The 57,671-nt window shown below is 53.5% G+C and carries 47 protein-coding genes and 1 tRNA gene (1 of these 48 running past the window's edge); 33 read left to right on the top strand and 15 right to left on the bottom strand.

Translation table 11 applies throughout. The features are described 5' to 3' along the window. From ACN0V1_RS05545 to ACN0V1_RS05575, 7 genes are all read right to left on the bottom strand, one after another. Positions 1-1,283, bottom strand: a 1,283-nt coding sequence (locus tag ACN0V1_RS05545; protein ID WP_417544059.1) for a hypothetical protein, incomplete at its 3' end; no start/stop codon positions are given. Positions 1,284-2,703: 1,420 nt separating this feature from the next. Continuing rightward, positions 2,704-2,780: transfer RNA gene (locus ACN0V1_RS05550), tRNA-Val, on the bottom strand. Positions 2,781-2,834: 54 nt separating this feature from the next. Further along, entirely contained in the window at positions 2,835-3,785 is a 951-nt protein-coding gene (locus tag ACN0V1_RS05555) for a DMT family transporter (RefSeq protein ID WP_417544060.1), read from the bottom strand. A gap of 140 nt (positions 3,786-3,925) precedes the next feature. Beyond that, positions 3,926-5,017, bottom strand: coding sequence for a hypothetical protein (locus tag ACN0V1_RS05560; protein WP_417544061.1), 1,092 nt, complete (start codon positions 5,015-5,017; stop codon positions 3,926-3,928). Between the two features lie 36 nt (positions 5,018-5,053). After that, on the bottom strand, positions 5,054-6,127 hold the full coding sequence (locus ACN0V1_RS05565; RefSeq protein WP_417544062.1) for a hypothetical protein: 1,074 nt from the start codon (positions 6,125-6,127) through the stop codon (positions 5,054-5,056). A gap of 125 nt (positions 6,128-6,252) precedes the next feature. Continuing rightward, complete coding sequence (locus tag ACN0V1_RS05570) at positions 6,253-6,468, bottom strand: hypothetical protein (RefSeq protein WP_417544063.1); 216 nt, start codon at positions 6,466-6,468, stop codon at positions 6,253-6,255. After that, positions 6,455-7,225, bottom strand: a complete 771-nt coding sequence (locus ACN0V1_RS05575; protein WP_417544064.1) for a CDP-alcohol phosphatidyltransferase family protein — start codon at positions 7,223-7,225, stop codon at positions 6,455-6,457. The genes ACN0V1_RS05570 and ACN0V1_RS05575 overlap by 14 nt, the downstream gene beginning before the upstream one ends. Before the next feature lie 227 nt (positions 7,226-7,452). Between ACN0V1_RS05575 and ACN0V1_RS05580 the strand changes: the two genes are divergently transcribed. The 4 genes from ACN0V1_RS05580 to ACN0V1_RS05595 are packed head-to-tail and all read left to right on the top strand — an operon-like array spanning position 7,453 to position 11,731. Then, complete coding sequence (locus tag ACN0V1_RS05580; protein WP_417544065.1) at positions 7,453-8,460, top strand: zinc-dependent alcohol dehydrogenase; 1,008 nt, start codon at positions 7,453-7,455, stop codon at positions 8,458-8,460. A 10-nt stretch (positions 8,461-8,470) separates the two neighbouring features. Next, positions 8,471-8,869 (top strand): 6-pyruvoyl trahydropterin synthase family protein, encoded by a 399-nt coding sequence (locus ACN0V1_RS05585; RefSeq protein ID WP_417544066.1) that lies wholly within the window; start codon positions 8,471-8,473, stop codon positions 8,867-8,869. Then, a complete protein-coding gene (locus ACN0V1_RS05590) occupies positions 8,856-10,781 on the top strand; it encodes a glycosyltransferase (RefSeq protein ID WP_417544067.1) in 1,926 nt (641 codons plus the stop codon). Before ACN0V1_RS05585 ends, ACN0V1_RS05590 begins: the two co-directional genes overlap by 14 nt. Continuing rightward, entirely contained in the window at positions 10,745-11,731 is a 987-nt protein-coding gene (locus ACN0V1_RS05595; protein WP_417544068.1) for a lysylphosphatidylglycerol synthase transmembrane domain-containing protein, read from the top strand. The genes ACN0V1_RS05590 and ACN0V1_RS05595 overlap by 37 nt, the downstream gene beginning before the upstream one ends. Here ACN0V1_RS05595 and ACN0V1_RS05600 read toward each other — a convergent pair. Then, the gene (locus tag ACN0V1_RS05600; protein ID WP_417544069.1) at positions 11,706-12,584 is read right to left on the bottom strand and encodes a RibD family protein; all 879 of its coding nucleotides are present in this window, start codon (positions 12,582-12,584) and stop codon (positions 11,706-11,708) included. The two genes, ACN0V1_RS05595 and ACN0V1_RS05600, sit on opposite strands and share 26 nt — an antisense overlap. A 172-nt stretch (positions 12,585-12,756) precedes the next feature. On the opposite strand from ACN0V1_RS05600, the gene ACN0V1_RS05605 reads away from it, so the two are divergent. Beyond that, positions 12,757-13,116: an XRE family transcriptional regulator gene (locus tag ACN0V1_RS05605; RefSeq protein WP_417544070.1), complete on the top strand. Its 360-nt coding sequence runs from the start codon at positions 12,757-12,759 to the stop codon at positions 13,114-13,116. A gap of 23 nt (positions 13,117-13,139) precedes the next feature. On the opposite strand, the gene galU is transcribed toward ACN0V1_RS05605, so the two are convergent. Next, positions 13,140-13,979, bottom strand: coding sequence for a UTP--glucose-1-phosphate uridylyltransferase GalU (gene galU / locus ACN0V1_RS05610; protein ID WP_417544071.1), 840 nt, complete (start codon positions 13,977-13,979; stop codon positions 13,140-13,142). 317 nt (positions 13,980-14,296) lie between these two features. Here galU and ACN0V1_RS05615 point away from each other — a divergent pair, with 317 nt between their 5' ends. From ACN0V1_RS05615 to prpD, 11 genes are all read left to right on the top strand, one after another. Then, positions 14,297-15,451, top strand: coding sequence for a ShlB/FhaC/HecB family hemolysin secretion/activation protein (locus ACN0V1_RS05615; protein ID WP_417544072.1), 1,155 nt, complete (start codon positions 14,297-14,299; stop codon positions 15,449-15,451). A 116-nt stretch (positions 15,452-15,567) separates the two neighbouring features. Further along, positions 15,568-17,118 carry a glucan biosynthesis protein G gene (locus ACN0V1_RS05620; protein WP_417544073.1) on the top strand — a complete coding sequence of 517 codons (1,551 nt, stop codon included), beginning with the start codon at positions 15,568-15,570 and terminating at the stop codon, positions 17,116-17,118. Positions 17,119-17,178: 60 nt separating this feature from the next. After that, on the top strand, positions 17,179-17,472 hold the full coding sequence (locus ACN0V1_RS05625; protein WP_417544074.1) for a hypothetical protein: 294 nt from the start codon (positions 17,179-17,181) through the stop codon (positions 17,470-17,472). Further along, entirely contained in the window at positions 17,465-19,564 is a 2,100-nt protein-coding gene (gene mdoH / locus ACN0V1_RS05630) for a glucans biosynthesis glucosyltransferase MdoH (protein ID WP_417544075.1), read from the top strand. The genes ACN0V1_RS05625 and mdoH overlap by 8 nt, the downstream gene beginning before the upstream one ends. A gap of 19 nt (positions 19,565-19,583) precedes the next feature. Continuing rightward, a complete protein-coding gene (locus ACN0V1_RS05635) occupies positions 19,584-21,170 on the top strand; it encodes a glucan biosynthesis protein (RefSeq protein ID WP_417544076.1) in 1,587 nt (528 codons plus the stop codon). A 120-nt stretch (positions 21,171-21,290) separates the two neighbouring features. Then, a complete protein-coding gene (locus ACN0V1_RS05640; RefSeq protein WP_417544077.1) occupies positions 21,291-21,971 on the top strand; it encodes a GntR family transcriptional regulator in 681 nt (226 codons plus the stop codon). 16 nt (positions 21,972-21,987) lie between these two features. Beyond that, positions 21,988-22,878 (top strand): methylisocitrate lyase, encoded by an 891-nt coding sequence (gene prpB, locus ACN0V1_RS05645; RefSeq protein WP_291952225.1) that lies wholly within the window; start codon positions 21,988-21,990, stop codon positions 22,876-22,878. An 83-nt stretch (positions 22,879-22,961) separates the two neighbouring features. After that, positions 22,962-24,092 (top strand): bifunctional 2-methylcitrate synthase/citrate synthase, encoded by a 1,131-nt coding sequence (gene prpC, locus ACN0V1_RS05650; RefSeq protein WP_417544078.1) that lies wholly within the window; start codon positions 22,962-22,964, stop codon positions 24,090-24,092. Between the two features lie 195 nt (positions 24,093-24,287). Beyond that, positions 24,288-26,900 (top strand): Fe/S-dependent 2-methylisocitrate dehydratase AcnD, encoded by a 2,613-nt coding sequence (gene acnD, locus ACN0V1_RS05655; protein ID WP_417544079.1) that lies wholly within the window; start codon positions 24,288-24,290, stop codon positions 26,898-26,900. Between the two features lie 190 nt (positions 26,901-27,090). Next, positions 27,091-28,269, top strand: coding sequence for a 2-methylaconitate cis-trans isomerase PrpF (gene prpF / locus ACN0V1_RS05660; RefSeq protein WP_417544080.1), 1,179 nt, complete (start codon positions 27,091-27,093; stop codon positions 28,267-28,269). 122 nt (positions 28,270-28,391) lie between these two features. Further along, positions 28,392-29,876 (top strand): 2-methylcitrate dehydratase, encoded by a 1,485-nt coding sequence (gene prpD / locus ACN0V1_RS05665; RefSeq protein WP_417544081.1) that lies wholly within the window; start codon positions 28,392-28,394, stop codon positions 29,874-29,876. Positions 29,877-29,937: 61 nt separating this feature from the next. On the opposite strand, the gene ACN0V1_RS05670 is transcribed toward prpD, so the two are convergent. Together ACN0V1_RS05670 and ACN0V1_RS05675 are read right to left on the bottom strand one after the other, a co-directional pair. Continuing rightward, positions 29,938-30,978 (bottom strand): ExeA family protein, encoded by a 1,041-nt coding sequence (locus tag ACN0V1_RS05670; RefSeq protein ID WP_417544082.1) that lies wholly within the window; start codon positions 30,976-30,978, stop codon positions 29,938-29,940. Between the two features lie 32 nt (positions 30,979-31,010). After that, positions 31,011-31,919 (bottom strand): XrtA system polysaccharide deacetylase, encoded by a 909-nt coding sequence (locus tag ACN0V1_RS05675; RefSeq protein WP_417544083.1) that lies wholly within the window; start codon positions 31,917-31,919, stop codon positions 31,011-31,013. A gap of 310 nt (positions 31,920-32,229) precedes the next feature. On the opposite strand from ACN0V1_RS05675, the gene ACN0V1_RS05680 reads away from it, so the two are divergent. The 15 genes from ACN0V1_RS05680 (at position 32,230) to ACN0V1_RS05750 (ending at position 51,493) form a co-directional block, all read left to right on the top strand. Further along, positions 32,230-33,636 carry a TIGR03013 family XrtA/PEP-CTERM system glycosyltransferase gene (locus ACN0V1_RS05680; RefSeq protein ID WP_417544084.1) on the top strand — a complete coding sequence of 469 codons (1,407 nt, stop codon included), beginning with the start codon at positions 32,230-32,232 and terminating at the stop codon, positions 33,634-33,636. Between the two features lie 36 nt (positions 33,637-33,672). Beyond that, positions 33,673-34,311, top strand: coding sequence for an XrtA/PEP-CTERM system exopolysaccharide export protein (locus tag ACN0V1_RS05685; RefSeq protein WP_417544085.1), 639 nt, complete (start codon positions 33,673-33,675; stop codon positions 34,309-34,311). Beyond that, positions 34,311-35,894, top strand: a complete 1,584-nt coding sequence (locus ACN0V1_RS05690; RefSeq protein WP_417544086.1) for an XrtA system polysaccharide chain length determinant — start codon at positions 34,311-34,313, stop codon at positions 35,892-35,894. Before ACN0V1_RS05685 ends, ACN0V1_RS05690 begins: the two co-directional genes overlap by 1 nt. Beyond that, complete coding sequence (locus tag ACN0V1_RS05695; RefSeq protein WP_417544087.1) at positions 35,894-36,769, top strand: polysaccharide biosynthesis protein; 876 nt, start codon at positions 35,894-35,896, stop codon at positions 36,767-36,769. Before ACN0V1_RS05690 ends, ACN0V1_RS05695 begins: the two co-directional genes overlap by 1 nt. Positions 36,770-36,773: 4 nt before the next feature. Beyond that, entirely contained in the window at positions 36,774-38,159 is a 1,386-nt protein-coding gene (locus ACN0V1_RS05700; protein WP_417544088.1) for a hypothetical protein, read from the top strand. Positions 38,160-38,167: 8 nt separating this feature from the next. Then, on the top strand, positions 38,168-39,163 hold the full coding sequence (locus tag ACN0V1_RS05705; protein ID WP_417544089.1) for a polysaccharide deacetylase family protein: 996 nt from the start codon (positions 38,168-38,170) through the stop codon (positions 39,161-39,163). Further along, positions 39,160-40,986, top strand: coding sequence for a carbamoyltransferase (locus ACN0V1_RS05710; RefSeq protein ID WP_417544090.1), 1,827 nt, complete (start codon positions 39,160-39,162; stop codon positions 40,984-40,986). Before ACN0V1_RS05705 ends, ACN0V1_RS05710 begins: the two co-directional genes overlap by 4 nt. A 21-nt stretch (positions 40,987-41,007) precedes the next feature. Further along, on the top strand, positions 41,008-42,135 hold the full coding sequence (locus ACN0V1_RS05715) for a GNAT family N-acetyltransferase (protein WP_417544091.1): 1,128 nt from the start codon (positions 41,008-41,010) through the stop codon (positions 42,133-42,135). After that, positions 42,125-43,240: a FemAB family XrtA/PEP-CTERM system-associated protein gene (locus ACN0V1_RS05720; RefSeq protein ID WP_417544092.1), complete on the top strand. Its 1,116-nt coding sequence runs from the start codon at positions 42,125-42,127 to the stop codon at positions 43,238-43,240. The genes ACN0V1_RS05715 and ACN0V1_RS05720 overlap by 11 nt, the downstream gene beginning before the upstream one ends. After that, positions 43,237-44,424 carry a glycosyltransferase family 2 protein gene (locus ACN0V1_RS05725; protein ID WP_417544093.1) on the top strand — a complete coding sequence of 396 codons (1,188 nt, stop codon included), beginning with the start codon at positions 43,237-43,239 and terminating at the stop codon, positions 44,422-44,424. Before ACN0V1_RS05720 ends, ACN0V1_RS05725 begins: the two co-directional genes overlap by 4 nt. After that, complete coding sequence (locus ACN0V1_RS05730) at positions 44,421-45,581, top strand: glycosyltransferase family 4 protein (RefSeq protein WP_417544094.1); 1,161 nt, start codon at positions 44,421-44,423, stop codon at positions 45,579-45,581. The genes ACN0V1_RS05725 and ACN0V1_RS05730 overlap by 4 nt, the downstream gene beginning before the upstream one ends. Beyond that, entirely contained in the window at positions 45,581-47,470 is a 1,890-nt protein-coding gene (gene asnB, locus ACN0V1_RS05735) for an asparagine synthase (glutamine-hydrolyzing) (protein WP_417544095.1), read from the top strand. Before ACN0V1_RS05730 ends, asnB begins: the two co-directional genes overlap by 1 nt. Positions 47,471-47,567: 97 nt before the next feature. Continuing rightward, positions 47,568-48,902 (top strand): O-antigen ligase family protein, encoded by a 1,335-nt coding sequence (locus ACN0V1_RS05740; protein WP_417544096.1) that lies wholly within the window; start codon positions 47,568-47,570, stop codon positions 48,900-48,902. Between the two features lie 2 nt (positions 48,903-48,904). Further along, on the top strand, positions 48,905-50,047 hold the full coding sequence (locus ACN0V1_RS05745) for a glycosyltransferase (protein WP_417544097.1): 1,143 nt from the start codon (positions 48,905-48,907) through the stop codon (positions 50,045-50,047). A gap of 3 nt (positions 50,048-50,050) precedes the next feature. Beyond that, the gene (locus ACN0V1_RS05750) at positions 50,051-51,493 is read left to right on the top strand and encodes an oligosaccharide flippase family protein (RefSeq protein WP_417544098.1); all 1,443 of its coding nucleotides are present in this window, start codon (positions 50,051-50,053) and stop codon (positions 51,491-51,493) included. Between the two features lie 8 nt (positions 51,494-51,501). On the opposite strand, the gene ACN0V1_RS05755 is transcribed toward ACN0V1_RS05750, so the two are convergent. From ACN0V1_RS05755 to ACN0V1_RS05770, 4 genes are all read right to left on the bottom strand, one after another. Continuing rightward, positions 51,502-52,350, bottom strand: a complete 849-nt coding sequence (locus ACN0V1_RS05755; RefSeq protein WP_417544099.1) for a sulfotransferase family protein — start codon at positions 52,348-52,350, stop codon at positions 51,502-51,504. An 83-nt stretch (positions 52,351-52,433) separates the two neighbouring features. Beyond that, positions 52,434-53,147: a hypothetical protein gene (locus tag ACN0V1_RS05760; protein WP_417544100.1), complete on the bottom strand. Its 714-nt coding sequence runs from the start codon at positions 53,145-53,147 to the stop codon at positions 52,434-52,436. Between the two features lie 90 nt (positions 53,148-53,237). Further along, positions 53,238-54,818, bottom strand: coding sequence for a hypothetical protein (locus ACN0V1_RS05765; RefSeq protein WP_417544101.1), 1,581 nt, complete (start codon positions 54,816-54,818; stop codon positions 53,238-53,240). A gap of 32 nt (positions 54,819-54,850) precedes the next feature. Then, on the bottom strand, positions 54,851-55,771 hold the full coding sequence (locus ACN0V1_RS05770; RefSeq protein ID WP_417544102.1) for a sulfotransferase family protein: 921 nt from the start codon (positions 55,769-55,771) through the stop codon (positions 54,851-54,853). Between the two features lie 225 nt (positions 55,772-55,996). Here ACN0V1_RS05770 and ACN0V1_RS05775 point away from each other — a divergent pair, with 225 nt between their 5' ends. Beyond that, complete coding sequence (locus ACN0V1_RS05775; RefSeq protein WP_417544103.1) at positions 55,997-56,905, top strand: sulfotransferase family 2 domain-containing protein; 909 nt, start codon at positions 55,997-55,999, stop codon at positions 56,903-56,905. A 206-nt stretch (positions 56,906-57,111) separates the two neighbouring features. Then, positions 57,112-57,671, top strand: partial view of a hypothetical protein gene (locus ACN0V1_RS05780; RefSeq protein ID WP_417544104.1) — the 5' portion only. The gene runs 631 nt beyond the window's last position; the window shows 560 of its 1,191 coding nt (coding positions 1-560); it begins with the start codon at positions 57,112-57,114; the stop codon falls past the right edge of the window.

Raw genomic sequence — 57,671 nt, forward strand, 5'->3', positions numbered from 1 at the left:
TCCTGGTCATCAGACACCTCACTTATGGTGGCGATATTACCACCTACGTTGGTGTCCGGAATCATTGAACCACTACAGAATGCCGACAGCTTGGGATCGACGTGTAAGGCACCGGCCAGTCCTTGTAGTTTTGCTGAATCGTTCTCGACAAACTTGAGTAGGCTCTTGAGTTTGCAGCTGTTTTCCAGCTTTTCTCGGTCTACCCATAGCGCGATATGCGCCGAACAACGCTTGGCCTGAGGCTTATGCTGATATTGGAGAAAGAGCCGAGAGAGCGCCCAGAGCGTTCGTCGAATGTTCTCTTCCAGGCTTTCCAGGAGCGCCTCACTTGGTTTGTCGACAGGCTTGGCTAGATCTACATGGATGATCCTGATTCTCCGGAACGCTTGCGTGAAGATGTCCAAGGCCTGTGGCGGTGGCATGGTAGCCAAAAGTGTCAAGAGGTCCTGCTGGCGAACATGAACTTCTCTATGTGCTCTGGCAATCGCGAGTTGCCTAGCTTGATAGATGAGCCGGGCACAATCGGCTTTGGTTTTTACTTGTTGTTCACGGCCATAGATAAACCTGATCAGCATTATAATCGCTATCACAAAGAAAAGGGACTCTGTAGCCGTCGTCGACGATGGTAACGTTTGATTCCTGAAGGCCTCGATAAGCGCAGTGATCACACCTACACTTAAAATACTTACTATAACCCCAAATATGGCGATGGTTGCGGCGCCAAGTCCACCGGTGAGGTCTCGCTTCTTGGTAAGCGAGTGCAAAAACTTATCCAAAAGCCTGCTTGCTGAATAGTCTTGGTGGCTCGCGGATTCCTGAAGTTCAATCCAATCAGCGATTTGAGCATGTAGGTTACCTGTGCCGAATTTAGACTCGAACTGTTCCCAGGCATCACTAAGCTGCGCATCGGTCTCAAGTTTTGACAGTTCGGAGCGCTTCCAGGATAAACTCTTTTTCTCGCATTCGATGATCAGTCGATATTCGAGAAGAAATGTTTTCGCTTCTTTCGCTGAAAGGCTGCCTATAGGTGAGAAAAACGGCAGTGCGCTAATTCGCCCCTCAAACTCTCTGGAATGAACGGCTGTCCAATCGCTCAAAACCCGATATTTAGGAACGTCATCAATTTTCTCGCAGGTTGCCCCTTCCCCGTAATGCTTAATGACGGCGTACGGCGTGGAGATATCGAGAGCTGGAACGAATTCGAAACGATCTGAGTCACTCTGTTGAACGTCAGGAAAACCCGCTGATTTTTTGGTAGATTCATGCACTTCTGGGGCGTTCATGATGCATTCCCTGCGTTGGTTTTCTAAGGGCGGAGTAGAAGATATTCTCTGAAGCGCCGCCAAAAAATCTAGCTCTGGGCAGAATAGCCTAGGCACTCCATATTTTAATGGCGGCCCGTATATATTAATAAGGCACAATAAAGCCACCGCGTCCACTTTCTGAAATTGATTGAGCAATCCGATGTTCTGCGATCCAAAATTGTTCGTTGAGAACGTGTTCTACTCCGCACCATCCCAGAAGCACCCAAACAAAAAGAATACCAAGGCAGTACCAGCTAACGACCAAGTCCACCCCAAGTCAGAACGTTTTGCTTTAAATTCCGGTGGATGAAAAAGAAGGGCACCCGGATACGCGTGCTGCCACTACTCCAGAAACAGGTGATGAAGTTTATTGGAAGAGGGGAGGTGTCTCGGCTCTCCCAACACTGCCAGGAACGCCATCAACTGTGGGTTCAATTCTATGGGCGAGTATATAAACAACTCTCCGCTGCCTAAGCGGCAGACCATCCTAGTTGGGAGCTGTGTCGGCGCGGTCTTGCTAAAAAGTCCAAACTCGGTCGAGAGGGCAATGCAGAAACTTTTTCGCGTGGCACGATGCCGCCGAGAATGGAATAATAGTTTCTGGTTTGACCGGAAGAATTGAGAGAAATTCTGTTCGATGGGGTCGGTTAGTTATGCGTAATTTCAGTTTTACTCGAATTCGATAAAATCAGGATTTTGGCCTGGGCCGGCTGGGGCAGATTTGGGGCAAACTGGCGTCCTATACAGTCCACGACGGTCCTGCCGGAGTTTTCTATCTAGCTGATATTACGCCATAATCCGACTCAGCCCACCCCTCCAGGAGGGCTCGAATCCTCCGGATGGTCTGATTACATCTCGATTCATACCCAGGCGCATTTTCAAAGCTGCTAAAACCGAAACGGGGACATTGTTGAAAATGCTGACCAGTTTCTTATCAGAGCGTTCTGGGTTCGTAGTTGGGGTGGCTCGGTGTAGCGGGCATTACGGTACAAGCAGGGCGTGAAGGCCAGCGATAGAGCTGTATTCAGAAGCCAGATTATTGAGTTCTGTGAGATGATTCAATGTCATCTAAAGCCGGAGCTGAGATCAGTGCATTAACATATCGATTCTGTACGTGTGCAGCAGCCGAAGTTTGAGCATTAATGAATGATTCACTCGGATTTTGTGAGCTCGGCACCAGATTCCATCCTGCGGCGTCGGGTTGCCAAAGAAGGTCGGCTGCAAAATCCTTTTTGGTTTGCTCATCTTCTGTTCGAATGTCCGCCACGAAATGATCGAACGACGTAAGGTGGGGGGACTTCAGAACTACTGTATAAGTGTTTCGTTTGGCAAAAATATTGCCAAACAAAAAAAGCCAGTTCTCACCATCTCCGTAAGTAACTGACTTTCTCTGCAGAATTGGTAGGACCACCCAGATTCGAACTGGGGACCTCTACCATGTCAAGGTAGCGCTCTAACCAACTGAGCTATGGTCCTGTATTCTGCAACGGGGCGAAATATACTGATTCTCCCGTATCTGGTCAACCTCTTTTAGCCGGTTTCTCTTTTTCTTAGGGCGGCCCTTAGGGCTTTACTCAATGCGCTCCAGCGGTTAACGATCAGTGCCGCGAAGATCAACCCGCAGCCGGAGAGCTGGGTTGACGTCATGGTTTCACCAAACCATCCAGCGGCGAACAGGGATACCCAAACCGGTTCCAGCACCAGAATAACGGCGCCGTGGCTGTGAGTGGACAGGCTTTGTGCATAGGTTTGTACCAAGAAACGCCCAGCCGTTCCCACGACAGCGCTGGCAAGAACCCACCAGATTAACAGCGGTGGAGGGTTGCCGAACGTCGGCTGCCAGGGCTCTGTAATCAGTGATTCGACAAGGGTTACCATTCCCACGGTAAGCAGCGCTATAGCTGTAAGGGGCAGGGCGGGGATGCGGTGTTTTTCGACAGTTTTACCCTGGCGGTCGACGACCGTGCGCTGATTCGCCGCCCGGGTGTTGAGCGTGAAATACAGCGCAAAGATTGTTGCGGCCACCACAAAGAATATTTGCCCGGCTTCAGGCTGAAAACCGTTGCGAAGGGAGAGAAGAGCCAAACCCCCGACGGCAACGGGAATGGCAAGCCAGGTACTTGCAGGTTGCGCCTCCTTGAACGCAAGGCGGGATATAATGGGAACAATAACCACGCCCAGGCTGGTAATGAAGGCACCTTCACCCATGCTGGAGCCATGGAACAGGCCCATTACCCAGAAGCTCATGGCAATGCCAAATACCAGCCCAACGCCCAGGCCGCGTTTGATCTGATCATTGCTCAGCCGCGATAGTGGCCTCAAGGCGAATGCCGCAAGAAAACTACCTGCAATCAAAAACCGCACTGCCATAAACAACAGTGGTGGCATGAGGAGTATCGCTTCTTTGGAAAAAATCCAGCTTACAGCGGCAAGTAGCGTAACGGCGACGAGAAGCAGGTCGGATTTGTGCGCGTCAGACATGGTGTAGGGGAGCACCAGAGTTAGGATAGATAGCCACCAGAGTTAAGGAAGTGGTGTGTCCCAACAATGTATAGTTTGCGAAGTAAAAAAGAAAGAAGGCTCGTCCTTGAGCCCGATGGAATCCCTGATGCCAATGGCTATTAATTGTTAAGCGTAGAGTACACCAGCGTAGACATATCGGTCTGGTCTGAGCCTGGCACCTCTATATACCGGTCTTTGGAACCCCAGAGCTTCCACCATGGACGCTTGCTATAACTTCTGCTGGCAAAGTCTACCTGCAGGCTGTTCAAGGTTGTGTTGTTCACGACCGGCACCGAGATGTTACCGGTTTCCGAGCCCAGAACGCCGCCATGGGTGACACCCTCATTCATCAAAACCGGGTAGTGGTTGTAGTAAAGGCCGGCGGGGCCATTCTGGCTGGTTACCTTGCCCGCGAGGCTGAGGTTACCGGTGCAGGAATCGATGCCCTGAGCGGAGGTGGCTCCACAGGATGAATGTGCGGGTACAACGCCATCGTCTTTACCGGAGATAAAGGGTTTGGTGATGCCTGCGTAAGGTGAGCCGCCCGCAACGAAGCGGAGCCTTGGAACAGAGTTGGGGCTCAGGGCCAGGTTTCTGGCCGTGTTGGTTTGCAGATCATTCACCACGCCCAGCTTGTCCGGCTTGGGCTCTATGCCAGTGAACGCCTGAACAGCGGCACGAACCGGCCAGTTGTACCAGGTTGGGTTGTACGCAAGGCTCAGCGCCAGGTTCGCCAGTTCGGTGCCGCCACCGGCGCCTGCGTAGTCTATGGATGCGAGGATTTTCAGCGGTGGCAAACCCTCGTTCTGTAACCAGCGAGCCTGGTTTTCCAGAAGGTAGCGGGTGACCAGATCGCCAGTCGAGTGTGAGACCACTATGCAGAAGTCATTGCACAGGCCCTGTTGGCTGATTTCACGCATTTGCTCATAGGCCCTCTGCGCAATGCTGCCTTCAATCCTGCCGTCGCTTGGCCAGTCAACACGGGCTTCTGAGCGGGATAGCCAGAATGTCCGCCAGTAATCCTCGCCGGCGTCTCTGATCGCCTGCAGGTTGGCGGGTGGCGCCTCAAGGTCTTCCATCTGAAAGCCGTGAACCAGAATCACGTTGTGTCCGGCAAGCTGCGCCTGCGCGGTTCCGGCCATTATCATAGTGCTGGTGAGCGCCGTCGCCAGCGCAATTTTACAGGCAGATCGGGTTTTTATTGTTGTCATGATTGCTCCGTTTTGCTTGGTTATTGTTTTGGCACCTCAGAACTTGTCAGCCAGCTGTCTCAGCAGAGCTGCACGCTGTTCCGATTCGGGATTTACCGCCGGTGTATCCTTGAGGTCATCAAGGTCTGGTGGTTCAAAGTCGTAGCCGTCATCCGGGCCGAAAGCGTAGTGGGTGCGGTCACCGGGGTTGGCAGGCAACTGCCTTATCTGCAAGTTGCGCAGCTGGAACTTTCCATTGAACGATTTGTTGGCAAGCACCGTGCCGTGAGCTTTCAGTGACACTGTGCCTGAGGTGCGGTCGAGCCTTTTCTCAGCCTGAAGCTGTGCGACAGGTTGCTGGCCGTTGTAAAGCTGGGCAGACAACGCATAAAAGCCCGATGCCTGTGGCGAAAAGGTGACGGGAATCACCAGATTGTTGTTGCTGAGGTAGGTATCCTCGATCCCCTCAAAGTCTCCCAGATAGGGTTCGATGGTAAGGCTGGAGGCATGTCGCACAGGTTTTCCGTCGACGGTTGCCTCGACGATCAGCCGGTATTCTCCGGGCTCCTGGTCCGTGGTCAGGCTGCCCTGGTAGTAACCTGTCTGGCCATCCTGCTCCAGGGCTGCGCTCTCGGCTGCTTCCCTGGATTCAGGGTGTTCAAGGGTCGCCTGAAGTGAATAACCCATCACTTGAGGCCCTTGTAAGGAGGCAACAACAAGGATGTCTTCACCCCGAGTAAAGCGGAACTTGTCTAGGGTGACGGTAAACTGGCCGCCGTTTTCCAGCGGCAGCACCACAGGCTCGTAGTGGTTGCCGCGGTAACCCGCTGCCTGAGCTTCAGTTAAAGGCACCGACCAGGGCGGATAACGAACGGACTGGGCATACTGGTCCGCTACCTTGGCCAGCATAAACCCAACCGGATTGTCGGAAGGTGGTTTTTGCTGAAGGCCGGCAGTTGCCCAAGTGGCTTTTGGCGTGGTGCCAAGGCTGGGACTTTTCTGTCGGCCTTCATTCGCTTGGGTTTCTGTGTCCCAACTAAAACCGAAGCGGTTGTCCGCTGACAACAGGTACCCAGTACCTACCACCATAGAGGCTAAAACCAAGCTGACTACGAGCGCCTTTTGGGGCATTCGTCTGTCCTTTTCTATTATTGGGTTGTCTGACAAACATACTGCTAATTAGTCCGTACCGGCTAAAATATAGTCAAAAAATGTAATGGCGTGGGTGATTCCTGTGATCGACTTCACAAAAAGGCCTAAAACCAGCCAGAATCCTTAATTGCCTCAAAGCCAAACCGAAGATTAATCTCATCCCCCACCAGCGCCGGGGCGTAACCAGTGTGCATGATGTCGAAAACCATTGAGAAATGCTCATCGTCCACCTCAAACCGGACGGGCGCGGCGGATGCCAAGCTTGCAGTGCCTGAAAAAGATGCCAGCGCTAAAAAAGCGAAAAAATCAGACCGTTTCATGGTGAAACCTCCTCTCATAAAGCCAGTAAACGTCTGTCAGAAACGACCAGGCGAGCAACAATAGGGCCGTTGCCAACGTTAGGCTGGCGAACAGGGGGGGAATCGCCGGCAGAACAGCGACCATCAAGGTGGCGATCTGCCACACGCAGACGGTTTTGCGCCGGAAGCTTTCGGGCAATGGGCGGTTGAGCCAGTTCAGCATGGATGATGCGGCCACAAACAGGTAGCGCATAAGCCCCAGTGCGAGAACCCAGGCACCGGCTTTGCCGCTTACCACCACAGCCAGACATAGCCCAAGAATCAGCAGCGCATCCATTTCCATATCAAAACGAGCACCGAATTCGCTCCCGGTATTGGTCACCCGGGCAATCTTGCCATCAACGCCGTCGAGAATCAGGGCAAGCAGAGCGCCAATGGCATAGAGCCAGAGCGCATAGTCGGAGGAGGGTGCGGAGGTGAACGGCGATACGGCCACCAGCGCGACAATAAGGCTACTTCGAAAAAGGGTAGCCCGGTTTGCCCAGCCAAAATCTTTCCGGGCCGGCCAGTTTGTTAACACGGCAACGCAGATAGAACCGTATATCAGGGTTGCGATTGCAAACATCGACCATGATGATGGAAACAGATTGGCTGCAAAAACTGTCCACAAAGCGGTAAATGCTGCGCCCCAGAGCAGATCGGCCCAGGCTGGTACTGGTATGCTGCTGGGTGTTGTGGCGGCCAGTGAGGGCTGTTTCGGCGGCCTTTCAGAATCCATAACAGGGCTCCAGTGTATAGGCTTCGGTATCGAGCTTTTCGGCGCAAATCTGTGGCGGTGGGTTATTCACAACTATAGTTTCCGGAACAGGTTATTGCATACGACAGCGAATCCGTTTCAGAGTTGTGGGAAGAATTATCTAAAGAATTATCTAAAGAATTATCTAAAGAGTGATCTGAAGGGCCACGGGGTTATCCAATTAACCATAACGACACAGGAAATACAGGATGAGTTCCGGTTTCAGTTTTGCAACAGAGCAATCCACCTCCCGGGCCTTCTGGACAACGGGGCCCGGGGAAGGTCGTATTCTGGAGGCGCCGGTGGCGTCCGGCCAACCGAATAACACCGAACCCTGGGTTGTCGTACAAACGCTATGGTCTGGCGTCAGCAGGGGTACGGAATCCCTGGTGTTCAACGGCCAGGTTCCACAAAGCGAGTTCGATCGCATGCGAGCTCCTTATCAGGAGGGAGCGTTTCCGTGGCCGGTCAAGTACGGGTATGCCAATGTGGGGCAAGTGCTTGAAGGGCCGGATGAACTGGTTGGAAAAACGGTGTTTTGTCTCTTCCCCCATCAGGCGGTTTATTCAGTGCCGGCCAGTGCAGTGACGCCTATCCCGGCTGGAGTCCCACCAAAGCGGGCTATTCTGGCGGCGAATATGGAAACTGCCATCAACGGCCTTTGGGATGCCACGCCGGCAGTGGGTGATCGCATCGCGGTGGTGGGCCTCGGCGTGGTTGGACTTCTTGTGAGCTGGCTCGCCAGCCGTATTCCTGGAACACAGGTTACCGCGATCGATACCAATCCGGCCCGGGCTGCTGTTGCGGAGGCTTTAGGGCTGGAGTTTGCAGCGGAAACATCGGCAGATAGCCACGATCTCGTTATCCACGCCAGCGGGCATGAATCCGGCCTTGTCACCGCGCTTGCGCTGGCAGGGCAGGAGGCAACGGTGCTTGAAATGAGCTGGTATGGCGACACACCTGTTTCCGTCCCGCTTGGCTCAGCATTTCACGCCCGCAGGCTAACTTTGCGGTCAAGCCAGGTTGGTCAGATTCCGCCTGCGCACCAGCCCCGGTGGACCTACCGTAAACGCCTTGAACTGGCGCTGGAATTACTGCAACACGACGTTCTGGATCACCTGATTAGCGGTGAGAGCGGCTTTGAACAGATGCCTGAAACCATGAGCCGGATTCTTGCGAAAAGCAGTGATACGCTGTGTCACCGTATAAAATACTGAGGAGCTTGTTATGTTCAGTCTTACCGTCCGGGATCACATGATGATCGCACACAGCTTCAATGGTGAAATTTTTGGCACGGCACAAAAAACCCATGGGGCCACCTACGTGGTTGATATGACATTCGAACGCCATGAGCTGGATAAAGACGATCTTGTTATCGATATCGGCCTGGCGTCGGAGGTTCTCAAGCAAGTGTTGAGCGAATTCAACATGAAGAACCTCGACGATATCGAGGATTTCCAGGGCCGCAATACCACCACCGAATTCATGGCAAAGAAAGTGTTCGACCGCATGGCAACGGCTATTCGTACAGGGCGCCTGGGTGAAACTGCAAAAGCCGTCTGTGCGTTGAAGGTAACGCTTGCGGAGTCGCACATTGCCTGGGCCAGTTACCATGCCGGAATCTGACACGGCCCTGCACTTTGTGGTGCCTGGAGACCCTGATCAGAACACCGGCGGTTATCGCTATGTACGGAAACTGGTTGAAGCATTGAATCGAGCCGGCACGAAAGCTGTAGTAACAGGGTTGCCCGGCAGGTTTCCCAAGCCGGATGCCGTCGCAGCACATTCAATGGATTGCCTGCTCTCACAGCTTGCAGACGGCTCTCGGGTAATTCTGGACGGGCTTGCCATGAGTGCGATGCCCGACGTACTCGAAAACCATGCTCAGCGGCTGCGCCTCACTGCGCTCATTCATCACCCATTGGCGGACGAGACCGGATTAAGCCAGAGTGAGAGGGATTGGTTTTATGAAAGCGAGAAACAGGCGCTGAAAACCGTCCGGGACGTTTTCACAACCAGCGCATATACGGCCTCCCGGCTCGAAGATTACGGAGTTTCCGCTGGGCGTATTCAAACGGCCGAGCCCGGGGTGGAAAGCCCGGCGGGCAGTGCGTTGCCGGCTGAAACTGAAGTCTCTACCTATAGCCAGAAGTCTCGGGAGTTGACTGCACCTCACATTCTCTGTGTTGCGCATCTGTCTCTGCGCAAAGCTCAGCACCATTTGGTGGAAGCTCTTGCCGGGCTGGACGGTCTGCCCTGGCACTGCACCCTTGCAGGTTCATGCGAACGCGATCCGGCCTATGCGGATGGCGTGCGACAGAAGATTGATGAATCAGACCTCAGTGCTCGAGTTGACCTCGCTGGGGAGGTTGATGGGCAGCACCTCGCGAGCCTGTATCGGAAGGCGGATTTGTTTGTGTTGCCGTCGCTGTATGAAGGTTATGGCATGGTGATTGATGAAGCCCTGGCAGCGGGCCTTCCGATCATTTCATCGGATGGCGGTGCCCTGAAACATACCGGCGCCCGGCCTGGCGTCGTTTTGTACACGGCCGGGGATGCGGGTGCACTACAAGACCGCCTGCGAACATGGCTCGGCGATTCTGAAGCCCTTGAGCTTGCCCGCGCACATGCTGAAGGCGAGTCTGGCAACCTAAGAAGCTGGGCAGATACGGCAAGCCTGTTTCTGGAGGGACTTGGTTATTTTGATCAATGCCATCGTGACACGGTTTTTGCCGGAGAATGGCTGTTAGCGCGCGAAGCCGCAGATCATCGTGCGCGCTCCGTGGGCCTGGCGCAGCGATTGAGCCAATGGATTGAAGATACCGCCAATCATCAGGGCCAGGTCAGGATTGTGGATGTTGGCACCGGCCGCGGCTCAAATGCGGCTTATCTTGCTTCTGCATTATCAACACCACAGGAATGGGTGTTGGTTGATCAGGATGAAAACCTGCTGGCCGAAGCTGCTCGCAGAGTGGATCAGTTCAATACACCCTATGAAATCGTGCAACGTCGTTTAATGCCGGAGGATTTTGAGGGATTTCTCCCTGATGACACATTAGTTGTGACAGCCTCGGCGCTCATCGATCTTGTTTCTGAAGCCTGGCTGGAAGCCTTTGCGGCCGAAGTGATTTCAACGCAGGCGGCCATTCTGGTTGTGCTGAGTTATACCGGCGCTTTTGCGCTGTCGCCGGCCCACGAACATGACTCGTTGTTGCAGGAGCTGGTAAATCAGCACCAGCATGGCGATAAAGGGACCGGCGCCGCGCTGGGGCCGGAGGCTGCCACTGTGCTGGCAGACAAACTGAATTCGCAAGGTTATGAGGTGAAGGTTGTCGAAACCCCCTGGCACCTCAGCAACAAAGACGCAACGTTGATTAGCATGCTCATGGAAGGCTGGGTAACCGCAGCCAAGCAACAAAGCCCGGGTGATGCGGATCAAATGGATGCCTGGTTTGCGGCCAGAAAGCAGCAATTGGCAGCGGGTGAGCTTGAAATCACTGTATGTCATCAGGACGTGCTTGGTCTGCCGCCAGCATGAGTTTTCTAAGCAACACAGGGTTTGGCATCGCCTTGAAGTGGCTGACGACCGCGTTGATCATCGTGGCTGTCTTGTTGTTTGTGGAGGTGGAAAAGCTGCTTGGCGAGCTCACCCGAATTCCACCGGTTGCGTTGATCACGGGGCTCGTTTTAGGGGTTGGTCAGGTATTTTTGTCGGCCTGGCGCTGGCGTTATACCGCAGCCCTTCTGGGAATACCGATACCTTACAGGCAGGCAGTGCGGGAATATTACCTCGCTTCGTTTACCAACCAGGTTTTGCCGGGCGGCGTTCTGGGTGATGTGAATCGTGCGTTTCGCCACGGTGCTGATTCCAAAAACCGGCTGGCAGCGGCTCATGGTGTTGCGATAGAGCGTTTGTCCGGGCAAATTGTACTGGCGGGGGTGGTTGTAACCGGCCTGTCGTGGCTGATTGTTACGGGTAGATTTGAGGGCACTGATTCCATGGGTTCTGATCCTCGTAGCCCACTGTTCTGGCTGCTGTCAGGCGCAGCGGTCTTGGTTCTGTTGGTATGGTTTTTTACACAGAGAAGCCGTCGCATATCCACCTATTTCGCCACGCTACGCGGGGATCTGAAGCGCACCCTTGCGTCATGGCCTGCGCTCCCGTGGCAACTTCTGTCATCTCTTCTTGTGGTAGCAAGTTATCTGGCGGTGTTTCTCGTGCTGGCAAAGGGCGCAGGCTACCTGACAGATCTGACATCAGTTGGCGTGGTTGCGGCACTGTGCAGCCTTCTTCTACTCAGTATGGTGATTCCGTTCACAATGTCTGGCTGGGGTATTCGCGAAGGTGCAGCGGTTATTCTATGGCCAATGGTTGGCTTGCCAGCGGAGCAGGGCGTGGCTCTGAGTGTGGTCTATGGGGCGCTGATATTTGTCTCCAGCTTGCCCGGCGGCCTGTTTTTATTCAGTTCGCGGGCAAGGCAACGCTGAAATCCAGATCAAACAGCATGTCTGTGCCAAGGTTTACGAACTGGGCTTCCGGCCTGAGGGCATCTTCCAGAAAATCGATTTCGGGCAATGAAAACGCCGGTCGGCCGCTGCCTATAATCATTGGCGCAACCATCACATGAAGGCGGTCCAGCAAACCTGCCTGAAGAAACTTCGAAACAGTCAGCCCCCCGCCTTCCACAAAGATTTTTCGCAGATCAAAGTCTGCCAAAACCTTGAGGATCAGTTGCGGATCCGCCGGCGCTGATCCGCAGCCCAGGCAGGGAATCTCTGTCACGGTGCCCGGGCCATCGCAATGTGCGAGGCCGGGTTTGTAGTGGCCAGCCACAAGCCGCAGTGTCGGCGCCTCACCATCCGTGAATAGATGGTGGCTGTCAGGCACCCTGCGGTTGCGGTCTATAACCACTCTTACCGGGTTTGCCCCACTGGCACAGCGCACTGTCAGGCGCGGATTGTCCGTGGTCGCAGTGCCAGCGCCAACAACCACCGCATCCGATAGTGCCCGGATTCGATGCAGGTGAACAATTCCGTCTTTGCCGTTGATAAAGCGGGAGTGGCCCGTAGCTGTCGCAATTCGGCCATCCAGGCTTTGTCCCAGCTGAGCGATAACGTGCTGGGCTGTTCCGGCAGCACGTGGTTGGCACAAGGGTAGAAATGTGTCCAGTAAGGCTTTGGCATTATCTTCGGCGGGTATCAGCAAGCGGCACTCACCGTTGCTGTTTAGCTCCAGCGCAGGCTCATCTGAACCGGGCCAGTTAAGGGTCAGGCCTGTGCGGTTCATTGCCTGCAAAATCAGCTTCCAGGCGGCTTCAGTATCCAATGTGTAAGAAGTCATAGAGTTCCTGTGTGATTTCGTTCAACCCAGTATAGGCAGATTATGCATAGAGCTGTATGTACGCTACATTTTCTGATTAACTCACTTTTCAGGACAATCTTGCAGAGGCGAATACCATGCGGTACCTGCAGACATTCAACCGCCGGTTGCGGCGAATGCGCGAGACAGGCATTTGTCCTGCCAGGATGTTGCGGAGATATGCGGCGTCGACGAGGCTGAGGTTATAAGTTGGGAGGCTGCAGATGCGAGGCAGCGCACCTATCCGGACGTTTCAGCATTGCTGGATTTCTGTATAAAAACGGAAACCCCTCTGGAAGATCTTCTGGACCTGACCGAGCCCGGAGACTGCGGGCAACTTGAGTTGCCGGGGTTGGCTTTTAGCAGCAGCGACGATCTCTCCAAGGCACTGAAAGAACTGGAGCAAGAGATAAACCGGGTTCAGCTCTCGGATGAAGAGAGTGAGCTTCTGCGCCGGTTCCGAAAGACAACTGCGGAAAACCGGCGCATGATTCTTCAGATTCTGGGCGCCTGAGCAGGCGGCCCGGCGGTAGCCCGTTACTTCTGCTTTTTATAGATGTTCTCGTACACGTAGTTGGTGGCTTCTACAAACCCGTCAATACTGCCGCAGTCAAAGCGTTGGCCTTTGAACTGATAGGCCAGTACGCAGCCGTTTTTTGCCTGTTCGAGTAGCGCATCGGTAATCTGAATCTCACCATTTTTACCCGCCGGCGTACGCTCCAGAATATCGAAAATATCCGGTGTGAGAATGTAACGGCCGATGATCGCCAGATTACTCGGCGCATCTTCCGGCGAAGGCTTCTCAACCATGTCAGTGATGCGGTAAAGACCGTCTTTCATGGACTCACCGGCAATCACGCCGTACTTGTGGGTTTCATCCGCCGGCACTTCTTCAATGGCAACAATGGAGCAACGGAACTGGTTGTACAGTTTAACCATTTGTGTCAATACGCCGTCTTCGCCTTCTCCCGGGCCAATACAAAAGTCATCTGCAAGTACCACGGCAAACGGGTTGTCGCCCATCAGGTTCCGGCCGCTCAGAATTGCATGGCCGAGCCCTTTCATCTCAACCTGGCGAGTAAAGGCAAAGGTGTTGTGGTCAATCAGGTCCCGGATGGAGGTCAGCAGTCCTTCTTTGCCGGAACCCGCAATCTGGTGCTCGAGCTCGTAGCTGATGTCAAAATGATCTTCAATTGCTCGCTTGCCACGGCCAGTTACAAAACCGAACTCATGAATACCGGCTTCGGCTGCTTCTTCAACCCCGTACTGCACCAGTGGCTTGTTAACGATGGGCAGAATTTCTTTCGGCATCGCTTTCGTGGCAGGCAGAAAGCGGGTGCCGTAACCGGCAACTGGGAAGAGGCACTTTTTGATCATCTTGTTCATCCTTTGGTCGGGATTCGTAGCGTTTCCATAATTTGACGCGAGTTTACCAAGTTATTTATCTGAAAGGAGAGGGCGCGCAGGATTCATTACGTTTTGTAATTGCAGAGTCAGGTCACACTGTTTGCATAAATTGCCTGTCATATCTAATACTTAACATGCAAACGTCGCTATAACTTACTGTTTTTAAGAATGTTAAAATTGTAATTTTTGGCAACTTCCACTGGATTCTGACGTTGTGTTTTTTTACAGTAGCGAGGCGTTTTTAATAGCACTGTAATTTCGATTTTACACTTCAATGAGGCTTTCTTGTGGGACGTACGCTGCTGGTAGCTCTGGTTTTTGGCATTTTTGCCGGCCAGGTTTCAGCGAACAACGTAAGATCGCCTGCCGAGTCGCCCTTGTGGGATCTGTATCCTGCAGATCTTCTTCAGTCGGTTACCCGTTACGTTGCTTCCCATTTGGAGTTTTCTGGTGATTCCAGCCAGACCAGCGACAAAGCGGATGGTCGCATTAATGTCACGAGCAATAATCTGATCTGGTCCCAGCACGTGATCGGTCTGAATTTCAGCGATTCCGTTGCCCGGCAGGGCAGTGCCGAGTCCACATCACTTGCGTTGCGATACGCCTTCCCGCTGGCAGGCAGCGACTTTCGGATAGATCTTGAAAACAGGGATTATTCCGGCGCGGTAAACGGTTCGGGGCAGCGTTATGACACCAGGGGAGAGCGCCGCAACCTGAAGGTAACGGGTAACCGTTCGCTCTGGTCGTGGCAGGGTGTTGAGATTGGGGGCGTTTTTTCCCACACCCGTGGCAAGAGCAGCGCGTTTGAAGATTCCGTCTGGGTTGAGGATTCCACTCATCAGCTCTCAAGTTTTGGGCTTCAAGGTTCTACTTCCCGGGAGTTATTCGGGGGGCTTTACGTAACCACATCCCTGACAGCCATTGGCGGGCTGGATTCTGAAGAGACCATAAACGCATCGGGTCAAAGCCGTGATGCGGACGGCTTCCACAAGCTGGCCGTGGCGGCCTCTCTCAGCCGGGAAGTACTGAGCTGGAATCTCGGGCTGAACGGGCGCTATCAGTTTGCACCCGAAGACCTGCCATCCTCCGAGTATCTTGGTATTGCGGGCCCGAGCATGATGCGGGGGTTTAATGGCCAGTCGGTGCGTGTGGCCAAAGGTGGGTGGCTGCGGATGAATGCCCGCAGCCCAAGCTACCATTGGCCGTTTGCATCCGAACTTAACTCCGCCATCACGTTTTCCTTACTGCAGGGCTGGGCGCCATATTCGGCGGCCCAACCTGACCGATTTGGCAGCACCAGCACCGGCGAAATCTCTCTGCAGCTCTACTCCCGGGATTTTCATGCCGACATGAGTATTGGCCAGATGCTCAACGCATCCAATGCGGCGCTGCTGATGCCCACCAGCCCGGATCTTTCGTTCTCGATTTCGGTCGGCATCTGAGCACCGATCCCTCTGCCAATCTGTTGTTTTTCTAATCCCTTGTTACCAAGATGTCACTTGAGGCCTGCTGTATAGCAGGTGTTACATTTACAGGTTGGTTTACAAGGGATTTCGCGATGATTGGACCACGGCTGCCCGTATTGTTGTTTCTTTTCGTTCTGATGGCGCTTTCCGGTTACGCTCAGGCGTTCGGCTTCCAAGATGTCACTGAAAAAGCCAAAGCCCTGGCCGGAGAGACCTATGAGAGACCCGCGCAGGCGCCCGATTTTCTCCGAAACCTGAGCTACGCAGATTACCAGTCGATCCGCTTCAATCCCGATCAGAGTCTTTGGCGTTCTGGCGGGTCGCGGTTTCAGGTGATGATGATTCCCCAAGGAAGCTTTTACACCAATGCGGTAAAGCTCAATGTTATCGACAGCGAAGGTGCGCGTCCGATCGGGTTTGATAAAAGCCGGTTTGATTATCCCAGCCCTGAGCTTGCCAAACGCATTCCTGCCGACCTGGGTTACGCTGGCTTCAAGCTAACCTATCCCTTGTCTGGTAAGGGCGTGCAAAAACAGTTTCTGGTGTTCGGCGGCGCAAGTTACTTTCGTGGTGTGGGTGCGAATCAGAACTTCGGGCTTTCAGGCCGTGGAATAGCGGTCGACACCGGCCTGCCATCCGGTGAGGAATTCCCGGCATTCACCGAGTTCTGGATGGAACACCCGAAAGCAGACAGCAACGTCATGGTTGTATACGGCCTGTTGGACGGCCCAAGCCTCGCGGGCGCATACCGCTTCGAAATCCATCCGGGCAAAAACACCAAAATGGATGTGACTGCGGAGCTGTTTTTCCGGGATGACATTGAGCAGTTGGGCCAGGCACCGCTCACATCCATGTTTTACTTCGGCGATAACACACTGCGCCCCCGCGGAGAATGGCGCCCGCAGGTGCACGATTCCAATGGCCTGCTGATCAACGACGGCGAATCCGGTGAATGGCTCTGGCGTCCGCTGGTTAATCCTGCCGAGCTGCAGTTGAATTACCACCATGTACAAAAACTGAGCGGCTTCGGCCTGATTCAGCGCGATCGAAAATTTGACGACTTTCAGGACAGCGAAGCCCGCTATGACCGTCGGCCAAGTATGTGGGTAGAACCTCTTGGCGAAGACAATGAGGGTTGGGGTAAGGGGGAAGTTGTGCTTGTTGAAATCCCTTCCCGCTCGGAAACCAACGATAACATTGTGGCCTTCTTCAAGCCGGATCAGCCGGTAAAAGCCGGTGAAACCCGCCGACTGAAATACTCAGTGGCCTTTGGTGAGCCTGAAATCACCGGCCAGTCCAGTGGCCATGCCGTGAGTACTTTTGTGGGCAAGGATACGGTGAACGATAAATCGGGCGACGCCTTACGACTGATTGTTGATTTTAAAGGCGGTGAGCTTGCCGGGCTTCGTCCGGGTGCAGCGGTTGTCAGCCAGGTTAGTGGTGGTGAAGGGGTTGAAGTGATTGAGCATTTTGTTGAGTACATTGAGGTCGTTGATATATGGCGCCTGTCAATTCTGGCAAAGCCACCAGAAGAGAAACCACTCACTCTGCGGGGTTTGCTGAACAAGGATGGCAAGCCCGTGACGGAGACATGGACGTATCTACTTGGGCCGGCGACAGACCTTCGCGGAAAACCTCAGTAACGAAGCGCTGGTCAGATCAATTGTAGTAGCATGCAGCCATTAACAGGCAGGGAGACGAATATGGAAGAAATTTCCTTCCAGCATGTATTCAGCCGTGTGTATAACTATCTGTGTGAGGCTGGTGTCGAAATGACCAGTGATCGCTGCCGCCAGATGTTGCAGCTCATTGACGATGCCGTAGCCGAGGATGGTGAGATCTCGGGTGACGCAACGGGCGAGCGAGGGTATGGTGCGCGTCTGTTGGAAAGCACCATGAGCAGATTGCCGGACTACTTTACGATTCCATATGCACCAACGCCCACCGTAGCTCCACCTCTTTGCCGTGGCAGCATTGGGTACCGCACCCGTGGATAGCACGAAAACGGGCAACCCCGTGAAGCATCGTTGGCGAATGGTTGCGAACCTGCGCCGCGCTGTGTTGATGCTGTTTGTTTTCGGTCAAACCGCTGTTGCGTCTTATTACCTGCTCTGGGTCCTGCCATATCACGGTGGCACCCCGCTGGAAATCGGTATGCTGGTGCTTTTTGCCATTCTTTATGCCTGGATTGCGGTCGGGTTCTGGACGGCAGTATTCGGGTTTGTGATCCGGCTGATGGGCGGTGATCGTCACTCAATTCTTAAGCGCCATACAGAAGCAGAGTTACTGGAAACGCCGCTGGCGAAAGCCGCCGTTCTGCTGCCAATCTATCACGAGCCTGTGCACTGGACGTTAAGCGGACTTAAAGCCGTGTACCGTGACATCGAACGTACAGGCCAGATCGAACACTTCGAGTTTTACATACTCTCTGACAGCCGGAATCCCGATGTATGGCTGGAAGAGCAGGTTGCCTGGAATCAATTGGTTAAAGATCTTGGTGGTGAGGGCAGGATTTTCTATCGCCGGCGCCCGGTGAACCTCAATTACAAAAGCGGCAACGTAGCCGATTTTCTTCGCCGCTGGGGCAAGCGCTGCAAGTATATGGTGGTGCTGGATGCCGACAGCCTGATGACCGGCAGCACCATAGTGCGCATGGTTCGGCTCATGGAACGTGAGCCCGGCGTGGGAATTCTGCAAACCAACCCGAACATCATCAACGGCCAATCACTGTTCGCCCGGATTCAGCAGTTCACCAACCGGTTCTATTCCACGTTGTTTGCTAATGGGCTGGCGGCAATCCAGATGGGAGATGCCGCATTCTGGGGCCATAATGCCATTCTTCGTATTGAACCCTTCATGAATCACTGCGGGCTGCGCAAGCTACCCGGTATCGGAATCTTTGGCGGGCCAATCATGAGCCACGATTTTGTTGAGGCTGCGTACATGGGGCGAGCTGGCTACGAAGTCTGGCTGGAGCCGGGGCTGGGGGGCAGCTACGAAGAGTCGCCACCTACGTTGGCCGACGAACTGTCGCGGGACAGCCGCTGGGCCAAAGGCAACCTTCAGCACCTGTGGGTTATGTTGCGGGAACCCGGGCTGCGCTTCGCCCACCGCATGGCGTTTCTGAACGGCATCATGGCCTACGTAGCTTCACCGCTGTGGCTGGGCTTTTTGATTCTTACCACGATTGCAGCCGCCCAAATGACTCTGTCGCCCATCGAGTATTTTCCCGATGGTCATCAGGGTCTTTTCCCTCTGTGGCCTGAGTGGCGGCCCGAGTGGGCGCTGGGTCTTGCCCTGAGTACCCTGGCCCTACTGTTTCTGCCAAAATTTCTGGCCATTCTCGACGCGATGATTCACAGATTCACCAAAGAGTTCGGTGGCCTGTTCCGTCTGTTCTGCAGCGTAATACTGGAAATTATAATTTCAGTGTTACTGGCGCCGGTGCGCATGTGGGCACACAGCCGCTACGTGGTCTCGGCTTTGTTGAATGTTTCCCTGCAATGGGCGGGACAGAACCGCACTGAGGAAACAGGTTGGAAGGAAGCCTTCATTACCCAGCTACCCGGGATGTTGCTGGCTGGAGGCTGGTCCGCATTTGCCTGGAGTCTGGATACGATGTTTTTCCTCTGGTCGTTGCCTGTTGCCCTGCCGCTGATTCTGGCGGCGCCGACGGCCGTGTATCTCAGCCGGAATTCACTTGGGCAGGCTATGAAAAAGCGCAGGCTCCTGCTTATACCTGAGGAAAGCATTGCCATGTCGCTTCTTGAAGATGCTGTCTGGTATCGCTCCCGCGAGCTTGCAAATCCAACCCTTACGCCGCTTGAACAAGCCGTGCTGCGGCTTGATCACAATCGCCTGCACCAGGCGTTGGCCTGGGACCACAGGCATGGCTCGCGTAAGGCGGAGCTGGAGGCGTGTGTGGCCCGGTGTCTTAAGGAAGGGCCTGATGCGCTTTCACGTTCCGAAATGAGCCAGATCGTCCGAGACCGGCAATCACTTAAAGCACTGCATGAGGGGGCCTGGCGCGGTACACCTGGCAGCTTCTGGGGCCGGTGCATAGCGCGGCTGAGCGCTCAAGCCAAATAAAGTGAGTAGGAGAAAGGCTATGGATCGACGTACGCTTATGAAAACGCTGATAGCAGGGCTTGGAGCCAGTGCTCTGCCGCTTGCACCCCTCGCTTGGGCGCGTGAATCGGAGATAAGCAGCGATAATAGCGAAAAACCCTTCAGTTACGCCTGGCTGAAAGGCCACGCACGGGAACTGGCTGCTCACCCTTATATATCCCAGGAAGGTGAGTTGCCTCAGAGGTTGAAACAGCTCTCCTGGGACGACTACCAGGCTATCCGGTTCCGCAAGGATCACGCGTTGTGGGCTGATAGCGATTCTGCCTTTCAGGCACAGCTGTTTCATCTGGGGCTGTATTTTCAGTCTCCGGTCACCATTCATGAGGTGATTGACGGCAAGGCAACCACGCTTCGCTACAACCCCGAATTTTTTGATTACGAAGGCGAACAACCCCTTGGCAATCTGCCGGGCGACCTCGGCTATGCCGGCTTTCGCCTGCATTATCAAACCAACTTCTCCCTGGATCTTGCGGCTTTTCTCGGTGCCAGCTATTTCCGCGCGGTGGGTTCGGAAATGCAGTACGGGATGTCTGCACGGGGGCTTGCTATTGATACTGCTGTAAACGGAGAGGAGGAGTTTCCACGGTTCAGTGCCTTCTGGCTCGAAAAACCGCAGCCGGGGAGCCAGGTAATGCGGGTATGGGCGTTGCTTGATTCGCCCAGCACTGCCGGTGCCTACGCCTTTGTTCTTGACCCGGGCAGCAATATGGTGATGGATGTCGATGTTGCGCTGTATCCACGTACTGAAATGAAACGGGCCGGCATTGCACCCCTCACTAGCATGTATCAGGTAGGTGAAAACAACCGGCGTATGGATTACGACTGGCGCCCGGAGATCCACGACTCTGACGGCCTGGCTATGCTTTCGGGCAGTGGTGAGTGGCTTTGGCGACCACTGGACAACCCGGCACACCTGCGTTTCAACAGTTTCAGTGATAACAATCCCCAAGGTTTCGGTTTGCTGCAGCGTGACCGTAACTTTGATCACTACCAGGACGATGGCGTGTTCTATGAACGCCGCCCCAGCGTATGGGTGCAGCCAAGAGGCGAGTGGGGTAAGGGCAGTATTGATCTGGTGGAAATCCCCACCGTTGATGAGACTTTCGACAACATCGTTGCGTTCTGGCATCCAGAAACGCCGCTGAAACCGGAACAGGAATATCTGTTTTCTTACCGGCTGCATTGGGGTGAGCGGGCGCCAGTGAATCCGCGAGATCTTGCGATCGTGCGGGCAACGCGTACCGGGCTGGGCGGCGTGGTTGGTCAAAAACGGGAATATTTCTCCTGGCGCTTTGCAGTGGACTTTGCCGGGGGCGTGTTGGATATGCTGGGCGGTGATGCGGAGGTAGAGGCTGTCATCAGTGCAAGCCGGGGCGAAGTGGAAATAACCTCAGCAAGGCCATTGTCTGCAATCAACGGGTATCGGGCCATGTTTGATCTGGTTCCGGGGGACTCTGAAGAGCCCATTAATATTCGGCTGTTTCTGCGCCTGGGCGATGAGCCGCTCACAGAAACCTGGGTGTACCAGTATTCACCGCCACCTATGTCTGAACGCAAGCTCTATTGAGACGTGCCTGATTAGGGTGCCAGCTCTTGCGGATTGTTGACAATGTGCCTGCCGCATTGTTGACAAAGTGGGCTTTACGGGATATTTTTGTCGATATTGCATCCAGATTGTCGACAAACTATGCCGGATATCACATCTCAAACCTACACCCGTGCCGATGAGGCTTTCGATTGTCTGCAAACGGCAATCGTCAAAGGGGATCTTGCGCCGGGTGACAAAATCGGTGAGCTGGATCTCTGTTCACGCTTTGAGTTGACGCGCGGCCCGCTCCGAGAGGCTCTTGGCCGCCTTGAGTCTCGCGGGCTTCTGGTTCGTCGTCCCCATGCGGGCGTAAAAGTTGTCTCAGTGAGCGCGTCGGAGCTGGTTGAGCTATACCGTATTCGTGAAGTCATGGAAGGTCTGGCTGCGCGCCAGGCCGCCGAACGCATGACCGACCAGGAAATTGCCGACCTCCAGGCCACTCTGGATGCCCACGAAACCATGATCGACGAAGCTCGTGGGCAGGCCTATTATCAGGCTGAAGGGGATTACGACTTTCACCACCGCATTGCCACCGGTAGCCGGAATACAAAACTGGCTCAGATGCTCTTGGGTGATCTCTATTATATGGTGCGAATGTACCGCTACCGGTTAAGCACCTCCGCCGGTCGCCCCCACCGTGCGCTTGGCGAGCACCGCCGAATTGTAGAAGCCATTGCCCAGCGTGATGGTGAACTCGCAGAATTTCTGATGAAAAGGCATATCAACGCCGCTCGTAAAAATATTGAGAAGCAAATTCAGGAAGGCACTTTAACCATCTGACAAGAGAGGAATAAACATGTCCAATAAGCTCTCCCCGGGCGCGCGTTTCCGCAAAGCCCTGAACGACAACAAGCCCCTACAGATTGTAGGCACGATTAACGCATACGCTGCCATGATGGCGGAAAAAACAGGGCACCAGGCTATCTATCTTTCCGGTGGCGGCGTGGCGAACGCCTCTTATGGCCTGCCCGACCTGGGGATGACCAGCCTGAACGATGTGGTAGAAGACGTACGCCGCATTACCGCAGCAACCGACCTGCCGTTGCTTGTAGATATCGATACTGGCTGGGGTGGGGCGTTCAACATCGCCCGCACTATCCAGCAGATGGAACGTGCCGGCGCAGCGGCTGTGCACATTGAAGACCAGGTAGCCCAGAAGCGCTGCGGACACCGCCCGAACAAGGAAATTGTTTCCAAAGAGGAAATGGTCGATCGCATCAAAGCGGCTGCAGACGCCAGGGTAGACAAAGACTTCTTCATCATGGCCCGCACCGATGCCTTCCAGAAAGAAGGTCTGGAAGCAGCCATTGATCGCGCCAAAGCGTGCATCGAAGCCGGTGCCGATGGCATTTTCGCTGAAGCGGTTACCGAACTGGAACACTACAAGGCATTCTCCAAAGCCCTGGGTGACGTTCCACTGCTGGCCAACATCACCGAATTTGGCGCCACGCCGCTTTATAATCGTAAAGAGCTTGGCGAATCCGGTGCTGCCATGGTGCTGTACCCATTAAGCGCCTTCCGCGCCATGAATAAAGCCGCGGTAACGGTTTACCAAAGCATTCTGGAGAAGGGCGATCAGAAAGACGTGGTGGATCTGATGCAGACCCGTATGGAACTCTACGATTACCTGAACTATCACGATTTCGAGCAGAAGCTGGACCAGTTGTTCCAGCAGTCCAAGGGCTGATCAAGGCCTGATAACGCATTGATTTGACCACCGGGTTTCTCGAACGAGACCCGATCAATCATAAATATAAAGGGAGAGCACCTATGGCTGAAGCAAAAAAATCAGGTGGCGCAGGTCTGCGCGGTCAGGTCGCTGGTGAAACGGCACTGTGCACTGTTGGTCAAACCGGAACCGGCCTGACCTATCGCGGTTACGACGTGAGCGATCTGGCGGACAACGCCCAGTTTGAAGAAGTAGCCTACCTGCTGCTGCGCGGCAAATTGCCGAACCAGCAAGAGCTGGATGCCTACAAGAAAAAACTTCAGAAGCTGCGTGGATTGCCCGCCGCCCTGAAGACCGTTCTGGAAAACATCCCCAAGGATGCCCATCCCATGGACGTAATGCGCACTGGCGCTTCCATGCTGGGTACCCTGGAAACCGAGCAGGACTTCTGCGAACAGGACGACAGGATCGACCGCTTGCTGGCGCTGTTCCCGTCTATCATCACCTACTGGTACCGCTTCGTCCACGAAGGCGTGCGCATTGAAACTGACAGTGATGTGGATTCCATCGGTGGCCATTTCCTCGAGCTGCTGCACGGCAAAAAGCCAAGTGAGCTGCATGAGCGGGTGATGAATGTATCCCTGATTCTCTATGCCGAGCACGAATTCAACGCCTCCACCTTCTCCGCGCGTGTATGTGCCTCGACGCTGTCTGATATCCACAGCTGCGTAACCGGCGCGATTGGTACCCTGCGTGGTCCGCTGCACGGCGGTGCCAATGAAGCGGCCATGGAGCTGATCCAGAGTTTCCAGAGCGCCGACGAAGCCGAAGAAGGCCTGATGGGCATGCTGGCCCGCAAGGAAAAAATCATGGGCTTCGGCCACGCGGTCTACACCGAGTCGGATCCCCGTAACGTGATCATCAAGAAGTGGTCTGAAAAACTGGCCAAGGAAGTAGGCGACACGGTTCTTTACCCAGTATCCGTGCGTTGCGAAGAAGTCATGTGGCGTGAGAAGAAGCTGTTCTGTAACGCCGACTTCTTCCATGCGTCGACTTACCACTTCATGGGCATCCCGACTGAACTGTTCACGCCGATTTTTGTAATGTCCCGGGTATCCGGCTGGACTGCCCACGTGAAGGAACAGCGGGCCAATAACCGGATTATCCGCCCGAGTGCTGATTACACTGGCCCCGATCATGCTGAATGGCTACCGATTGATAATCGGCCATAAACGAAACTTCCCCCTCTCCCTAACCCTCTCCCGCGAGGGGAGAGGGGATAAAGATTGAACTCCCGTCCCCCGCGAGGGAGGAGGGGATAATTATTACTCTCCACTCTCCCTTCCGGGATAGCGATCTTGTCTCCCCTCTCCCCTTGCGGGAGAGGGGCCGGGGGAGAGGGGATAACTGAACATAGAGTACCGCCCATGAACACAAACTACCGTAAGCCCCTACCAGGCACCGACCTGGATTATTTCGACACTCGCCAGGCCGTGGAAGACATCCAGTCCGGCGCCTACGACAAACTTCCGTACACCTCCAGAATCCTGGCCGAGCAGCTTGTTCGCCGCTGCAATCCGAATGCACTGACGGATTCCCTGAAACAGCTCATCGAACGCAAACGCGATCTCGATTTTCCCTGGTACCCGGCTCGTGTGGTCTGCCACGACATTCTGGGCCAGACCGCCCTGGTGGATCTCGCAGGCCTGCGCGACGCCATTGCCGAGAAGGGCGGTGACCCCGCCAAAGTGAACCCGGTGGTTCCCACGCAGCTAATCGTGGATCATTCCCTGGCCGTTGAACACGCCGGCTTCGAGGAAGATGCGTTCGAGAAAAACCGCGCCATCGAAGACCGCCGTAACGACGACCGCTTCCACTTCATCAACTGGACCAAAACCGCGTTCAAGAACGTGGATGTGATCCCGCCCGGCAACGGCATCATGCACCAGATCAACCTGGAGAAAATGTCTCCGGTAATTCAGGCGCGTGCCGATGGCGAAGGTAAGCGCGTCGCCTTCCCGGACACCTGTGTAGGCACAGACAGCCACACCCCCATGGTGGATGCCTTGGGCGTTATCTCCGTGGGTGTTGGCGGCCTGGAAGCCGAGAGCGTGATGCTTGGCCGTGCCTCCATGATGCGACTGCCGGATATCGTGGGTGTTGAGCTCACAGGCAAGCTGCAGCCGGGCATCACCAGCACAGACATGGTACTGGCCCTGACCGAGTTCCTGCGCAAGGAGCGCGTGGTGGGTGCCTATCTGGAATTCTACGGCGAAGGCGCAGACAGCCTGACCATAGGTGACCGCGCCACCATCTCCAATATGACACCGGAATACGGTGCGACGGCTGCGATGTTCTACATTGACGGCCAGACCATCGACTATCTGAAGCTGACCGGCCGTGAAGATGAGCAGGTGGCCCTGGTAGAGAAGTACGCCAAGCACACTGGTTTGTGGGCAGACGCTCTGAAAACCGCCGAATACGAGCGCGTTCTGACGTTTGATCTCTCCACCGTCACCCGCACCCTGGCAGGCCCCTCCAACCCGCACGCGCACTTGCCGACCTCCGAATTGAAAGAGCGTGGCATCGCTGGCGAGTGGGAGTTGGAAGAAGGCAAAATGCCCGATGGCGCCGTTATCATCGCGGCCATCACCAGTTGCACCAACACCAGCAACCCGCGCAACATGGTGGCTGCCGGCCTGATTGCCCGCAACGCCAACAAACTGGGCCTGACCCGCAAGCCGTGGGTGAAGTCCTCTCTGGCGCCGGGCTCCAAAACCGTCAAAATGTACCTGGAAGATGCCAAGCTGCTGTCCGAACTGGAAAATCTCGGCTTCGGCGTGGTGGCGTTCGCCTGTACAACCTGTAACGGCATGAGCGGTGCGCTGGATCCTGTCATTCAGAAAGAAGTCGTTGATCGCGATCTATACGCGACGGCGGTGCTTTCCGGTAACCGTAACTTCGATGGCCGGATTCACCCCTACGCCAAGCAGGCGTTTCTTGCGTCACCGCCTTTGGTAGTGGCCTACGCGATTGCAGGAACCATCCGCTTCGATATTGAAAAAGATGCGTTGGGCCACGACAAAGACGGAAACCCCGTCACCCTGAAGGACATCTGGCCGGATGACGCCGAAATCGACGCCATCGTGAAACAGTCGGTGAAGCCGGAGCAGTTCCGCAGCACCTACATTCCCATGTTCGACATCACCCGCGATGCGCAGGCCAACACCAATCCCCTGTATGACTGGCGCGAAATGAGCACCTACATTCGCCGCCCGCCATACTGGGAAGGCGGCATGGTCGGAGAGAAAATGCTCAAGGGCATGCGCCCGCTGGCGGTTTTGCCAGACAACATCACAACGGATCATCTGTCGCCGTCCAACGCCATCATGATGGACAGCGCCGCCGGTGAATATCTGCACAAAATGGGTGTGCCGGAGGTCGACTTCAACTCCTACGCAACCCACCGTGGCGACCACCTGACCGCACAGCGAGCCACCTTCGCCAACCCGAAACTGTTCAACGAAATGGTGTTGGATGAAAACGGCAAAGCGAAGCAGGGCTCCCTGGCGCGCATCGAGCCGGAAGGCAAGATCACTCGCATGTGGGAAGCCATCGAAACCTACATGGAGCGCAAACAGCCGCTGATCATCATCGCCGGCGCTGACTACGGTCAGGGCTCGTCCCGTGATTGGGCAGCGAAAGGTGTCGCTTTGGCCGGTGTTGAAGCCATTGCCGCTGAAGGATTTGAACGCATTCACCGTACTAACCTGGTGGGAATGGGCGTTATGCCCCTGCAGTTCGAGGAAGGCACCACGCGCAAGACCCTCAATATCGACGGTACTGAAACCTTTGATGTCGAAGGTACGGCTGCGCCCGGTGCCAAGCTGACTCTGGTCATGCATCGTAAAGATGGAAGCTCTGAGCGAGTGCCGGTGATCTGCCGGTTGGATACTGCAGAGGAGTTGTCTATTTACTCCGCTGGCGGCGTCCTGCAGCGGTTTGCTGAGGACTTCCTTCAGTCGGAAGGCGCGGCTTAAAGGAACTGCCCCTCTCCCCAACCCCTCTCCCGCCAGGGGCGAGGGGCTTACTGCATTACCCTCAAGCTTGGGAGTAAAGCTCCCAATACTCTCAGGGTATCGCTATGTATCCCCTCTCCCCCTGCGGGAGAGGGTTAGGGAGAGGGGGCGCGGCCCAACTCCATAACCCGACAAAACCAAAAGGTACCCCATGCCCAACACCCCCCAAATCAAAATCCCCGCCACCTACATGCGTGGCGGCACCAGCAAAGGCGTGTTCTTCCGCCTGAACGATCTCCCGGAAAAGGCCCAAACACCAGGCCAAGCCCGGGACAAGCTACTGCTGCGAGTAATCGGCAGCCCCGACCCCTACCAAAAGCAAACCGACGGCATGGGCGGTGCCACATCCAGCACCAGCAAAACCGTCATCCTGAGCAAAAGCACCCAGCCGGATCACGATGTGGACTACCTGTTCGGGCAAGTCAGCATCGATAAGCCCTTCGTAGACTGGAGCGGCAACTGCGGCAACCTCACTGCAGCGGTGGGCGCCTTTGCGATCAACAGCGGCTTTGTCGCAAAAGATCGAATCCCCGAAAACGGCACGGCAGTCGTGCGCATCTGGCAAGCCAATATCCGCAAAACCATCATTGCCAATGTCCCCGTCACTAACGGTGAAGTGCAGGAAACCGGCGATTTTGAGCTGGACGGCGTAACTTTTCCTGCTGCAGAAGTGCAGGTTGAATTCATGGATCCGGCAGACGGCGAGGGCTCCATGTTTCCCACCGGCAGCCTGGTGGATGAACTGGAGGTGCCGGGCGTTGGTATTTTGAAAGCCACTATGATCAATGCCGGCATTCCAACGGTCTTCATCAACGCGGATGCGGTTGGATATACAGGCACTGAGCTGCAAGACGACATCAACGGCGACCCCGAAGCCCTGGCGATGTTCGAAAGCATTCGCGCTCACGGCGCCTTGAAAATGGGGCTGATCCAGAACATTGAAGAAGCCGCCGCCAGGCAGCACACACCAAAAGTTGCTTTCGTAGCTCCACCGGCGGACTACACTGCATCCAGTGGCAAGAGGATTGGCGCAGGTGATATCGATGTCCTGGTGCGTGCGCTCTCAATGGGCAAGCTGCACCACGCCATGATGGGTACAGCAGCGGTGGCTATCGCAACCGCAGCAGCCATTCCGGGAACACTGGTAAACCTGGCAGCAGGCGGCGGTGAGCGCACCTCAGTCACCTTCGGTCATCCGTCAGGCACTCTGCAGGTCGGCGCAGAAGCAAAAGAGGTGAACGGCCAGTGGACAGCCACCAAAGCCATCATGAGCCGCAGCGCCCGCATTCTGATGGAAGGATGGGTGAGGGTGCCGGGAGATAGCTTCTAGCATTCGGCGCCGCGTCAGGCAGTAAGCGAAAAAAGAAAAGGGTTATAGGCTCCTTTAGATCTTTGGGCGTTAAGTTTGCTAGGCTGTATTAAGCAGACATTCAAATCGAAGGAGCCGGTATCATGTCAGCAACATTCGATCTTAACGAACGCCCTGATTACGACGAAGCCCTCCAGAAGATCGCCGATTACGTCCTCACCTATAAAGTAAAAAACAAAGAAGCCTGGAACACGGCGCGCCTTTGCCTCATGGACACGCTCGGCTGCGGCCTGCTGGCGTTGCGCTTTCCGGAATGCACCAAGCATCTCGGGCCGATTGTAGAGGGCACGGTTGTGCCCCACGGCTCCCGGGTTCCAGGTACGTCATTCCGCCTTGACCCCGTGAAGGCCGCCTGGGATATCGGCTGCATCGTGCGTTGGCTGGATTATAACGACACCTGGCTGGCGGCCGAATGGGGGCACCCTTCGGATAACCTGGGCGGAATTCTGGCGGTGGCGGATCACCTGTCCCAGAAGCGCGTTGCAGGGGGCAAAGAGCCGCTTACCATGCGCGAAGTTCTGGAAGCCATGATCATGGCTCACGAGATTCAGGGCGTGCTGGCGCTGGAGAACTCCTTCAATCGGGTAGGGCTGGATCACGTCGTGCTGGTAAAAGTCGCCTCCACGGCGGTTTCCGCCAAGCTCATGGGTGCCACCCGCGAGCAGTTGTTGTCAGCGCTCTCTCACGCCTGGGTCGACGGGCAGGCTCTGCGAACTTATCGTCACGCTCCGAACGCAGGTTCCCGTAAATCCTGGGCCGCTGGTGATGCCACATCCCGGGCCGTTCGCCTTGCGGACATTGCCATGCGCGGCGAAATGGGCATCCCCAGCGCTCTGACAGCCCCGCAGTGGGGCTTTTACGATGTTCTCTTCAGCAAAACCAATAAGGATCAGGCTCTGAAGCCGGAAGACAAGCGCGAATTTTCATTGCCGCAGGACTTCGGTTCCTACGTAATGGAAAACATTCTGTTCAAGATTTCCTTCCCTGCAGAATTTCACGCCCAAACGGCCGCCGAGGCGGCTGTAACGCTTCATCCACAGGTGAAAGATCGGCTCGACGAGATCGATCGAATCGTTATCACCACCCACGAATCCGCCATTCGTATTATTTCGAAGAAAGGCAAGCTGGCAAACGCGGCTGACCGTGACCACTGCCTGCAGTATATGACTGCTGTGCCGCTGATTTTTGGCAACCTCAACGCAGAGCACTACGAAGACAGCTTTCACGAGGCCAACCCGTTAATAGACACGCTGCGGGAAAAGATGGAAATTATTGAAGACGAGCGCTATACCCGGGAATACCTGGAGGCAGATAAACGCTCTATCGCTAACGCCATCCAGGTGTTCTTCACGGACGGCTCCAGCACCGAGAAGGCTGCGGTTGAATATCCCATCGGCCACCGCAGGCGCAGGAAAGAGGGTATTCCGTTGCTGGAGGACAAGTTCCGGGCCAATCTGTCTACTCGTTTCCCGACGCAAAGGTGCGAGCTGATTAATGAAACCTGTAAAGACCAGAAGAACCTGGAAAAGACCCCGGTTCAGGAATTCGTGGGCCTTTTCGTTATCTGAGAGCGCTCAATAGATTAGCTGAGGGCTGTTAGTTGAATAGCTGAGAGCTCTCCACCCGGACCTACTGGCGGCTTGGCGATAGTGGCTTCACGTTGTCAGGCGCCCCGATATTTTCCCTGCGGGCAGACTGTTCATCCGGGAAAACTGCGGCCAGTCGGTTGTCAATACGCTCGAGTGCTTCCGCCATGCGCAGGAGGGCGTTCGTTGCGTTCACCATATCGCCTGTATTGAACGCACCTTGCTCGGGACCTGGATGTTCCCGCTTCTTCAGGCCGGTCAGTTTGGGCGTATTCTTCGGTAGTTCGTCTCCCAGCAAATCCTTGCGAATGGATTTGAGGTCGTGGGGATCGATGAACGGTCGGTCTTCGGAGTATGCGCACATCATCATGCCGTCACACAACTTGTTGATAAGCCGCGGAATGCCTTTGCTCAGCTTGTGGATTTCGCGAACGGTGTCGCCATCAAAAAGCTTGTTATCACCGTGGCCGGAAACCAAAAGCCGGTAGTCAATATACTCAGCCGTTTCAGCAAACGTCAGGCCCTCCAGATGGAAGAACAGTTTTACTCGCTGAGCAAGCTGGGGAATGTCCAGAACCGCCTGTTTCAGCTCTGGCTGGCCAAGCAGAATAACCCGCATCGAAGGCCCACCCATGCTTTCCATGCCAGCCAGCATACGGACGTCTTCAAGGTTCTCTCGGGTGAGATTCTGCGCTTCATCAATGGTTAACACCACCGGGGTGCCTGCCGTAGCCATTTTTTCCAGGTAATCGGAAATCTGGAACAGCATGGCAACCTTGCTCTCATTCTCCACCTGCATTCCAGCCTTGCGAAGAATCAGGCCAAACAGATCCCTCGATTCCAGATTGGTGTAGGCAATATTAAGTAGCTTCAGGTTGCCTTCAAGGTTGCGGATCGTCTTTTTAAGCAGAGTTGTCTTGCCCGAACCGATCTCACCGCTGATAACCACAAAGCCTTCAGAGCTCCAGATCGCCGAAGACATGTACACATAGGCCCGCGAATGTTGCTGGCTCATGTAAATAAAGTCGTCTTCCGGTGTAATGCGGAAGGGGTGTCTGTGGAGACCAAAAAATTCCAGATACATATTCAGTTCCTGTTCAGCTCTATTGCCCTGAATCAGGCGAGGCGGATCATCTGATCGCTACGCAGCAGGGTTTTGTCTGGTTCATAGGCATTATAGCTTTCGCTCACCGTCCCAAACCGAAAATCGCCGAGTAATCGATCAAGGCGATCGTGGCACTGGTCCAGATTGGTATAGTGGCGGAAACGCGAAAACCAGCTTGCGTTGTCATAACGTGGCTGCTCCGGGTCTATTTCCCAGGGGTGCAGATAAAACATCTGGGGCCGCGAACCAAAGCCCGATGCGTTGCGGAACAGATGGCGAAACACCGGGTATGGGAACTGGCGAAAATAACCTCCCCCGGCTGCCGGAATGGAAAACCCCATTATATGGGCGGTTGTCAGGGGAAACTCGCGGATAACGGCACCGCTGGCGGTTTCGATAGAGTAGGGCGTAGATGGAGAGCCCGGTATGCCGTACCGGTCGTGCCGTATAGGAAAAATACTCGAATCCCAGGTAAAGCCTGCATCGCTCAGGATATCCAGGGCCCAAAGAGATTCCCGGGTAATGGAGTAGCTTGCAGCACGGTAACCCTCTACCGCTTTGCCAGTGATGTCTTCCAGCAGGCATTTGGAGCGCACTGTTTCCTCGCGGAACACGTCCTGAGTCTGATTATAAATCAACTGGTGGCTATATCCGTGGGAGGCAATCTCGTGGCCATGGTCAGACAGTTTGCGGATGAGCGCCGGAAATCTCTCGGCTACCCAACCTAGCACAAAGAACGTTGCCTTTACCTGATGCTTGTCAAACAGGCATAGCAGGCGCTCCGTGTTCTGTTCCACACGAGAGGGCAGGGAGTCCCACTGTTCCGGTCGGATCACGCCAGAAAGTGCAGCAACGTGGAAGTAGTCTTCAACGTCTATGCTCATGGCATGTAAGGGTGAGGGTGTTTCCGTTCCGGGCATAGGCTCTCCTTTCCAGTGGTACGCTTAATCAACAGTACCGATGGCTTGATTTTCACCTAGTGATCGTGCAAATACAATTCATGATGCGAGTAATTCCTCTTTGCCAAGAAAAACAATGTAAAACTATGTTACCAAAAGATACAATGAGTTGAGATTACAACTTGGTCAGCGCAGAATGGCCCAAATGATAAAAAGGAACCGGTGGTAAGGGGTCGCTCAGTGTTCGGCTGAGTGTTCGCCGCCGGAGAATCAGATGTTGGTCTGTCGCACGGTGTTGTAATGTGTTGAGCAGACGACAAGGAAGTTTGGCGTGTCTTATATACGGTTTCGAAAACATTACCTTCATGTTCCCTATCTGGTGCTTGCTGCGCTGGAATTTGTTGTGCTGTATGCGATTTTTTCCTTTCTTGGATTTCTGCTTTCGGTTGCGGGCGTCGGTTATCCGTCGGTTGAAACAAATATCCTGTCAGCGAGCCTCTTCGCACTGATTCTGAGCTGTGGAACGCTTGCCATGGGCGGCTATCTCGCCATGGTTCATGAAAGCGTTTCAGCGCTGTTTTTCCGCACTTTGGTTGCCTACTGCTTTGTTGGCGGGATAGGGCTGAAGTTGCTCTACCTGGTGCTTCCATCGACAAACCCGGGCAGCACGAACCTGTTCTGGGCCGTGATCCTCGCGTCTCTGGTTGTGATTCTCATGCGGCTTTTGTTTCTCTGGGTTGTGGATCTGAAGCAGTTGGTACGCCGTGTGGTGATTTTCGGGGCGGGCGATTTCGCAGCTAACCTGCTGGACGAGTACGAGCGCAACATGCGCGCACTGGGCGTGCAAATCATTGGCTGTATCGCAGATAACCCGGGTGGCGCGGTTGCTGCCGATAAACTGCTTCCCACGCCCTACGACTTTTATCAGTTTTGCCGGCAAAACCGTGTTTCGGAAATTGTCATCGCGCAGCAGGAACGCCGCAGAAACGAAGGTGGGTGGCTGCCGGTGCCGGAGCTGATGGAATGCAAATTGCGTGGTATTGCCATAACCAATGGCATCGATTTCTATGAGCGAGAACTGAAAAAAGCCAAGCTGGATATGGTGCGCCCGTCCTGGATTGTGTTTTCCGAGGGGTTTAAAGCGTCAAAAACCCGTGATTTCACCAAACGATTCCTGGATCTGCTTATCAGCCTCACGCTCCTGGCAGTGATGCTGCCGTTTATTATTCTTACGGCAATTGCGGTGTTCCTGGAAACCGGGCGTCCCATACTGTACAGCCAGACCCGAGTCGGAATGTTTGGTAAAGAGTTTCGGATCTACAAGTTTCGCAGCATGCGGCAAGATGCAGAGAAAGATGGCAAAGCACGCTGGGCCTCTGCCAACGACAACCGGGTTACCCGAGTGGGGGCATTCATACGTAACACGCGCCTGGATGAGCTGCCGCAGATCTATAATGTGATTAAAGGCGAAATGAGCATCGTCGGGCCGCGCCCGGAAAGGCCGGAGTTTGTTTTGGAACTGAAAGAAAAAATTCCGTTTTATGATACCCGGCATTATGTAAAGCCTGGCTTAATGGGCTGGGCGCAGCTTAAATATCCCTATGGCGCGTCGGTTGAAGACGCCCAGGGCAAGCTGGAGTACGATCTTTACTACTCTAAAAATCACAGCCTTTTGATGGATTTTCTGATCATGATCCAGACCGTGGAAGTGATTCTCCTCGGTAAAGGCGTTCGATAACAAACAGGTTTATAAAACAAGGGCTTGGAGAGTTTTATGGATATTTCTACGTTAGTGCGGGCGGGCTTGATTGCGGTTCTGGGCCTGTTTATCACGGCCTGCTCGGGCCTGCCGTCATCCGCCGAAATGCCGCCGGCATCCGAGCTGGAGGCCGAGCCTTACGAGATTGGTGTAGGGGATACTGTTGCTGTTCACGTGTGGCGCAACCCGGAACTGGGCCAATCCATCGTGGTTCGCCCGGATGGGTTTATCTCCTTGCCGCTGATGGGCGATGTGAAAGCCGAAGGTAAAAAACCGGAAGACCTGGCTTCTGAAATCAGCGACACCCTGGGTGAGTTTATCCGTACCCCGGAAGTCACAGTGATGGTTACCAGCCCGCTCAGTAAAGAGTTCCGCAACCGTATCCGTATTACTGGTCAGGTCGCTTCGCCACAATCCGTCGCCTTCCAGCCCGGCATGACCGTACTGGACCTTGTACTCATGGCCGGTGGCGTTACTGATTTTGCCGCCGATAGCCGCGCAGTTCTGCACCGCCAGATCAACGGCGAATACCAGAGCTTTGGCCTGGATCTTGAAGCCATTCTTACCGACGGAGACATGCGTACGAACCACGGTCTGCAGCCGGGAGACGTCATCAGTGTGCCTCGTAAACAGTTGTTCCGGGGCGAGCTCTGATGGATATACAGTTCATTCTCGATACCCTTCGTGCGGTAAAGCTTGAGCTTTACCGACACAGGTTGGCAGCGGTCATCATATTCATAACGGTGACCGCAGGGGTTTTGACACTGGGCTATGTAATACCCAAAAGCTATACCTCCCGGGCGGTTCTGTACGCCGACCAGTCCAATATTCTCCAGCCGCTGCTTCGAGGCAAAGCTGAGATAACGCAACTGGATCGCATCAACGAAGCCCGGGAAATGATGCAAAGTCGCTCATTCCTCGAACAGATCGCTCTGGATACTGGGCTGATTAGAGGCGGGGAAACGGATGTTCTCCGTAACGGAAAGATCAGCAGCCTGCGCCAGCAGGTAGGTATTCGGGTATCAAACCGGAATTTTCTTGAGCTGAGCTACACGAGTGGAAGCCCGGACGAGTCCTTTCAGGTTCTGAGCGCGGTATTGAACCGCTTTGTTGAGCGCACCGTGCGTAAAAAGCGCTCCGAGAGTCAGGGCGCGTACGAGTTCATTGATTCCCAGGTTAAAACCTACCAGCGCCAGCTTGAAGAGGCCGAACAGCGCTTGAAGGAATTCAAATCCGCCAATCAGGATGGCACTGAAAGCAGTGTGCTCGCCAGAATTGAAGGCCTGCGTAGGGATATTGAAAACCTGAAACTGGAAATCCAGCAAACCCAATCCGAAGTTCAGCTTACCCGTCGCCAGCTTGAAGACGAGCAGCCGGTTCGCCGTATCACTGTCGACCCCGGCAAGTCATCTGCGGAGCGCAGGTTGGCCGCCATGCGCCAGGAGATGGACTCCCTGCTGTTGCGCTACCATGAACGTCACCCGGATGTGATTAGCGTTCAGGATCAGATTGCCGACCTCAAAAAACGTGTTTCCACGCAGACCGACGAAGACCGGGACGGCGGTGTGACCGAGGTGATGGAAAACCCGGTTTACGAAAACCTTAAAATCCAGCTGTCAGACATGACGACACGATTAGCCGTACAAAAAAACCGTCTGGCGTCGTTGGAGCGGCTTCTTGAGGAATCGTTCGAACGCTCCCAGCGGGTTGCGGAGAATCAGGCGCAGCTTTCGGAGCTTACGCGGGACTATGATGTTACCCGGGGAGTCTATGAAGACATGCTGCAACGCCGGGAAAAGGCACGGCTGTCGATGACTCTGGATGTACAGGGTGAGGGCGTAAGTTACAAAATCCAGGAGCCGGCAACGTATCCGACTCAGTGGGATGGCCTTCAGCTGTATCAGGTAGGCCTTGCGGGTCCATTTCTGGGTAGCGCCATGGTACTGGGTTTGCTGGTTATGCTGGTGATGTTTGATCAGCGCATTCGCTCACCCCGCACGCTGCAACTGGCCTTGCCGGAATCCATTCCTGTGCTGACCACCATTCCCCATTACCGTAGCACCTGGAAGGACCGCTTGCTGCGCAAAGATGTGTTGTCGATCCTGCTGGTGCTGGCAGTTTTCATGACAGCCTATCTCGCCGTTCTGGTCTTCAGCGTGATGGGCATTACCCCAGAGCAACTGATTAACAAACTCAGTGAATTAACCGGGCTTGGGCTTGGGGAAGGGAGCAATTGATGGACGACAACAAGCTCTATAATGCGCTTCTGAAAAGCCAGGATGAACGCCGCCAACTCGAACGAGACCGCGGTGAAGCCAAGGCCGACGATAACTTTCGTAAAGAGCGCCCCTACGCGGGCTCCGACAGGGACAAGCCGAACTGGAACCGGGTGGATACAAACCACCAGGAAAACCCACCGATGCTTTATGATTCGTCGATGTCGCTGGCGCTCATTGGCAATCCGTACCCGTGGAGCCGTGAACAGTTACGGGAGCGGAAAATAATCTATTCCGGCATGCCCGATAAAGAAGTGATGGATGCTTACCGGGAACTGCGTATACAGCTGCGCAACCGGACTGGTGAAGGCAACTTCACGGTGATGTTCAGCAGCCTTGGTAGCGGCCCTGGTGGCCTTCTGACGGCCTATAACCTGGCAGCTGCTTTCGCAATGGATTCCCATACCTCCGCGTTAATGGTCGATTGCGACCCTTACAGCAATGAGCTGAAAGGCCTGGTTTCCAGCCCCATGGAGGCTGGCGTGACAGACTTTGTGAGTGACCGTTCGATAGCCATCCAGTCAATTCTCTACCCGAGCGGGGTTGAGCGTCTTACAGTGATTCCTGCAGGCACTCACGCGTCCTCGGCCGTTGAACTTTTTGCTGCTGTGCGCATGCGAGAACTGATGGCCGAACTGAAGGACCGTTACCCGGATCGTTGCATTGTGCTGAACGCCCCACCGTTTCGGGAAAATACCGAAGCGAGGATTATTGAGCGCTTTGCAGATCAGATAGTCTTCGGCGTTCCATTTGGAGAAGTCACCGGAGAAATCATTGCAGATTCTGTAGATGCACTTGGGTCAGATAAATTCTCCGGCCTGATTTTTCAGGAGTAGCCTCATGGAACCTAGAGCAGGGAAAGCGAGTAAATACAGCCTCATTAATCGCTATATCGGTATCGGGTATATTGGCACCTGCTTTATTGCTGCCATCGGCGTAGCCTGGCCTTTTGCAGCCGCCGCGCAGGGCCTCAGCGACAGTGTTGAAACAGTCTCCGGTTCGGCCTCGGTGTTTACCGGCATTACGCACACCCGAACAGACCGGGGCACCTCAACCGACACCAACACAGAACCCAGTCTTGGACTGTCCGGGCAAGTGGGTGGCAGCCTGGAAAACGGTGCCAACGCGCTTGTGTTGCGATACGGCGGAACTTTGGAAACGAGCCGGGACACAGCCGACGGCGATCAAACGGACAACAGCTCCATCACCGGCGCCTCCCGCTATACACACTTTGATCCAGGCAGCCGCTTCGATTTCAATCTCGGCCACACGGTCAGTTCCGTGCGCAACGATACCGGGTTTGTGGTCAATCCCTCCAGTTACGATACCCGGAATACCCTGAGTGCGGGTGCGGGGCTGCGCTTTTATCCGGGTGAGCTTTCGACGCTGCGGTTTTTTGGCCAGGCAGGTCGTAGCTTTGGCGAGGATAGCCTCGATGATCAGGAATCCTATACCGTTGGCAGTGAATTTTCACGAAGGCTGAGTGAGCGTTCCACGGGAGGTCTTAACGTCAGCCGGAGCTGGTCTGACGAAGATGATACGGACATCACCATTGATTCCGCACAGCTGGTATACAGCCTGCAGATGGAAAGCGGGTACTTCAGTATTGGGGCAGGCGGCAGCAAAGCTGAAACCGAATTCACCGGCGGCACCACCAGTGAATATGATGCGGTGACCGGTTTCCTGGAGCGCAGTTGGGTCACCACCGACTGGCGTACTTCGGTGAAATACGACCGCAGCATGTCCGACAGCGCTACCGACCTTTCCCTGAATCTGCCACCTGATTTCTCATTCCTGCCGGATACCGTTCGGCTGCGAGATCTCGTCGTGAGCGATTCGCTGTCGATTACCCACAACAACCAACAGGTATGCGATGCCTGCAACCTTGGGGTATACGCAGCAGGCTCCCTCCTCGAATCGCAGGTTTCCGGAGTCACTTCCCATGAATACCGCGCCGGAATTAATCTTGGCTATCAGTTAAACGCGCTTCAGCGGCTGAACTTCGGATATGGCTGGGAAGGCGATGCAGATGAAGACGCTAGCGTTATTGTTGACCAGATCCATCGGATTACAACAGGTTGGACGCGGCAGCTTGCTGAAAATACCAGCTTTGGGGTACAGCTGATCCAGTCTTACCTGCGTTCAAAGTCAGTCCGAGATGATCAGGATCAGTTCGAGCTACGCTTTGTGCTGAGTCGCGGCTTTGTAATGAGCGGGCAACGTTGATCACAACTATGTTTGAACAAAAAAGGGACATACGACTTCCTCCGGAGACACCGCCACAGCTGATTGTGGTGATCGACACCGAAGAGGAGTTTGACTGGAACGCAGAGCCAGACGCCAACGCCAACCGGGTTTCTGCCATGGCGCACATTGATCGCGCTCAGGAGATTTTCAACGAGTATGGCATCTGCCCCTGTTACGTGATTGATTATCCGGTGGCCAGTCAGCCCCGGGGCTATGGACTACTGCGGCAGTTTGCAGAGAAAGGCCAGTGCGAAATCGGAGCGCACCTGCATCCTTGGGTGAATCCACCTCAGGAAGAAGCTGTGACCCGGTCGAACATGTATCCCGGAAATCTTCCCGAAGCCCTTGAGCGGGAAAAGCTCCGGGTTCTGAGTGAAACCATTCAGCAGAATTTCGGTAAGCCCCCGGTGGCCTACAAAGCCGGGCGATATGGTTTTGGGCCAAATACGACAGGTATTCTTCAAGAGCTGGGGTTTGATATTGACCTGTCTGTCTGCCCGCCTCTCGATTCCCGGGCGGATGGAGGCCCCGACTACCGTAGGTTCAATGCGCACCCCTTCTGGTTTGGCGGTTCGGATAGTCCCCTCCTGGAAATTCCCTGTAGCGGAGGGTTTATCGGCTGGGCGAGCCCGGTTGCAGTGCCACTGTACGAGGCCGCGCAACGGCTGCGTAAATTCAAGGCGCCGGGCATTCTGGCCCGGGTTGGCGCGGTAGACCGGCTTATGCTGTCCCCGGAAGGATTCACGCCAGCGGAGCACATCAAGCTCACAAAAGCGCTCTACAAACAGGGCGTGCGCACATTTACCTGGAGCTTCCACAGCCCCAGCGTAGTGCCAGGCAACACCACTTACGTTCAGAATGAAGCCCAGCTAAAGGCATTTCTGGACAGTTTTCGACGGTTTTTCGATTTCTTTTTCAATGAACTGGGCGGACAGGCGTCATCGCCCATCCGCATTCGCAAGTATATGGAGAGCAAGGCATGAAGGTGCTCGGGATATCCCCGCTAGATAAGGACTCAACGGTCTCAATCGTTGAAGATGGCAACATCCTCTTTGCCGCCGGTGAAGAACGTTTTTCAAGAAACAAGCAGCAAGCAGGCTTTCCGCGCCTGGCTCTGGAAAAAGCGCTTTCATACACCGGGCTCTCCATGAGCGATTTTGACCAGGTGTGCTATCCGTTTCTCACCTGGGAAAACGAGCAGAAGCTGTTCACAAAAAACCTGGAAGACGAAAAAGCGTTTATCAAAACATTCCAGCCCAAGGACCTGAGCCCACAGATCAAAGAAGCGCTGAGCCGTGTGCCTGATCGCAATCAACCGATTCATGGCCTTGAGCACCCGAACGCTATTATGGAAAAGGGGTTTCTTCATAACTCCTACTACAACATGGCGGGTGTACAGAAGCTGGCGTCCAACAACGCCGCCCTGAAATCCTCCCGACACTGGGGTGAAGGCGCCACAGAGTCTTTCCAGCAGTGGCAAAACGAGCTCACCCAAGGCCTGAACGAGATGGGCTGGACGAAACCGGTGAAACGCATGGATCACCACCTGTCCCACGCTGCCAACAGCTTTCTGTGCAGCGGCTATGAACGGGCACTGTGTGTGACCCTGGATGGCTATGGTTCGGGGCTTGCCGGTTCCGTAAGTGAAGCCCGCGATGGAAAGATTCATCGCCTGCATGGGCTGCCATTCCCGAACTCACTCGGTACGCTTTATGAGCACGTTACCTCCAGCCTCGGGTTTAAACCCAGCCGACACGAAGGCAAGATTGTAGGCTTGGCCTCGTACGGCGACGCTGAGATCCTGGGGGAAATTCTTCTCTCCCGTATCGAACAGACGCCGGGCGATTTCCGTATTTACGAAGCCAACAACGTATTTTTCTCGCGTTATCTGGCATCAAAGTTTCCGAAGATCGACGTGGCTGCCGCCTACCAATACGTACTCGAGAAAGTGGCGACTAACTATATCCGGTACTGGGTCGAAAAAACCGGGATAGACACCATCGTACTCTCGGGCGGCGTAACCGCGAATGTAAAACTGAACCAGCGTATTTTTGAAATTGAAGGCGTTAACCATATTTTTGTGTATCCCAATATGGGCGATGGTGGCTGTGGCACCGGAGCAGCGCTCTATCACAGCTGGCCCGGCGGTGTGAAACCTTCTATCACCAATGCCTACATGGGGCCGGACTATTCCGAAGCGGAACTGGAAAAGGCACTGAAGGCGGAAAACCTTCAATACCGCCGCCCCGAAAACCTCGCCGCAGAGGTTGCCGCGCTGATTCACGGCGGCGAAGTGGTCGCGCGGTTCGACGGACGCATGGAATACGGCCCCAGGGCTTTGGGCAACCGTTCCATTCTTTATCATGCCCGTGAGCCTGAGGTAAACCAGTGGCTGAACAAGCGCCTTGGCCGCACCGAATTCATGCCATTTGCCCCGGTTACCCTCTACGAAGCCCGGGAGAAGTGCTACCACAACATAAAAGGCGCGGAGCACGCTGCGGAATTCATGACCGTTACCTTTGACTGTACCGACTTCATGCGCGAAAACTGCCCGGCTGCCGTTCATGTGGATGGTACAGCACGGCCTCAGCTAATCCGTCGGGAAGCCAACCCCGGCTACTACGACATCCTGTGTGAGTATGAAAAGCTGAGCGGGATCCCCAGTCTGATCAACACCAGTTTCAACATGCACGAAGAGCCCATTGTCAACTCTCCGGAGGACGGCGTGAGAGCCTTCATTCAGGGCGCGCTGGATTATCTCGCGATAGGGCCATTCCTGGTAAAACACCCGAACCCGGGGCATTGATCTGGTAACGGACGTAAGGCCATGACAGCAGGACTGCTGACCGTGACAACAGAGCCAGCCGCCGCGTGCGCAACCTTGCGTAACGACTGGCTGGATCTGGAGCGCCGTGCACAAACCACGGTGTTTCTTTCCTGGCAATGGCTCGGGCACTGGCTGCACGTGTACAAGCCAGATGCGCTGGTACTCCGTGTAACGGAAGGGGAGCGGCTGGTTGGCTTGGGGTTGGTGGTAGAATCCGATGAGCGCCGCCACGGTGTTCTGAAATCCCGCTGCCTGCGTTTGCACCAGACCGGTTACAAACTGCTGGATCAGATCTGGATTGAGTACAATGGCTTTCTGGCGGAGCGCGGGAAAGAAGATGCTGTTGCCAAAGCCTGCCTGGAACACCTGTGCCATGAAATGCCGGACTGGGACGAGTTTATTCTCGGCGCCATTGATGCCGACGAAGCAGACCGATATGCCCGGATTACCGAGCTCTACAAATACCTGCGCTGGGAAGCACCTTGCTTTGGCGTGAATCTTGATGGCCTGCGCCGAAACGGTGAGCATTATCTTGATACGCTTTCACGCAATACCCGTTACCAGATCAACCGGGCTCACCGGCTTTACGGTGAGCGTGGCGAAGTAAAGTTGGTACGCCCGGACTCCACCGAGAGAGCGCTGGCGGTATTTGACCGCATCGGGCCAAGGCACCTCAAGCGTTGGGGTGACGGCCCAGACCAGAGCGGGTTCGCCAATCCGGATTTTGTGCGCTTCCACCGGGAACTGATCCGCGCGCAATGGGCCGAAGGGGGCGTGGATCTGGTTTCGGTGATGGCGGGCGACGAAGAGATTGCCTGCTTTTATAACCTCCTGCACAACCAGGTAGTCTACTTCTACCTGGCTGGCATGGCCGTTGAAACCGACAATCGCCTCAAACCGGGTTTACTGGGCCACAGCCTGTGTATTGAAGACTATCGCCACCACGGCTTCCATTATTACGATTTCATGGGCGGGGATGAGCGGTACAAATCCAATCTCGGCCATTTTCATCGCAACCTGGTGCAGATCGCCTTACAACGCCCTCGCTTCAAACTGAAGCTTGAAGATGTTGCAAGGCGGGCAAAAAACCGTTGGCTTGGGGAGGCGAGTGCTGGCTATGAGCGCTGAACTGCAAACCCGGGCCTCCAGATTCAACGTTTTTCCCGCAGGCGAATACAACCGGTACGTAACAGGACACCCTGAAGCAACGCCATATCACAGCAGCGCCTGGCTGCAGGCCGCAGAGAGCGCCTATGGCCATACAGGCTGGCTGATCAGCGTACACCACAACGAAAAGCTCTGTGGTGTATTGCCTCTGGTGGAAGTAAAGCCGCCAATTGGTTCAGGGAGCTTGGTTTCTCTGCCATTCTGCGATCTGGGCGGTGTACTGGCGGACGACACGGAAATCCGGGGGCGGCTGATTACCGAAGCCCGAAAGCTGGCCGAGACGAATCGCATCAAAACCCTGGAAATCCGTGATGGCGGAGTGGCACTGAACGCTGCAAAAGATGCCACAGGCGAACAAAACCAGCAGAGAATCGAAGCGCTGCCTGGCAATACAAAAGTACGAATGCTCTGCGACTTACCAGAAAACAGCGAAGCCCTGTTCAAAAGCTATAAACCCAAGCTACGCAGCCAGATTCGCAAGGCTGAGAAAAACGGGCTAAGGGCTGAATTACGCACAGAAGCGGATGCTGTGAATCTGTTTTACGACGTATTCGCCCAGAATATGCGCAGGCTTGGCTCGCCGGTACACAGCTTACATTGGTTTCAGGATCTGAAGGCCGCCTACGGCGATGACATGCTAATTGGCCTGGTATTCCAAAACCATAAGCCCGTGGGCGCTGGCATTGTACTGCTAGGCGGCAAAGAAGCGTGCATTCCCTGGGCATCGACGCTGGAAGAGTTCAACCGGCTTGCACCCAACATGCTGCTGTATTGGACGTTGCTCAGCCACGTATGTGATCTGGGCTGCACCCGGTTCGACTTTGGCCGCTCCACCTTGGATGAAGGCACTTATCGCTTCAAAAAACAGTGGGGCGCGCAACCCTATGAGCTGATCTGGTCAGAATACCGCAACGGTGAGCAAAACCCGCCGAGGGTGGATGCAGGCGGTACCGGGATATCCACTGCCTCCCGGCTCCGCCCCCTTATTGAAAATATCTGGCGACAACTGCCGCTGCCGTTTGCCAACTGGCTGGGCCCAAAATTGAGACGATACATCACCTTATGACGTTTGTACTGCTGTTAACACTCTTTTGTCTTGCCGTTCCCGTGTACGTGTACGTCGGGTACCCGACACTACTGTGGCTGCTGACCCGGGGCCTGCCAGATATTACTCACCGTCGCGGCAATCAGAAGCCTTCAGTCGCTCTTGTTGTCTCCTGCTACAACGAAGCAGACGTGATCCGTGAGAAGCTGCAAAACGCCCTGGAGCTGGATTACCCGCAGGAACTGCTTAAGATCATCGTGGTGTCAGACGGCTCAGACGATGGCACAGACGAGGCGGTAAAAGAGTTTGAGAACGAGCGTATAGTGCTGATCCGCCAGGAAGGTCGGCTGGGCAAAACCATGGGCATTAACTTGGCCATGGAGCAGATTAGCGCTGATATCACTGTGTTCAGCGACGCCAACGCCCTGTACGCCAGCGATGCGATCAGCAAACTGGTACGCAACTTCGCCGATCTGGATGTGGGCTACGCAGTGGGCGCAGCCCTCTATACTGATGGCAACCAGGGCGCCAGCGCCCGTAATGAAAACCTTTACTGGCGCTATGAGCTGGCGATCAAAGCCATGGAGTCCCGGCTGCATTCCGTAGTGGGCGGAGACGGCGCTATTTACGCCATTCGCACCAGGCTCTGGGAGCCATTACAGCAGCAGGACATAAACGATTTTGTGAACCCCCTGCAGATCATCGCCAAAGGCTACCGGGGTGTGTTCGATGCAGAGGCACGATGCTTTGAAGAAACCGCCGGCGATTTCGACCGGGAAGTGGCTCGCAAGGAACGCATCGTAAACCGCAGCATTCGCGGCCTGATGCGAGCCGGGCAGGTAATGAACCCCGCGAAAACCGGCGTGTTTGCCTTTGAGGTTATCTCCCACAAACTGCTGCGTTGGCTGATTCCGCTGTTCCTGCTCGCCGGCGTTGCAGGCAGTGTGATCCTGGCTTTTGCCGGCATCGGTCTGTTCAAGCTTATTACTGCAGGCACAATACTGATATTAGTGCTCACGCTTGTGGGGCACCTGTCTGAAAATCGCAACCAATTACCCACCTGGATTGCCACACCTTATTACTTTGTGATGGTAAACGGCTATGCAGTTCGCGGCATTGTGAAAGCGCTGCAGGGGCGAACCCAGGTAACCTGGAACAGCGCCAGAAACACCGAAACAAGGAATTCCGGAGTGTCAGACCAGTGAGTAAGCTACGAGTGCTTCAGTTCATTACTCCAGCGGGTTTTTACGGGGCAGAACGTTGGGTTCTTGCGCTGGCCAACAACATTAACCGTGACGAAGTTATCTGCGATCTCGCGGTGACCCGGGAATCTCCTGATCAAGACCTTTCGGTGGCCGAATACTATCCCCGCAATGATGATCAGCAAGTCCATTATCTTGATATGAACGGGCGATTTGATCTCCGAGTGGTCGCGAGGTTGTGCGAAGTAATTCGTAACCGCCAGATTGATGTTATTCATACTCATGGATACAAATCCGACATACTGGGGCTCCTCGCTGCCAAGCGGACGGGTATTGCCTGCGTGAGTACACCTCATGGATTTTCGGGTAACGTGGGTTTCAAGCTTGCGACGTTTATTCGTATTGGCACCCACATGCTGCGCTACTTTGACCAGGTAGTTCCTCTTTCCGAGGAGCTGATGGACGACATGAAGCGGTTTAAGGTGCCTGAAGCCAAAACTTCCTTTATCCGGAACGGCGTGGATCTCACGGAAATTGATGCAGCCCTGGCAAGCCTGCCTGAAGATAAGAATCTCGAAACAGATTCACGAATTATCGGTTTTATCGGTCAGATGATCCCTCGTAAAGGTATACCCGATCTTATTGAGGTTTTTGACCAGCTCTATCAACAGGAACCAAACCTCCGGTTGCAGCTCCTTGGCGATGGCAGCCAACGATCAGAACTGGAACGCCAGGCGGCAGAACTGAGCAGCGTTAATGCTGTTGAGTTTCTGGGGTTTCGCAGCGATCGGCTCGAGTTGCTCTCAAAATTCAACCTGTTTGTAATGACCTCCTCGCTGGAAGGGATCCCCCGATGCATGATGGAGGCCATGGCGGTGGGTGTTCCAGTGGTCGCCTATGATATCCCCGGTGTCGATCAGCTTGTGGAACATGGCAAAACCGGGTTGCTTGCGCCGTTTGGCGACAAGGCCGCGCTGGCCGCATGCTGCAAACAGGTTCTCGGTGATCCCGAGTTGGCGGCTACCCTCAGCCGCAATGCACGGGAAATGGTCAATGAACGTTACTCAGCTGCCCGCATGGCAAACGAGTATGAGGTTCTGTTCCGTAAGCTGACTGGCAAAATCAAAGAAATACCATCGCCTCAAAGGGAGGCCAGCTAATGTGTGGACTGGCCGGCTTCCTGCGTACCGCTTCAACTCCTGAGAGAGATGCCCACCAGCGCTGGCTTGAGAACATGGGGCAGGCGATCATTCATCGTGGGCCGGATGCCGGTTCAACCTGGCTTGATGACTCAGTAGGGATGGTACATCGCAGGCTGAGTATTATTGACCTCAGCGATGCGGGAACCCAGCCCATGGTGTCTGCCTCCGAGCGCTACGTAATTGCCTACAACGGTGAAATCTACAACTTTCAGGAACTGCGTGACGACCTTATCAGCCAGGGTCACAGTTTCCGCACACGAACCGATACAGAGGTTCTGCTCGCGCTCTACGAAATTCATGGCCCTGAATGCCTCCAATTACTGAATGGCATGTTTGCTCTGGCCATATGGGATCGCTCTGCCCGCAAACTGTTTTTGGCAAGAGATCGCCTTGGAAAAAAGCCGTTGTACTTTTACGAAGCCAACGGACAGTTTGCGTTTGCCTCTGAGTTGAAAGCCTTAACGCCCGCACCCTTTGTTAAAAAAGAGTTGCGCCACGACGCGATTAAAGACTTTTTTGCTTATCAGTACATACCGGATCCGAAAACCATCTACAAAAACGTCCACAAACTGGCCCCAGGCCATTGGCTAACGACAGATGGAACACACACACACCAGGAACAGTATTGGGATGTGTCTTTCGGGTCACCCTCAAGTGCAAGCCTGGATGAACTGGAGGACGGTCTCTATAATCTGATTGACGATGCAGTTCGCCTGCGCATGGTCAGCGATGTGCCCCTTGGGGCATTCCTGAGCGGCGGAATTGATTCGAGTGCAGTCGTCGGACTAATGGCCGGCCACACCAACAAGCCTGTTACAACCTGCGCTATCGGGTTTGATTCAAAACGGTTTGATGAAGTGCACTGGGCTAAAACAGTTGCTGAGCAGTTCAAGACAGATCATCACGAATTCACCGTAAAAGACAACGTCGCGGAGAGCCTTGGGAGCATTGCGCACTTCTTTGATGAGCCCTTTGCGGATCCGTCGTTCATTCCCACGTATTTTGTATCACAGTTGGCGCGCCAGAAAGTCACTGTGGCACTGGCTGGTGACGGTGGAGATGAGAACTTTGCCGGTTATAGCAAATATTACACAGATCAAGTGGAAAACAGACTTCGAGGTTTTATCCCGACCGCACTCCGGCAAAATCTGTTCCCTGGTCTCGCGCAACTGGCAGGGCTTATAAATACTGGCCCAACTCGGAAAGCCAAATCACTTCTGGGAACATTGGCACTGGAGCCGGACGAGGCCTTTTTCATCACCAACAGCTTCTTCCGCAGAGATGTGTGGAACGATCTTGTAACGGGCGAGCTCAAGCAAGAAACCCGAGATTACGATCCTGCGGATATTACCCGCGCCCATTACAAGAATGCGGATACCGACGATCACCTTTCCAGCATTCTTTATACAGACATAAAAACCTATCTTCCCGGGGATATTCTGGTGAAGGTAGACCGCATGAGCATGGCGAACTCACTTGAAACCCGTGCCCCGCTTCTTGATTACCGGGTGGTGGAGTATGCGGCGCAGATACCTGCAGCACTGAAAATTCACGGAAAAGAAAAGAAATTCATTCTGAAAAAAGCATTTGAACGCATGCTGCCGGACGACATTCTGTACCGAAAGAAAATGGGCTTCTCTGTGCCATTGGCTGAGTGGCTTAGGGGAGAAATCAGGCCGTTGGCTGATGGTATCTTCCACTCCAACCAGGGGGGGCTCGCTGATCTATTCAATATGACGAAAGTACGGGATCTCTGGCGGCTTCATCTCAACGGGGATAATCGATATACCCAGGAACTATGGTCTATGATCGTATTCGAACTTTGGTGGAGAGCCTATTCCGTATGAAGATAACTACCGCCTCCGTTCAGAAAAATGTCACTCTCAGCTCCTTCTGGTGGCGCGCAACGGGCGCCTTGGCCTTGGCGCTCCAGGTAGGGTGGTAATGGCTAAGTTCGCGCTGTTGTTTATCTTACTCTTCCTGTGGGGTATCTGGGCCGCCATCTGGCAGCATAGTGCTTTTGCCTTTGTATTGTATGAGTTGCTGTATTTTCTCAATCCGGTGGACCGCTGGTGGGGCAGTCAATTACCAGGCATCAGCTATTCGTTTGTGGCTTCGGTGCTGATGCTCGGCATTCTCGCCTTGCGTTACAGAGCCTTATCTCCCAAGAGCCCTTGGGCAGCGCATCCGGCGCTCAGGTGGATGGCTCTGGTTCTTGCATCCTATTATCTGACTCACCTCTGGGCCAGGCTCCCCGAGGCTCACGATACTTTCACTTTCATTTTAGCTAAGTTGGTGATCATCATCTTCGTTGCTTACAAGCTGCTGGATAGCGAGAAAGCCCTCGACTACGCAATCTGGGGATACGTTGTTGGCTGTGCCTATATTGGTTATCTGGCGACAATTACGGGGCGCAATTCCGGTGACCGCCTGGAGGGAATAGATCTCCCTCAAAGCGGCGACGCCAACGCGGTTGCGGCGGCATTGGTGCCCGCTTGTAGCATTCTGCTTTACATGGTTTGGGTAAGCGGTCGAAAAGTCAAAATACTCTGCGTTGTTTTCGGTGCCCTTATTGCCAATGCGCTAGTGCTCCTCAATAGCCGGGGTGCCTTTCTTGGCACTTTGAGCAGTGCGGGTCTGTTCGCAGTTTTCATGATCTTTTCCCGCTACCGACAAAAAGGCCAGCGGGCCCTTGCGGTAGTTGTGGTTATTATGGCGATGGGAGGAGGGCTGTACGTCGCGGATGATACTTTCTGGGAGAGAATGGGAACCCTGGAAAACCTGGAAAGCGAAAAGAGTGGCTCGGGGCGGATTAAATACTGGCTTGCGGCGGTGGAAATGACCGTAGAACACCCACTGGGCATGGGTGTTAGTGGTTTTAATTCCCTGGCGTCTCTTTACCTGACTGACGAAGAGCGTTTAGGCACCGAGTTCCGGTCTGTTCACTCGCTCTGGTTTCAGGGGCTCACGGAAATTGGCTGGCACGGCCTTGCGTTCTTCCTGTTTATGTTATGGGGGGTGTACCGGATATCCAGGCTGGCGCGCAAGCGATTACTTGAAGTCGGAGAAAGGACAACCTATTTCAAGCTGCTGGCACTGGAGTGTGCACTCTTTGGCTTTCTGGTGGCCGGTACGTTTATCAACCAGTTTCGAGCCGAGATACTTTACTGGATGATTCTGTTAGTGGCAGTGGCAGGTAAATTGTACTACCTGCAACCACTTGCTGCGGAACAGCCAAAGAAAACGAAAGCCAGCTCGAAACTCTCACCGCGCGGATGACCATGAGCAACCAGCCCATTGATAACAAGCAGGCCCAGCGCATACTCCATATCACCTTCAACATGGGGTTCGGCGGCACTGAGCAGGTCATACGCCAGTTGGTGCTGCACCTGCCGAAAGACCAGTTCCATAACGAAGTCCTCTGTATCGATGGCGATGTAGGCGAGATCGGCCAGCGGCTTGAGGCAGAACAGGGTATTACCATCCACACGCTCACGCGCCAGCCGGGGCTGGACTGGCGCCTGGCGCTGAACATCCGCCGCCATATCAAACAAGGTGGTTTCACCATCGTCCACTGCCACCAGTACACCCCCTGGTTCTATGGCTGGCTGGGTAGCCTCGGTAGTGACGCAAAGCTAGTTTTTACCGAACACGGGCGATTTCATCCCGACAGGCACCGCCGCAAGGCATGGCTGGTCAATAAATTGATGGCCAGAACGACTGACGCAATCGTTGCCATCTCCAAGGCCACGCGGGATGCGTTGATCGAGTATGAATTTTTACCGGCCAACAAAATCCAAGTCATCTATAACGGGATAGAGCCGTTATCATCTGGTACGGAGGCAGGTCAGGCTGTAAGAAAATCACTAGGGATACCAGTTGAGGGATTTGTAGCTGGAACGGTGGCAAGGCTGGACCCAGTCAAAAACCAGGCCATGATGATACATGCCCTGCACGATATGGGCGAAAAACGACCGACAGTATTTCTGCTCCTGGTGGGAGATGGCCCGGCCAGAAATGATCTGGAAGAACTGGTGAAGCAGCTTGGGTTAGAGGGTCGTGTCCTTTTTACGGGCTTTCAGAAGCAACCCGACCTCTATTTGGCTGCGATGGACGTTTTTCTTCTAACCTCCGATACCGAAGGCACCTCTATGACATTACTTGAGAGCATGAGCCTTGCGAAACCCTGCGTTGCTACAGCCGTAGGGGGAAATCCGGAAATTGTGACGCAGAATGAGACCGGGTTTCTGGTCGAGGCGGGAGACAGTCAAGGGCTCGTAGAAAAACTTGAGCTTCTGAGAACTCAGCCACTGGTAAGACAGGCGATGGCAGAAGCCGCGCATCAGCGTTTCCTATCCTCTTTTTCGATAGAAAAGATGGTGACAGCTTATCAGGCTCTTTACGAGCCGATGGGCAGGGGCTGAAATATGGGCTCAATCCGTACGGCTATTATATTCTCGACCCTGACCCGATTTTCCATGCGTTTCATCGGTATGGCTTCCACCATCGCCATCGCCAGATTGCTTACACCTGAAGAGATAGGTATCTACGCGATTGCCAGCGCTCTCGTCATGTTACTGATGGAAATCAGGCTGTTGGGCGCAGGTAATTTTCTTGTGAGGGAGTCTGAAGTTGATGACGATTGCGTTCGTTCGGCACTGGGCCTTACCGTTCTCATTTGCGGCACGCTGGGGCTGGCGATTCTGGCCGCCAGCATACCCGTGGCGGATTTTTACGGGATAAGCGATCTGGCACCGATCTTCGCGATACTCTCCATCAGTTTTTTTGTTGCCCCGTATATCAGCATACCCATTGCTTTGCTGTCGCGTGAATTGGCCTTTGGTGTTCAGTTTTATGTCCGCGTTGCCGCTTCAATCGTCAACGCCGTAGCAGGGATAAGCCTTATTCTGCTCGGCTATAGCTATTTTTCCCTTGCTATAGCGCAAACACTGAGTGCATTAACCCAGTTTGTTATCCTACTCTGGATAAGGCCCGAGGGAATGCGGTATGTCCCTCGATTCAAAGGCATGAAACCAATTGCTCGGTTCGGCATTTTTACTTCACTGGCTCATTTGGTAAAGAAAGCGCAGGTGGCGTTGCCAGATATGATTATCGGTAAAATGGGTACGACCGCCCAAGTTGGGATGTTTTCCCGGGGCCTTGGATTTGTCCAATTTCTGTCTCAAACCGTGTTTAGCAGTATTCAGCCCGTCGTTCTGCCATACATGGCCAAAAGCCGCCGCGAAGCCGGAAGGGTACGAGAAGCCTATTTGAAAGCCAGTGTGCTGACCGGTGCCATACTGATTCCGGTACTAGGTGTTGCAAGCCTGTCTAGCTTACCTGCGATAAGATTCATGTTTGGCGACCAGTGGGATGCGGCTGCTCCAGTGGCAGCCTGGCTCGCGATATGGGCCATGTTGCGCAGCGTGCACTGGTTTGCGAGTGACATGCTGATGGCGATTGGGCGAGAGGGCCTGATGCTGGTGCGGGAGAGCCTGACGTTTGTTTTGTTGATTCCCACCATCATATTCCTTTACCCCGGCGGACTGGAATCGATCGCAAAAGGCTTTGTCCTCGTTGGGGTGGTCGACTTGCTGATAACTACGCTTGTAGTCAATCAGATACTCCGTATTGGGCTCCGGGATTTTGTGCGAGCCTGGCTAAGCACTCTGGTGGTGCTGGCTTGTTGTTTGGGCGTGACGCTGATGGTTCTGGCGGTCTTTCCTGCAGCGACAAACCCGGCCTGGCTAGTGATCGGCGTGGAGGCTCTGGTGCTACCGCCGGTGTGGCTGGGTATGTTGATGCTGACCCGGAACCCTCTCTATTTTGAAATACGCCTCGGCTATCAAAAAATCAGAAGAAAAAAATAGGACGCCGGTTAATCGTCGAACCAGTGCTCGGTCCGAATTGAAAAGGTATTCGCAAGCTGCTGGCTATCTTCCCGGTAGAAATCCATCAACTGCTGGCGTTGCTCAGGCTTCAGTACTGGTTTCTGTATAGGTGCAGCCCCCCAATTGGCAACAGCGGTAAAAAGCTTCTTGAATCGAAATGGGAGATTTCTCTGTTCGATGTAAGCATGGTAAAAACGCAGCACCATCAGACCAAACGCGTTTTTACGATAAATCATACCTGCTGCATTGTGTGTCTTTCCAGTCACTTCCTCTGTCGAAAACTCCGGTACGCCGAGGAAGCGATATAAATCCTGAACGACCTGATTGGTATCTGATTTGATGTGATCAAATGAAATAACCATGAGTTGCTCTTTCGGAAATACGCGCAGATATTCACTGAGCTGGTAATAGTAACGCCCTTGCCAGGCAAAGGTTTCTTTTTCAAGGTCCTGGAATGTTTCATCAAATTGGCGGGTTTCGTGGCCCGCTTTTGTGCGCTGGAGGAAGTGTGATACGTAACGCTCCAGTGGGTTTCTCACAACATAAACCAGGCGCATCTCCGGATTGTATGCTGCAATTCTAGCCGCAACATCAGGCGAATAGGGGTAGGTGGTGTAGGAGGTAGAGGCCTCGCCAATAGCTATAAGATTTTCTCTTTTTGGAAATCTATTGCTATACCAACTCACACCCTTTTTCTCATAAGCAGGACGAGAAAAAAAATTAAGTTCCTTGACGGGCGACATGCCTATCTGTGGATGAGCATCCAAGTACTGAAACAAGCTTGTAGTGCCAGATCTTGCGGCACCAATCACAATAAAGTTCGGTATTTTTTTCATTTAAATGCAATTCCAAATACTGTGTCTTTTTAGAGACTTAGAAATCCTACATTGCTAAATGTAGGATAATATAATGATGTTATTTAATCGAGATAACGATTAATAAGGTCTAATTCAGCAGGTTTCAGCTTATCTCTTACGTGCGTTTTTAGGTGGTCAAGTTCTTCCATGCTGATCTTCGATTGATGAAACTTGAAATCATCTGGATTCTTCTTAGTCATCGCTCCACCTCCAGCAGCTTGATTAACTGAATACTTCTCCACACTAGCCGAGGCATTACTATCCCAAGCGCTTGCAACACCTTCTGCGTCAAAATTATTTCCATTAATTCTGGATAGCTGCAAAAAACTAAGGAGGTTATACATTTCCGAGGGTTTTTTTACAAAATCTTCGTAATAGAAAACTGCCTTATTTTCCGAGTATGATTGAACGAAAAAGCGTATATTTGAAAGATAAACATCAAACTTGGAGTAGTCCTTATCTGCTGTTCTTACAAAGCTCTCCCGATAATCCCGCAATAACAGTACAATAATATCGTTTTTAGTAGATTTAGGGTTTATCCTCTCCCAGGCAACTCCTTTTTTCTTGCCCCTTAACGGCAGGAATTTCTGTAAACCGTTACCTTTTAGATCGCTGGAGCCCAGTGGGTCGTGTGAGCGTATAAAGCACGCTTGCTCTTGGGTTTCTGGCGAGATCAGAAGTTCCTTTCCTGGAGTGCGTAAGCCTGCGTGATATTCAATGTTATATCGTAACCAGTTCAGGCCGCTTCTTTGAGTTGAAACAATTATTCTCTTCATTGTGTTACACCCTTGTCAAATACATCCCGTCAAAAAAATGATGCTCTGAGAATGCTTGAATAATATGGTGTGGCAGACTGGCCGTCGCGTTCAGCCTAGGATAACTTTTCGCTTGGCTCGTAAAAGAGTGAAGAAAGCGCGTAAGAACGGGCTTGACGGCCACTCCATACAGATCATCAGTTCGTGTTGATGGGTCAGAGCACTCAAGAACGTGAGCGGGCGTGCGGCCCGATTGAGTATGGTGATCCGGTCGGGGATTTCCTCCATGATGGTTTCAAGCGGGCCGATCACGAGCACCCGACCAGTAAACTCGCCTCTCATCAGCTGCGATAGGGTTTCGTTCGTTGATATCAGTTCCTGCATCTTACCGGTCATGGGGGTGACAGGTTTTGCATTCGTGCCGAGGAGTGTCTCACAGAGACGAGGCTTTACGTCTGTCAGTCCGGGTTGCTCATCATAAAAAAATGTGTGGTTGCTGATCAGGGTTTTCAAAAACCACCAGAAATCCGGATTGTCATGAGGCTGCCATAAGGCATCCAGTGCCCGGTGAATCAGTGCATCAAGGCTAGTTTTGTTATCCAGGTCCAGCGTGAATCCTTTTCGGTCATAAATTGATTGGCCCAGCGCTACTACAGGCTTGTTCTGAAGCAGGGCTTCCAGCCCCACTGTGGAGTTAATAACCACAACCAGGTCCGTCACTGGCAAGAGGGATTGTAGTGACAGATCCCAACAGCATCGCACATCAGACGCGCTGCATAGTGCTTCGATCCTGTCCCGTCGGGATCGATCTTCCGGGTGGGGCTTCACAACCAACTGAGCGCCCGTGCCACCCAGCACGGAGGTGACCGAGCGGATAAGTTCTTCCATCGACTTGAAGTAGGGCGAATTGTTCTGGATGTTGCTATCACTTTCAATTTGTAAAGGTAGCAGGATCACTGGCTTCTCAGGTGAAAGGCCGAGCTGCGCCAAGACAGCCTCCCTATTTTTTTTCTGGCCGGTATTCACTATGGAGGCACCAGAGCTCCCAAGCTGCTGACAATAGGTCTTGAGGGCTTTAACCTCCGCCAGGGTAGGTTCTGTCGAGGCGTTTATTCGCCAATCAGTGCCGGCGATGGAGCTATCGTTATTCACACCGCTGTTATCAATGACCAGAGAGCCTGGAAGTAAGCCCCTTTCCATGTAAAAGGTTGGTATACCGAGCAAATCAGCCGACTCAGCCAGGGCCCCGGTTACAAGTAAGGATCCGTTCCAGGTAATTACAGAGTCTGCGTTGGCATCCCTCAGGAAGCCGCAGTAAGCCGAGATTAACTGCTGACGCTTCCAATCGTAGTAATGTCTGGTCGCCGTTCTCGTTGGGTGGGCAAGCGAAACGGGATCTTTTGGGGTATAGAGCCAGTTCAAATGAAGATCGATGGGGGGCTCATCAGATAATGGTGGAGCCGAATACGAGGCTGTTTTATCGATCGTATAAGTCATTAAAATTTCGTTGACGGTCAGGCTCTCATATCGATTTTCTAGCAGCCTGAGCTTGCCCGTCGCATCGGTAGTAACGACGAAAACGTTAGCCCTACACACGTTCTGGAGAAAGCACAACAATTGAGTTAGTAGGCTGATGTTTTTCTCGGAATGCCAAGTGAAAATTACAATATTTTTTCTAGGAGCCCGGTTCATTGTGACTTAACCTTTTATATGATGGTCAGAGTTTACTCATTAAAGGGTTCTTTTCCAAGAAAACGTATCTTAAACCCATCGATCAAGTTTGTATTAACCAAGAACAGCCATTTTTTAACAAGGTTATGTAATTTTGCCAAGGAATGTTCAAATGGGTATAACTTAGGATGGATATTAACGACACTATAGCCTAAGCGACTAAGAGTTGGTTTCGCAAGGGCCTCAAACTGCCTTACCTGACTTTTTGTCATCGAATCACGCCATTTATTATAGTTACTGGCTTTTGCCGATTTGGCGAGCTGGTCACGCTGTTCGATTGAGCACTCTTCATCCAGGAATTTGTAGATATTTTCTATTATTTCCTCTGGATTATTTAGTAGATCTTCATAATAAATTTTTAGTAGCTGCTCTTTGTTTTCAAGAATTTCGATAGTATTGGATTGGCGGTTAAGCTCGCTCCAGTATTCAGCGCAGGCGATTGTGTTAGATGGCCCCCAAGGCTTTTTAAGTAATGATAGAGCAACATCTCGACCGTCACGAATAATATAAATAAACTTTGCATCGGGGAAGAGTTTTGAAATTGTATCAACGCTCCCTAAGTAATGTGGAGTTTTATCACCCCACGAATTAGGAGTGGGTAAATTGGAGCGCTTTAATAGTAACTTGTCTACAATATTGCTATATGTGAAATCTGGTTGAATTTCGCGGTAAAACTCATCAATATCGAGTTTCAGCTTCCATTGCTGAACAGGTCTCTCGGAAAGAATATCATTCAATAACTTATTAAAATTGTGCCTTTTAGATAGGTCGCCATAATTTTCTATTATTAGATAATACTTCGTTATGAAGTGTGATTCTACTGGCCGTCCATAGCGAGTAAATCGTAGCAAGCCACTTAAAAATGTAGTTCCAGATCTTGGTGCACCTAGAATAAATATTTGATTCGTATCCATTGATTTCGTAAACTCATTTTTGTGGTCTCAATCGGCTCTCGCCAATATTGAGCGACTACCAGGGCAGCGCTAAAATTCCGTTAATTCTACAAGATAACTTTGCTCATTTACAGACTATTTTTTGACCTCGAAAACTACTGAATTCACGGTTAGAAATATTGTGGCTCGCTTCTTTCCTGCCTGGAAGTCGTACTCTTCATCAAACCATGGGCAGAGGAATACGGAATGGAAAATCACAGTTTTATAAAATTTGTCCCGGGAGTTTATGTCATTTATCTCTCGGTTCCGAAAGTGGCCAGCAGCTCGATCAGCTACGCGATGCTCAATACCCAGCCAACAGTCCAACCTGGAATGAGTGAACACAGTCCAGAGGGAAAAGCACTAACAAGTTGGAGGCCCGAAAAATCCCCGCATCCAGAACTACCGATCTTTACCTTTACGCGCCATCCTATTGAAAAATTTATTTCTTATTACAAAGATAAGTTTGTCCGAGCCAGGGGGCAAGGATTTGAACTGGATCATCTGAAAAAACTGAAATTTGATCCGGATATGTCCCTGGAGGAAGTTGTCCGTCATATGATGACGATACCGGTTGAAAAAATGGAGCATCATGGGCAGCCCCAACATCGAATACTGATCAAAAACGGGCGTTTGATTCCAGATTTCGTGGGGAAGGTCGAGGATATATCCAGCGAATGGCCGCTGGTCAGCGAAGTCTCTCTATGTAATTTCTCGATTGATCAGAAAAAAAATACCACGGATGGGCAAAGGGAACCCCTGGATTTGGCTGAGCCAGTAGTTTCTGCATTGGCCGAATATTACGCCCATGACTTCGAGATTTTTGGCTATGAGAAGCCAGTTAGCAAAGACAGATCAATAAAGGTTGTTCGGCCCAGACTCCGTTTGTCGGACGATCAAATCAGGGAAATTAAAGGTGAGATTGCAAAGCGTAGTGCAAGGTTTATCAGATTGGCGGACAGGTTGAAGAAAGATCCAGATTTCCGAGAGGAGTATCTTAGCTCCATGAAAACCGCATTCAACCGTTTTCAGGTTCATACAAATAGTACGAGTTCAAAAGCCGATCCTTACGTAATTGGTCTGATGAGGCGGATGAAACGAACGCTTATTAGATAGCTCCGTTGACCCCAAGTTTTCGTTCAAGAAAAAAATCACGTTGATCTAACAATATAGGGGCTTCGGTAGGCTCGCGAGCTGACAAAAAGCCCCTACGTTCTAACATTATTTCACGTTAGAGTTAGATACGCTTCACAGGATATCTTGAGGCATATGGGCTATTGTGGCAGCAGGTCACCTACATTGACAGATCTGAGGAAAGAAGTATGAGCGTCCAAATGAAACTTGGATCACGGAGACTGCTGAAAGCCGCATCTATTTGTGTCTTAATGGTCCCACCCCTCGCAAGCGGCGAATTGCTGTTTGAGGAAAACTTTGACAAGCAGTCAGATTGGCACAGCGGCATGGAAATTAACGATAGGGGAGGCTGGCCCCGGGGCGAAGGTCCTGATCAGGTGCAGTGCGTAGCGGATGGTCATATTTTACCGGAAGGCTGGGATTGTGCGCGGCAAGATCCCGCTTGGGCTCCTTCAGTCGGACATCCAGATCGTCACGAGAATATAGAGATTATCGCTCGCAATGCGGGTAGGGCTCGGGGAGGTTCTGGAAAGTCGTTGGTGATCTGGCGCGACTCCACCACAGGTCCAGAGCATAGGTGGAATTCGGATGGAATGTTTTCAAAGGTTTTAGGTAGTGGATATAACTCTTTGTATGTGAGGTTTTGGATCCGACTAAGTCCTGACTGGACACCATTTGGCGAAACTGGGATGACAAAACTTTTCCGTATGTCTAGCTATGATGGGGCGGGATCGCTTTATAAAGGTTT

The sequence above is a fragment of the Marinobacter sp. genome (assembly GCF_048266785.1).
Taxonomy (GTDB): domain Bacteria; phylum Pseudomonadota; class Gammaproteobacteria; order Pseudomonadales; family Oleiphilaceae; genus Marinobacter.

Bases quoted from the DNA above. Each gene is read 5' to 3' on its own strand.
- prpB (WP_291952225.1), top strand. From the start codon at position 21,988: ATGTCCAATAAGCTCTCCCCGGGCGCGCGTTTCCGCAAAGCCCTGAAC.
- ACN0V1_RS05775 (WP_417544103.1), top strand. From the start codon at position 55,997: ATGGAAAATCACAGTTTTATAAAATTTGTCCCGGGAGTTTATGTCATT.
- ACN0V1_RS05565 (WP_417544062.1), bottom strand. From the start codon at position 6,127: ATGCCCCAAAAGGCGCTCGTAGTCAGCTTGGTTTTAGCCTCTATGGTG.
- asnB (WP_417544095.1), top strand. From the start codon at position 45,581: ATGTGTGGACTGGCCGGCTTCCTGCGTACCGCTTCAACTCCTGAGAGA.
- ACN0V1_RS05635 (WP_417544076.1), top strand. From the start codon at position 19,584: ATGGATCGACGTACGCTTATGAAAACGCTGATAGCAGGGCTTGGAGCC.
- ACN0V1_RS05765 (WP_417544101.1), bottom strand. From the start codon at position 54,818: ATGAACCGGGCTCCTAGAAAAAATATTGTAATTTTCACTTGGCATTCC.
- prpF (WP_417544080.1), top strand. From the start codon at position 27,091: ATGCCCAACACCCCCCAAATCAAAATCCCCGCCACCTACATGCGTGGC.
- galU (WP_417544071.1), bottom strand. From the start codon at position 13,979: ATGATCAAAAAGTGCCTCTTCCCAGTTGCCGGTTACGGCACCCGCTTT.
- ACN0V1_RS05640 (WP_417544077.1), top strand. From the start codon at position 21,291: ATGCCGGATATCACATCTCAAACCTACACCCGTGCCGATGAGGCTTTC.
- ACN0V1_RS05695 (WP_417544087.1), top strand. From the start codon at position 35,894: ATGGACGACAACAAGCTCTATAATGCGCTTCTGAAAAGCCAGGATGAA.
- prpC (WP_417544078.1), top strand. From the start codon at position 22,962: ATGGCTGAAGCAAAAAAATCAGGTGGCGCAGGTCTGCGCGGTCAGGTC.
- ACN0V1_RS05670 (WP_417544082.1), bottom strand. From the start codon at position 30,978: ATGTATCTGGAATTTTTTGGTCTCCACAGACACCCCTTCCGCATTACA.
- ACN0V1_RS05700 (WP_417544088.1), top strand. From the start codon at position 36,774: ATGGAACCTAGAGCAGGGAAAGCGAGTAAATACAGCCTCATTAATCGC.
- ACN0V1_RS05740 (WP_417544096.1), top strand. From the start codon at position 47,568: ATGGCTAAGTTCGCGCTGTTGTTTATCTTACTCTTCCTGTGGGGTATC.
- ACN0V1_RS05705 (WP_417544089.1), top strand. From the start codon at position 38,168: ATGTTTGAACAAAAAAGGGACATACGACTTCCTCCGGAGACACCGCCA.
- ACN0V1_RS05570 (WP_417544063.1), bottom strand. From the start codon at position 6,468: ATGAAACGGTCTGATTTTTTCGCTTTTTTAGCGCTGGCATCTTTTTCA.
- ACN0V1_RS05585 (WP_417544066.1), top strand. From the start codon at position 8,471: ATGTTCAGTCTTACCGTCCGGGATCACATGATGATCGCACACAGCTTC.
- ACN0V1_RS05580 (WP_417544065.1), top strand. From the start codon at position 7,453: ATGAGTTCCGGTTTCAGTTTTGCAACAGAGCAATCCACCTCCCGGGCC.
- ACN0V1_RS05675 (WP_417544083.1), bottom strand. From the start codon at position 31,919: ATGCCCGGAACGGAAACACCCTCACCCTTACATGCCATGAGCATAGAC.
- ACN0V1_RS05685 (WP_417544085.1), top strand. From the start codon at position 33,673: ATGGATATTTCTACGTTAGTGCGGGCGGGCTTGATTGCGGTTCTGGGC.
- ACN0V1_RS05560 (WP_417544061.1), bottom strand. From the start codon at position 5,017: ATGACAACAATAAAAACCCGATCTGCCTGTAAAATTGCGCTGGCGACG.
- ACN0V1_RS05590 (WP_417544067.1), top strand. From the start codon at position 8,856: ATGCCGGAATCTGACACGGCCCTGCACTTTGTGGTGCCTGGAGACCCT.
- ACN0V1_RS05715 (WP_417544091.1), top strand. From the start codon at position 41,008: ATGACAGCAGGACTGCTGACCGTGACAACAGAGCCAGCCGCCGCGTGC.
- ACN0V1_RS05720 (WP_417544092.1), top strand. From the start codon at position 42,125: ATGAGCGCTGAACTGCAAACCCGGGCCTCCAGATTCAACGTTTTTCCC.
- ACN0V1_RS05710 (WP_417544090.1), top strand. From the start codon at position 39,160: ATGAAGGTGCTCGGGATATCCCCGCTAGATAAGGACTCAACGGTCTCA.
- ACN0V1_RS05575 (WP_417544064.1), bottom strand. From the start codon at position 7,225: ATGGATTCTGAAAGGCCGCCGAAACAGCCCTCACTGGCCGCCACAACA.
- ACN0V1_RS05625 (WP_417544074.1), top strand. From the start codon at position 17,179: ATGGAAGAAATTTCCTTCCAGCATGTATTCAGCCGTGTGTATAACTAT.
- ACN0V1_RS05750 (WP_417544098.1), top strand. From the start codon at position 50,051: ATGGGCTCAATCCGTACGGCTATTATATTCTCGACCCTGACCCGATTT.
- ACN0V1_RS05760 (WP_417544100.1), bottom strand. From the start codon at position 53,147: ATGAAGAGAATAATTGTTTCAACTCAAAGAAGCGGCCTGAACTGGTTA.
- acnD (WP_417544079.1), top strand. From the start codon at position 24,288: ATGAACACAAACTACCGTAAGCCCCTACCAGGCACCGACCTGGATTAT.
- ACN0V1_RS05595 (WP_417544068.1), top strand. From the start codon at position 10,745: ATGTCATCAGGACGTGCTTGGTCTGCCGCCAGCATGAGTTTTCTAAGC.
- ACN0V1_RS05755 (WP_417544099.1), bottom strand. From the start codon at position 52,350: ATGAAAAAAATACCGAACTTTATTGTGATTGGTGCCGCAAGATCTGGC.
- ACN0V1_RS05690 (WP_417544086.1), top strand. From the start codon at position 34,311: ATGGATATACAGTTCATTCTCGATACCCTTCGTGCGGTAAAGCTTGAG.
- ACN0V1_RS05600 (WP_417544069.1), bottom strand. From the start codon at position 12,584: ATGACTTCTTACACATTGGATACTGAAGCCGCCTGGAAGCTGATTTTG.
- ACN0V1_RS05620 (WP_417544073.1), top strand. From the start codon at position 15,568: ATGATTGGACCACGGCTGCCCGTATTGTTGTTTCTTTTCGTTCTGATG.
- prpD (WP_417544081.1), top strand. From the start codon at position 28,392: ATGTCAGCAACATTCGATCTTAACGAACGCCCTGATTACGACGAAGCC.
- ACN0V1_RS05555 (WP_417544060.1), bottom strand. From the start codon at position 3,785: ATGTCTGACGCGCACAAATCCGACCTGCTTCTCGTCGCCGTTACGCTA.
- ACN0V1_RS05770 (WP_417544102.1), bottom strand. From the start codon at position 55,771: ATGGATACGAATCAAATATTTATTCTAGGTGCACCAAGATCTGGAACT.
- ACN0V1_RS05745 (WP_417544097.1), top strand. From the start codon at position 48,905: ATGAGCAACCAGCCCATTGATAACAAGCAGGCCCAGCGCATACTCCAT.
- ACN0V1_RS05725 (WP_417544093.1), top strand. From the start codon at position 43,237: ATGACGTTTGTACTGCTGTTAACACTCTTTTGTCTTGCCGTTCCCGTG.